46 protein-coding genes and 2 pseudogenes (2 of these 48 only partly in view) are annotated in these 57671 nt (G+C 37.4%); 3 read left to right on the top strand and 45 right to left on the bottom strand.

Annotated elements, in window-relative coordinates:
- The 12 genes from CCK98_RS34070 to iolG (CCK98_RS34120) form a co-directional block, all read right to left on the bottom strand.
- On the bottom strand, window positions 1-14 hold the start of the coding sequence (locus tag CCK98_RS34070) for an NADP-dependent malic enzyme (RefSeq protein WP_373408560.1). 1201 nt of this gene lie to the left of the window's left edge; 14 of the gene's 1215 nt are visible here — the first part of the coding sequence; it begins with the start codon at window positions 12-14; its stop codon lies off the left edge, out of view.
- A 359-nt stretch (window positions 15-373) separates the two neighbouring features.
- The gene (locus CCK98_RS34075) at window positions 374-556 is read right to left on the bottom strand and encodes an aspartyl-phosphate phosphatase Spo0E family protein (RefSeq protein WP_088090974.1); all 183 of its coding nucleotides are present in this window, start codon (window positions 554-556) and stop codon (window positions 374-376) included.
- Between the two features lie 114 nt (window positions 557-670).
- Window positions 671-1339: an HAD family phosphatase gene (locus tag CCK98_RS34080; protein ID WP_088090975.1), complete on the bottom strand. Its 669-nt coding sequence runs from the start codon at window positions 1337-1339 to the stop codon at window positions 671-673.
- A gap of 42 nt (window positions 1340-1381) precedes the next feature.
- Complete coding sequence (locus CCK98_RS35060; RefSeq protein WP_142292262.1) at window positions 1382-1552, bottom strand: GapA-binding peptide SR1P; 171 nt, start codon at window positions 1550-1552, stop codon at window positions 1382-1384.
- A gap of 84 nt (window positions 1553-1636) precedes the next feature.
- Window positions 1637-2836, bottom strand: coding sequence for a diphosphate--fructose-6-phosphate 1-phosphotransferase (locus CCK98_RS34085; protein WP_088090976.1), 1200 nt, complete (start codon window positions 2834-2836; stop codon window positions 1637-1639).
- A 431-nt stretch (window positions 2837-3267) separates the two neighbouring features.
- On the bottom strand, window positions 3268-4251 hold the full coding sequence (locus tag CCK98_RS34090) for a sugar ABC transporter substrate-binding protein (RefSeq protein WP_088090977.1): 984 nt from the start codon (window positions 4249-4251) through the stop codon (window positions 3268-3270).
- Between the two features lie 425 nt (window positions 4252-4676).
- On the bottom strand, window positions 4677-5687 hold the full coding sequence (locus CCK98_RS34095; RefSeq protein WP_088090978.1) for a LacI family DNA-binding transcriptional regulator: 1011 nt from the start codon (window positions 5685-5687) through the stop codon (window positions 4677-4679).
- An 85-nt stretch (window positions 5688-5772) separates the two neighbouring features.
- Window positions 5773-6786, bottom strand: a complete 1014-nt coding sequence (locus CCK98_RS34100; RefSeq protein WP_088090979.1) for a LacI family DNA-binding transcriptional regulator — start codon at window positions 6784-6786, stop codon at window positions 5773-5775.
- Window positions 6787-6983: 197 nt separating this feature from the next.
- On the bottom strand, window positions 6984-8411 hold the full coding sequence (locus CCK98_RS34105; RefSeq protein WP_088090980.1) for an aldehyde dehydrogenase family protein: 1428 nt from the start codon (window positions 8409-8411) through the stop codon (window positions 6984-6986).
- A 66-nt stretch (window positions 8412-8477) separates the two neighbouring features.
- Window positions 8478-9431 carry a transketolase family protein gene (locus CCK98_RS34110; RefSeq protein ID WP_088090981.1) on the bottom strand — a complete coding sequence of 318 codons (954 nt, stop codon included), beginning with the start codon at window positions 9429-9431 and terminating at the stop codon, window positions 8478-8480.
- Window positions 9432-9435: 4 nt separating this feature from the next.
- Window positions 9436-10287, bottom strand: a complete 852-nt coding sequence (locus tag CCK98_RS34115) for a transketolase (RefSeq protein ID WP_088090982.1) — start codon at window positions 10285-10287, stop codon at window positions 9436-9438.
- Between the two features lie 145 nt (window positions 10288-10432).
- Window positions 10433-11461, bottom strand: coding sequence for an inositol 2-dehydrogenase (gene iolG / locus CCK98_RS34120; protein WP_088090983.1), 1029 nt, complete (start codon window positions 11459-11461; stop codon window positions 10433-10435).
- A 304-nt stretch (window positions 11462-11765) separates the two neighbouring features.
- Here iolG (CCK98_RS34120) and iolE point away from each other — a divergent pair, with 304 nt between their 5' ends.
- Window positions 11766-12695 carry a myo-inosose-2 dehydratase gene (gene iolE / locus CCK98_RS34125; RefSeq protein ID WP_088090984.1) on the top strand — a complete coding sequence of 310 codons (930 nt, stop codon included), beginning with the start codon at window positions 11766-11768 and terminating at the stop codon, window positions 12693-12695.
- Window positions 12696-12842: 147 nt separating this feature from the next.
- Here iolE and CCK98_RS34130 read toward each other — a convergent pair whose 3' ends face one another.
- The 20 genes and pseudogenes from CCK98_RS34130 to CCK98_RS34225 all read right to left on the bottom strand — a co-directional run bounded on the left by CCK98_RS34130 (window position 12843) and on the right by CCK98_RS34225 (window position 38117).
- Window positions 12843-13841 carry a Gfo/Idh/MocA family protein gene (locus tag CCK98_RS34130; protein ID WP_088090985.1) on the bottom strand — a complete coding sequence of 333 codons (999 nt, stop codon included), beginning with the start codon at window positions 13839-13841 and terminating at the stop codon, window positions 12843-12845.
- A 164-nt stretch (window positions 13842-14005) separates the two neighbouring features.
- Entirely contained in the window at window positions 14006-14998 is a 993-nt protein-coding gene (locus tag CCK98_RS34135; protein ID WP_088090986.1) for a sugar ABC transporter substrate-binding protein, read from the bottom strand.
- A gap of 269 nt (window positions 14999-15267) precedes the next feature.
- Complete coding sequence (locus tag CCK98_RS34140; protein ID WP_088090987.1) at window positions 15268-16281, bottom strand: zinc-dependent alcohol dehydrogenase family protein; 1014 nt, start codon at window positions 16279-16281, stop codon at window positions 15268-15270.
- Window positions 16282-16408: 127 nt separating this feature from the next.
- Entirely contained in the window at window positions 16409-17128 is a 720-nt protein-coding gene (locus CCK98_RS34145; RefSeq protein WP_088090988.1) for a sugar phosphate isomerase/epimerase, read from the bottom strand.
- 51 nt (window positions 17129-17179) lie between these two features.
- Complete coding sequence (locus tag CCK98_RS34150; RefSeq protein WP_088090989.1) at window positions 17180-18166, bottom strand: sugar ABC transporter substrate-binding protein; 987 nt, start codon at window positions 18164-18166, stop codon at window positions 17180-17182.
- Window positions 18167-18220: 54 nt separating this feature from the next.
- Window positions 18221-19222, bottom strand: a complete 1002-nt coding sequence (locus tag CCK98_RS34155; protein WP_088090990.1) for a Gfo/Idh/MocA family protein — start codon at window positions 19220-19222, stop codon at window positions 18221-18223.
- Window positions 19223-19262: 40 nt separating this feature from the next.
- The gene (locus tag CCK98_RS34160; RefSeq protein ID WP_088090991.1) at window positions 19263-20264 is read right to left on the bottom strand and encodes an ABC transporter permease; all 1002 of its coding nucleotides are present in this window, start codon (window positions 20262-20264) and stop codon (window positions 19263-19265) included.
- Window positions 20265-20270: 6 nt separating this feature from the next.
- A complete protein-coding gene (locus CCK98_RS34165) occupies window positions 20271-21758 on the bottom strand; it encodes a sugar ABC transporter ATP-binding protein (protein WP_088090992.1) in 1488 nt (495 codons plus the stop codon).
- A gap of 151 nt (window positions 21759-21909) precedes the next feature.
- Window positions 21910-23091: a sugar ABC transporter permease gene (locus CCK98_RS34170; protein ID WP_088090993.1), complete on the bottom strand. Its 1182-nt coding sequence runs from the start codon at window positions 23089-23091 to the stop codon at window positions 21910-21912.
- Window position 23092: 1 nt separating this feature from the next.
- The gene (locus CCK98_RS34175) at window positions 23093-24607 is read right to left on the bottom strand and encodes a xylose ABC transporter ATP-binding protein (protein ID WP_088090994.1); all 1515 of its coding nucleotides are present in this window, start codon (window positions 24605-24607) and stop codon (window positions 23093-23095) included.
- 130 nt (window positions 24608-24737) lie between these two features.
- Window positions 24738-25886, bottom strand: coding sequence for a sugar ABC transporter substrate-binding protein (locus CCK98_RS34180; protein WP_256942636.1), 1149 nt, complete (start codon window positions 25884-25886; stop codon window positions 24738-24740).
- A gap of 376 nt (window positions 25887-26262) precedes the next feature.
- On the bottom strand, window positions 26263-27114 hold the full coding sequence (locus CCK98_RS34185; protein ID WP_088090995.1) for a sugar phosphate isomerase/epimerase: 852 nt from the start codon (window positions 27112-27114) through the stop codon (window positions 26263-26265).
- 82 nt (window positions 27115-27196) lie between these two features.
- Window positions 27197-28612: a sugar porter family MFS transporter gene (locus CCK98_RS34190; protein ID WP_088090996.1), complete on the bottom strand. Its 1416-nt coding sequence runs from the start codon at window positions 28610-28612 to the stop codon at window positions 27197-27199.
- A 283-nt stretch (window positions 28613-28895) separates the two neighbouring features.
- Entirely contained in the window at window positions 28896-29930 is a 1035-nt protein-coding gene (locus tag CCK98_RS34195; RefSeq protein WP_088090997.1) for a Gfo/Idh/MocA family oxidoreductase, read from the bottom strand.
- A 100-nt stretch (window positions 29931-30030) separates the two neighbouring features.
- On the bottom strand, window positions 30031-30852 hold the full coding sequence (iolB, locus tag CCK98_RS34200; RefSeq protein ID WP_088090998.1) for a 5-deoxy-glucuronate isomerase: 822 nt from the start codon (window positions 30850-30852) through the stop codon (window positions 30031-30033).
- Window positions 30853-30883: 31 nt separating this feature from the next.
- Complete coding sequence (gene iolD, locus CCK98_RS34205; RefSeq protein WP_088090999.1) at window positions 30884-32749, bottom strand: 3D-(3,5/4)-trihydroxycyclohexane-1,2-dione acylhydrolase (decyclizing); 1866 nt, start codon at window positions 32747-32749, stop codon at window positions 30884-30886.
- Window positions 32750-32793: 44 nt separating this feature from the next.
- Window positions 32794-33798: an inositol 2-dehydrogenase gene (gene iolG, locus CCK98_RS34210; RefSeq protein WP_088091000.1), complete on the bottom strand. Its 1005-nt coding sequence runs from the start codon at window positions 33796-33798 to the stop codon at window positions 32794-32796.
- Window positions 33799-34273: 475 nt separating this feature from the next.
- Window positions 34274-35488, bottom strand: coding sequence for an MFS transporter (locus tag CCK98_RS34215; protein WP_088091001.1), 1215 nt, complete (start codon window positions 35486-35488; stop codon window positions 34274-34276).
- A gap of 319 nt (window positions 35489-35807) precedes the next feature.
- Window positions 35808-35930: pseudogene (locus tag CCK98_RS34220) on the bottom strand (zinc-binding dehydrogenase); the annotation flags it as partial.
- 594 nt (window positions 35931-36524) lie between these two features.
- Window positions 36525-38117 (bottom strand): FMN-binding glutamate synthase family protein, encoded by a 1593-nt coding sequence (locus CCK98_RS34225; protein ID WP_088091003.1) that lies wholly within the window; start codon window positions 38115-38117, stop codon window positions 36525-36527.
- Between the two features lie 1223 nt (window positions 38118-39340).
- Here CCK98_RS34225 and CCK98_RS34230 point away from each other — a divergent pair.
- Entirely contained in the window at window positions 39341-39538 is a 198-nt protein-coding gene (locus CCK98_RS34230) for a zinc-ribbon domain-containing protein (RefSeq protein ID WP_179196082.1), read from the top strand.
- A 1546-nt stretch (window positions 39539-41084) separates the two neighbouring features.
- Here CCK98_RS34230 and CCK98_RS34235 read toward each other — a convergent pair.
- From CCK98_RS34235 to CCK98_RS34295, 13 genes and pseudogenes are all read right to left on the bottom strand, one after another.
- Window positions 41085-41978: an IS1595 family transposase gene (locus CCK98_RS34235; RefSeq protein ID WP_256942637.1), complete on the bottom strand. Its 894-nt coding sequence runs from the start codon at window positions 41976-41978 to the stop codon at window positions 41085-41087.
- A gap of 918 nt (window positions 41979-42896) precedes the next feature.
- Window positions 42897-44057: a glycerate kinase gene (locus CCK98_RS34240; protein ID WP_088091005.1), complete on the bottom strand. Its 1161-nt coding sequence runs from the start codon at window positions 44055-44057 to the stop codon at window positions 42897-42899.
- Window positions 44058-44257: 200 nt separating this feature from the next.
- Entirely contained in the window at window positions 44258-45217 is a 960-nt protein-coding gene (locus CCK98_RS34245) for a D-2-hydroxyacid dehydrogenase (protein WP_088091006.1), read from the bottom strand.
- 66 nt (window positions 45218-45283) lie between these two features.
- Entirely contained in the window at window positions 45284-45982 is a 699-nt protein-coding gene (locus CCK98_RS34250; RefSeq protein WP_088091007.1) for an RraA family protein, read from the bottom strand.
- A 61-nt stretch (window positions 45983-46043) separates the two neighbouring features.
- The gene (locus CCK98_RS34255; protein WP_179196083.1) at window positions 46044-48080 is read right to left on the bottom strand and encodes a (Fe-S)-binding protein; all 2037 of its coding nucleotides are present in this window, start codon (window positions 48078-48080) and stop codon (window positions 46044-46046) included.
- Window positions 48081-48135: 55 nt separating this feature from the next.
- Window positions 48136-48573, bottom strand: a pseudogene (locus CCK98_RS34260) (enoyl-CoA hydratase/isomerase family protein); the annotation flags it as partial.
- An 11-nt stretch (window positions 48574-48584) separates the two neighbouring features.
- On the bottom strand, window positions 48585-48899 hold the full coding sequence (locus tag CCK98_RS34265) for an enoyl-CoA hydratase/isomerase family protein (RefSeq protein ID WP_088091009.1): 315 nt from the start codon (window positions 48897-48899) through the stop codon (window positions 48585-48587).
- Window positions 48900-48902: 3 nt separating this feature from the next.
- A complete protein-coding gene (locus CCK98_RS34270; RefSeq protein ID WP_179196084.1) occupies window positions 48903-50648 on the bottom strand; it encodes an FAD-binding protein in 1746 nt (581 codons plus the stop codon).
- Entirely contained in the window at window positions 50611-52221 is a 1611-nt protein-coding gene (locus CCK98_RS34275) for an acyl CoA:acetate/3-ketoacid CoA transferase (RefSeq protein WP_088091011.1), read from the bottom strand. The genes CCK98_RS34270 and CCK98_RS34275 overlap by 38 nt, the downstream gene beginning before the upstream one ends.
- Before the next feature lie 152 nt (window positions 52222-52373).
- On the bottom strand, window positions 52374-53513 hold the full coding sequence (locus tag CCK98_RS34280; RefSeq protein WP_088091012.1) for an acyl-CoA dehydrogenase family protein: 1140 nt from the start codon (window positions 53511-53513) through the stop codon (window positions 52374-52376).
- Between the two features lie 17 nt (window positions 53514-53530).
- A complete protein-coding gene (locus tag CCK98_RS34285) occupies window positions 53531-54988 on the bottom strand; it encodes an aldehyde dehydrogenase (protein ID WP_088091013.1) in 1458 nt (485 codons plus the stop codon).
- A 25-nt stretch (window positions 54989-55013) separates the two neighbouring features.
- The gene (locus tag CCK98_RS34290; protein WP_088091014.1) at window positions 55014-56192 is read right to left on the bottom strand and encodes an iron-containing alcohol dehydrogenase; all 1179 of its coding nucleotides are present in this window, start codon (window positions 56190-56192) and stop codon (window positions 55014-55016) included.
- Between the two features lie 208 nt (window positions 56193-56400).
- Window positions 56401-57057 (bottom strand): GntR family transcriptional regulator, encoded by a 657-nt coding sequence (locus CCK98_RS34295; protein ID WP_088091015.1) that lies wholly within the window; start codon window positions 57055-57057, stop codon window positions 56401-56403.
- 303 nt (window positions 57058-57360) lie between these two features.
- Here CCK98_RS34295 and CCK98_RS34300 point away from each other — a divergent pair, with 303 nt between their 5' ends.
- Window positions 57361-57671: the 5' end (the start) of a GntR family transcriptional regulator gene (locus tag CCK98_RS34300; protein WP_088091016.1), read on the top strand. It continues 355 nt past the right edge of the window; the window shows 311 of its 666 coding nt (coding positions 1-311); it begins with the start codon at window positions 57361-57363; its stop codon lies off the right edge, out of view.

Raw genomic sequence — 57671 nt, forward strand, 5'->3', positions numbered from 1 at the left:
TTTTTCTTATGCATTTCTAGGGACTGTTCCCGTAATGTCAATGTCATAACCTCTTTCGTAATAAATTTTCTATGGCAAAAAGAATTGGAAGTCATAATCGCAAAACTTATTTTTTGTCTGAAAATGAATTTTTCCATCACGATGATTGCATGTATCACCTCCCGAAAGGAATGTGTGGTGAAATATTCGTATCTGCTCTTTTTTGATTTAAATTTATTATTTAGTTGCTGAAAACGGCACTTTATTAATTTTTGTTTTTATTTTTCTTATTTTCTTGACGCTCAAAGCAATTTTAATAGATAATTTTTGAAAGGCTTTTGAACTCGTATTTTTCTAAACTAGTAGTTTTTTGCATCAGTGTGGCATTGTTCTCTCAATACGGAATAGAACGTACTTCTTGCATCATTTTTTGTAACATCGTAATTTCTTTATCTAATTGTTTACTAAGATCGATGGTACTCGTATCTGTAAGCCCTTTATTTTTTGCTAATTTATATAAATCTTTGCGATATTCACCTATACGTTTATGACATTCTAGTGCCGTTCTCAACAACATATCCTTATCTCCTTTTTCTTATTTTGTAAGTGAAGTCTAAAAAAGCCTTTCCATTTCAATGTTGTTATTGAAAAACAAACTATATTTTAAATAATCCTTCGTACTTTCTTAAAGTTAAACATGCCTTAAAGAAAATAGCTCTTTAAGTTCAGCAACGTTTACTTCCGCTAATGAAGCCACAACTCTATCTGCTTGTGTAAGATCCATGTTTATTTGTTTATGTCTTACTCCAATACAATGCATATTGGCAGTTTTAGCGGCTGTTAGACCATTAAAGGAATCCTCAAAAATTATACAGTTTGATACAAATACCCCCAGTTTTTCAGCTGCATGTAGAAAAATCTGTGGATCTGGCTTTCCCCTTTCAAAGTCTTCACCTGAAATAACTTCATCAAAATATTCTCTTAATTCACATTGATCCATTACTGTTTGTATTCTTCTCATTTCAGAAGAGGATGCTAAAGCAGTAGGAATACCATGTTTCTTTAAAGATCTTAATAAGGGTAATACTCCTGGAAACAACAGTTGCTTATAATCCCATTCTTTCTGTGAAAATATTTTATGTTGCAATTCAATAAGCTCATCAACGCTTTGCGACAAAGAATACTTTTCTTTTAAAATTGACCATTTTCTTTTGGCCGTTCCACCCATATAGCTACGTTGTGTAATCTCGTCTACCTGAATATCCAGTTTCTTAAATATCTCTTGGTTATACCTTCTATACACTGGCTCAGTATCGACAATTACCCCATCCATATCGAATATAACTGCTAAATTGGACACTATTTTCACCTTCCCATCTTCTTTTCAACTAAAGTCAGAGTACTAATTTCTAAGTTTAGAATCTTGTTCAATACCTTTGTCATCATTACATCTTTTTTCATTACAACGAGAATAGTAAAATCCAACTTTCTCTGAACTAAATGTATCCAAGAGGCGTCCACACTTATCACAAATAATAGAACCTAGTACTAATGTGTTTTCTGAAACTGACATAATTGATCATCCCTTCAATGTTAGTTAAATCAAAATTAATTGTTAACCCTAATGCAATGTCTTTATCACCTTAAAACCAACTATTTATATGACACGCCCATAAACAGGAAGACCGTTCTCCAAAGGAAGCAACAATTCACCCTGGATAATCGGACGTACGTAGTCAATAAATTCTTGGGACATGGAACAGTTTTCTTGATCATACCAACTTATTGGTACAAAGCGTTCTTTTCCTCCAACCTCTCTTAACGGTACTGTTTTATAAGAAATTTTATACTCTGTTAGATCTTCTCGACTTATTCCAATCATAACTCCTGTATAATTTTTCTTTGCAAAAGACCAGGCTTCTATTCCAACCTTGTAGGCTTCCGATACATCTGTTTTTGCAGCAAATATCATACTGCTTCGCTGCCAAGTACTAGGTAAAATAACATGTGAATGGATATCTGTTTCCTCTTTGATAATATTATTTAAATATGAAGAAACCCCCCCAAGCTTAGGACGACCAAGGATATCAAAGTTAAGGTCATTTCCTGAAATTAGGTTACACTTATGATCTTTAATCCCTTCTGAGACCACTACAACTGCACTCTTTTTTTCTAGATTTAAAGATTGAATTCTACTTATAAAGTCATTCTCATCAAACGGTACTTCCGGAATATATATTAAATCTTGACAATTGCCCCCTACATCTCCGACCAATGAACAAGCTCCTGCTAACCAACCAGTATGACGACCCATTGTTTCTATTATTGTAATACGGTTACTTACCATATAACTTTTCATGTCCATCTTAATATCAAGCATACAAGTGGCTAAAAATTTTGCAGCGCTTCCAAAACCAGGTGAATGATCGGTACCCATTAAATCATTATCTATTGACTTAGGGACACCAATTACAATTAATTCATAACCGACTTTTTTTGCTTGGTCATTAATCATTTGAGCAACATTCATGGAACCATTTCCGCCAATACAAAAGAAGTATCGAATATCCTTTTTTTTCATTACATTTAATATATTTTCGATATCTGTGACAGTGAGCTTATACCGCCACGATCCAAGCGCAGCACCAGGTGTCCAACGTAAACGATGACGATCCTCGTTAGACATGTTACTTAAATTCACAAAAGATCCATTTAGCAATCCATGTAATCCTCCTACTGCTCCATAAATCTGTCCCTTAAAAGATGAATCAAGCGCTCCATTTATGATTCCGATTAATGAGTTATTAATAACAGCTGTGGGACCCCCAGATTGAACAATTAGACAATTCCCATTCATAAGCTTTTCTTCCTTTCGTTATTCCACTCGGTTAATTTTAGTTAAGCGCTTCACTCTCTTGTTAAAAAAAATAAAATCATATTTTCTTGGGATTCCAATGCATTTCTGTCCAATTCTAATAACATCCTAATGCAATTTAATTATACTTTTATTAAGCGCTTTACCTATTTCTATTATATGTCTATCTATTCTGAAAATCAACTTGATTACTAAAAAATTGTTAACTGCAAGCTTGCATTTTATAATAGTTTTCTTATTCCTTCATCTTATGTATATAAAGTGGTATGCTTCTTCCTAAACCTTAACAACAGTTGTTAGCAACAAGCACTAACTCACTCTCCCAAAAGATTCTTAATAAACAAATAGAGAATGCCCTAGTTCTTTAGGACATCCTCTATGTCAAATCACGCCTATTACGTATAACTAAAAAGTTACTTTCCTAGCAATTTGTTTAGAACCTCTAATTTTTCTTTTGCGTTTTCTTTTGTTACAACATCAAGATCTGTAACAATTTTCTTATCAACTTTTTCTCCACTTAAAGATTTTACGATACTTTCTACACCTTTATAGCCCATATCATATGTTTTGACGGCAACAGTGGCGCTTAAGTTACCTTGACTAATGGAGTCAACCGCTTCGGTAATACCATCCATTCCCACAGAAACAATTTCTTTTCCTCTTGTTTTACTCGCTTTAAGTGCTCCGAGTGCCATTTCATCATTTGCACCAATAACGCCTTTAATTCCTGGATGTGCCTGTAAAATATCCTCCATGACAGATGTCGCTTTTACCCGGTCCCAATCTGCCGCTTGGGAAGCAACAACTTTTAGACCAGCCTTTTCCAAGGCTTCTTTTGCTCCCTTAACTCTATCGGCGCTTGTTGGTGTTCCTGAAATTCCTTCGAGTATTGCTACTTCGTCACCAGACTTTAATTTAGAAGCTAATATCTCACCAGCTTCCCTACCTGCGTTCACATCGTCATTTCCGATAAATGTAATTTTATCTTCTGAATCTACATCACTGTCTAATAGAGCAACAGGAATATTCTTTTTCTTAAATTCCTTTAAAATGGGGATGACGGTTTTGGGTTGACTCGGAGTTAAAACTACACCCGCAGGATTTTGATTTAACAAATCCTCAAGCATGTTGATTTGTTCCATATATTTTGTTTGATCATTGGGTGCAATAACGGTACCATCTACATTAAAATCTTTAAACGCAGCATTCGCACCTGCTTCAATAAATTTAAAATATTCAGAATCCAGACTTTTTAATACAACATACACTTTCTTTTTACCATTATCGCTAATTTTAGAACTAGTGCTTGTTATTACTGTATTATCTTTGTTACCACATCCGGCAAGTGAAAGTACTATCACTGTGAGAATTATTGAAACAGTTGCAAGCTTTCTCATAGCCATCCCCCTTGTAAGTAATGAGCAAGATCCTTGTATTGTGAAAAGTACGATATACTTTTTGATGTATCACCTCCACCCCATGAAAGTAAACGCTTTAATAAAGACAAAAAAATAAATTTACAATCCTGACTAAATAACGATTTTACTTTTAACTTAAATAATATTAGAAGTTAGATTATTTGTATCTATGATAATTCATGCTAATTAATTAAGCGCTTCACATTAATCGAAAAATCAATCTTAATATAATTATCGATATATATTAAGAATATCTGGTAACCTAAATTATTGTTAAAAGTCTAAAAATTGTAAATTTATGGTTTTAAAGTCATCGTTATTATTAAGCGCTTCACTTTTTGATTTTATTATATTTCAAACTATTCAGAAAATCAACATGTTACAAGAACATAAAATGAAATGGCTTAGGAATTTCCTTTCTTCACCACTTTTGCAGTTGATTCTCTCCTCACTAGTTCAGGCATTAATGTAACTCGTTTTATTGTCTCATTTCTTTCAATCATACCTACCATTAATTCCATAATTTCTTTCCCCATAATCTGTATAGGTTGAGCCATGGTAGTTAACGTAGGAGCAATTAATGTTGCAAGCATCGTGTCGTCAAAACCAATGACCGATAATTGTTCAGGAACGGAAATACCATATTCCCTAGCAGCATGAATCGCCCCTATCCCCAATAAGTCATTGCAAGTAAAAATAGCCGTTGGGGGATTAGCACTATTCAAATAGTTTTGTGTAATTTTTTTCCCCCAAACTATACTTATCTCCTTTGCATATTCAAAATTTCCTGGTACCTTTATCCTGTGATCTTCTAAAGCCTGTTTATACCCTCTTACTCTCTCTCGATTACTCCATACATCAAGAGCGATTATTCCTATATTTTCATGACCTAAGCTAATTAAATATGACGTAGCTTGATATCCTCCCATATAGTCGTCTATTGCTACTGTATTAATAGGAATCATTGGAGAATCACGTGCTATAATTGATACAGGAATATTCTCTTCTATCAATTCTTGTACCTTTGTTAGATCCTCAAATCCGGACGCTAGAATAAAACCATCAACACTTTTTTGTTTTAAAAGTGATAAATATTTATTTTCTTTTTCAGACGAATAATCTGTACTACACATAATTAGATTGTACCCCCAATTGGTCGCACTATCTTCAATATTTCGTGCTAGTTCAGAAAAAAAGGGGTTAGCCAAATCTGGAATTAACAATCCAATTGTTTTTGTCTTTTTTCCCGTCAAAGCAGATGCCATTACATTGGGATGAAAATCTAATTTCTTTGTCACACCTAAGACTTTTTTTCTTGTCTTTTCACTGATATTCCCTGTATTATTAATAACTTTAGACACCGTTGCAATTGAAACACCCGCCTTTTTTGCAACGTCATATATAGTAACTTTCATTTTTTCCCCCACTTTTTAGTTAACATTATAAAAAGAATAGTTACTGTTAAATTTGTATTACATGGAAGCCAAAAATTGGGATCACTTAATTTACGTTTATATTCACTCGTCCTGTTGATTTTCGTTCAACCAGTTCAGGTAATAATAGCTTCCGTTGTTTCCTTGTTACCGTTTCTTCAATTTCTGAGAGTAGTGACTCTATAGTAGCCTTTCCCATGTCACTGAGAGGTTGTGACATTGTAGTTAAAGTTGGACTACATATAGTTGCCAAGACTGAATTATCAAACCCTATAATTGATATATCTTCAGGAATGTTTAGTCCCCTCTTGTGCACTGCCCGCATGGCCCCAATTGCCAAGATGTCATTAAAAGCAAAAATAGCTGTTGGAGGTTGTTCTAAATCAAGAAGTTTCTCTGCTTGTCTTTCACCCTCTTCAAATGTAGCCCTTGACTCTGTTTTAAGCTTTTCATCATATATTAAGTGATAATCATTTAGTGCATTTTGATATCCACGAATTCGTTCTGCACTGCTTTGAACCGTTTCTGTAATAATTGCAATACGCTTATGACCTAGTTCAGCTAGGTAAGCTGTTGCTTCATATCCACCTCTATAATCATCTACTGAAACTGTATTAAGTTGTAATGAATCTATATTATAAGCAACCAAAACTATAGGTATTTTTTGCTCCATTAAATCTTTTATTAAATTTACATTATTAAAACCAGAAGTTATAATAATTCCGTCCACTCGTCTTCGGAGCAATAGAGACACGTATTTTTTTTCCTTTTTCTCATTATAATCTGTGCTACAAATAATTATGTTGTACCCTTTCTCATCCGCCCAGTCTTCAACACTCCTTGCAAACTCAGCATAAAATGGGCTCGATATATCCGGAATAATTAAACCAATTGATTGGGTACGTTTAACGGAAAGTGAGGAAGCAACGGAACTTGGATAATATTTCAATTCCTTCACTACATCCAATACCTTTTTCTTCGTTTTCTCACTGTATTTCCCGTTATTATTAATCACGCCAGAAACAGTGGCAATTGAAACACCTGCTTTTTTGGCTACATCATAAATCGTTGGTTGTTGCATAATCTTTCCTCATTTCAAAAAATTCATCTTCTCCTATTTAGTATAGCAGTATTTGAACACAATACATCATAAAAGTTAAACGCTTTACGAAAACAGTTATATACAGAAAGATTCATTGTAAAAATACAATGAATCTCACTGATAAAACCGATTAGTAAATTTTTGATTTTCCCTTTTACGAGTTCCGTAAGTAAACTTTACCCTTCTACGTTTACCACCACTGTCACCGTTTCAAGAAGCTCTTGGATAGCGTATGCAGGTCCTTCTTTACCATTTCCACTTTCTTTAACACCACCATATGGCATTTGATCGGTACGGAAACAGCAAGTATCATTAATGATAACTCCACCGACTTCAAGTAAATGAGGAATTTTATAGGATAAATTTAGATCTTTAGTATAGATTCCTGCTTGCAGTCCATATTTCGAATCATTAACTAGTTCTATCGCATCTTCAATGGAGTCATAAAACAGTACTGATACAACAGGTGCAAATACTTCCTCGTCTAAAACCTTCATGCCTTTTTTCACATCTGTTAATACTGTTGGATAATAAATATTACCAATACGCTTGCCACCAGTTAAAATAGATGCACCATTTTGTTGGGCCTCATTTACCCATTGTTCAATACGGTTTGCTTCTTTTTCACTGATCATTGGTCCGACATTCGTTTCAGGATTTAGCGGGTCACCCACTTTAAGTTCTGAAACATATTGTAAAAATGCCTCCATAAATTGTTCCTTTACCGAATTCTGAACTAAAATGCGCTGAACCGATATACAAATTTGCCCGGCATTAGCAAATGCCATTTTTGCTAACCTCTCTGCTGCTTTTTCAACTTCTGAATCACCATGAACGATAGTGGCTGAGTTAGACCCTAGCTCTAATGTTGCCTTACGTAGTCCGATCGTTTTTTGAATATGTTTTCCGACTGCAGGTGAACCTGTAAAAGTGTAATGGGCAATTCGTTCATCGTTTAAAAGCTGTTCACCAACGGTACCTCCACCACCAGTTAAACATTGAATATAACCTTTTGGCACACCTGCTTCTTCTAATAATTGACATAATTTTATAGCTGAAGTTGCTGTATCTGAAGCAGGTTTAATAATTACTGGATTTCCAGCTGCTAATGCAGGTGCTACTTTATGAACTACAAGGTTTAGCGGAAAGTTAAACGGTGTGATTGCAGCAACAACACCCACTGGTTTTTTTATGGTATATAGAAAACGGCCTTGAACATTGTAATTAGGGATAATTTCACCCACTAATTTTTTAGTTTCCTCAGCAGCCATCTCAAAAGTAGCTATCGATCTATTTACTTCCCCTAATGCGTCTGTGATTGGTTTCCCACCTTCTTGTGCGATAGTGTTTGCGAAGTCATCTCGGTTCTGTTTTAGAAGTTCTGCAACACGTATTAAAACCGCATGACGAGATTCTGGTGAAAAAGATACCTTTTTATGAGCATAAACCGCTGATTCTACAGCTTTATTTACAAGATCCGGGCTTGCTAAAGACACTTCAGAAAAAACTTCTCCTGAATATTTATTATAAATTTTATACGTTTCTTCAGTAGCTACCCATTCGCCATTTATAAACAATTTTTGCTTTTCCATTGTTTTTACCATCAGATTACTCCTAACGTATTTTTTATTAAGCGCTTAACCAATTGGGATGCTTTCTCAACGAAAGTATTATTTCTTCTTTATAACTTCTTTGACGCGAGCCACAATATGATTTACGGAAATTTCATACTTTTGAAGTAGAGCCTCGTTCGGACCAGACTCTGAATTACGGTCTTTTACACCAATTCGAAGCATTGGCACTGGCTTTTCTTCTACAAGTACTTCTGCAACAGCACTTCCTAGGCCCCCATAGATGCTGTGTTCTTCTGATGTTACGATGGCACCGGTATCCTCTGCCGCTTTAATGATGGCTTCCTTATCAAGAGGTTTAATGGATGGCATATGCAAAACAGCTACATCGATTCCTTCCTCAGCAAGTTTTTCTGCCGCTTCAAGAGAGCGGCCTGTTTGCGTGCCCGTTGAAATGATAGTCGCGTCTTTCCCTTCTCTTAATTTAACTGCTTTACCAAGTTCAAACTTGTAATCTTCAGAAAAAACCACTGGCAGTGGATCCCTTGCAAGGCGAATATACACAGGTCCATAATAATCATTAGCAAATTCCATCATTTTCTTTGTTTCCACACCATCAGCCGGTGCTAGTACTACCATGTTGGCCAGGCTGCGGAAAATCGCAATATCTTCTAAAGCTTGGTGTGTTTTACCTGTTAAGCCAGTTAATAGACCACTATAGGCACCAATCATTTTGACGTCTAGAATTGGCTGAGCAATCTGTACTTGGATTTGATCAATAGATCGTTTAGATAAAAATGCTGCAAAAGTAGTAGCCCATGGCTGTAAACCAGTGGTAGCAAGACCAGCTGCAACGCTCATCATGTTTTGTTCTGCTATTCCCATTTGTAAAAATTTTGGTGCATTTTTTTCGGCAACAACATTTACTTTTGTTGATGTCGCTAAATCACCATCCAATGCAAAAACTCTTGGATCATCAAAGGAAAATTTCAGTAAAGTTTCTCCAAACACATCACGCATTGCTACTTTTTCTACAGTTTTTAAGTTTGTCATCCTATTAAACCCCCATTTCGATTTCTGTGATAGCTGCTTCTAGTTCTTTATCATTTGGTACACGTGCATGCCATGAATAACTATTTTCCATGAAACTTACACCTTTCCCTTTGATTGTATTGGCAATAATAATAGTTGGCTTTCCTTTTATTTGTTTCGCTTCTTTAAATGCCATATTTATTTGTTCAACATCATGACCATCCACGCTGATTACATTCCAGCCAAATGCCTCCCAACGCTTTTCAGCAGAAAACGCAGGGTTTTCTCGCTCTGTTATTGTACCTGCCCACCCATACTGCTGTAGTTTGTTATAGTCCATGATAACAACGAGATTATCCAACTGATATTTTGATGCCACATCTGCAGCTTCCCATACTTGCCCTTCTTGTGATTCACCATCTCCAATCATGCAGTAAGTGCGGAAAGTTTTGTTACACAATTTCCCACCAAGCGCAATTCCTACCGCAGCAGAAATTCCCTGTCCCAAAGAACCCGTCGACATGTCAACACCAGGCAAAATCTTCATATCTGGATGTCCTTGCAAGCGAGAGTCAATTTCATCAAATGTATTTAATTCATCAATTGGGAAATAACCACGTTGTGCAAGTACAGAATATAGCACTATAGCTGAATGTCCTTTTGATAAAACAAAACGATCACGATCTACCCCATAAGGATCTGCAGGATTGATATTCATTTCTTCAAAATATAAACTAACTAGGACTTCCACAGCGGACATTGGGCCCCCCACATGACCCGCTCCAGCATGATGAACAGTTTTAAGGATAAGTTTTCTTGTTTCAGACGCTCTTTGCTTTAACATAGACACTTTTTCTTGATTGATTAAAATACTCATTTGAATTCCTCCTTAATATATATGAACGCTTTTACCTAAGCGCTTAACTAAATGTGTATAAATGTGGATGCTAATATCTTAGCAGCCCACAGATAAGAAAAAAGAGAATATTTAGTTTGGATATGTGTACGTATTCACCCGCAGTTTATTCTACACTCAATTCAAAAACTTCTCTTCTAATTTTGACAGGTTTGCCTGTTTCAAGAGATTCTTTTGCAGCATTTGCAATTAATTCAGCCTGAAGCCCATCGTTACCCACGCAAACAAGGGGTTTATCATTTATTACTGAATCTATAAATGCATGTGTTTCTATCATGTAAGCTTCTTTGTAACGATCGAGGAAGAAATGTTTTAACGTATCTTTAACTACCCCATTTGATGTGCTGATTTCTACATTTGTAGGGTGTTCGTTTTGAGCTGTTACACTGCCGTTAGAACCAAAAACCTCAAGTCTTTGATCGTAACCATATACCGCTTTACGGCTATTGTCTATCACCCCAATTGTACCATTTTCAAACTTTAAGACAGTTAAGGCAGTATCTATGTCATCAAGCTCACCAAATATAGGATCAATTAAAATTGCACCCTGGACATAAACTTCTTCAACCTCACTCCCCACAACGTAACGAGCTAAATCATAATCATGAATAGCCATGTCGAAGAACAATCCACCAGAATTTTTAATATAATCCGCTGGAGGCGGCTCTGGATCACGGGATGTGATTTTTAAAATATGAGGATCTCCTACTACACCATTTTTTACAGTATCATGTACCTTTTTAAAATTTGGATCAAAACGTCGGTTAAATCCAACCTGTAATTTAACACCTGCTTCTTTAACAATCTCAAGCACTCTTTGTGTTTCTTCCACTGAGAAACTGATTGGTTTTTCACAAAAAATATGTTTCCCAGCTTGGGCTGCTTCTTGAATAATGGAAATATGAGTGCTTGTTGGAGAACAAATAAAGACTGCATCAATTTCAGGATCATTAAGAATGTCTTGATAATTCGTTGTAACTGTTTCAATTCCAATTTGTCTTGACCATTCTTCTACGTTTTCAACAAAAATATCTGAAATTGTCTTAATTCTAACATTGTGCAGCGGAGCAATATTTTCTGCGTGCAAACGTCCAATTCTACCTGCACCTATAATACCAATTGTGATTTTTCCCATAACAAATCTTCCTTTCTATAACTATTACATTAATTGAATTTAGTTAAGCGCTTCTCTTAATAAGTTTATTATAGACTATATTATTTACTTTTGAAAGTGTTTTCTTTATTTTTTTCTGAAAGTTCTCCCTAACACTAACCCCTTAATCTCTCTTTATTATTGAAACATTTTAAACTTAAATTTTTCATTGCATAACCAAATCAACTAGTATAATATATATAACATAGGTTAAGCGCTTAATTTTTTATTCCAGTTAGGATACAAAAATACTCTTGATAAATTAACTAAAAGAGGAGGAAATCTAATGACGCATATTCCATTCAATTTAGGTATTCATCCAATAAATTGGGTTGGTGAAGATGTCTTAGAACACGGTGATCATTATTCCTATCAACAAGTAATGTCTGAAATTTCATCTCTGGGCTTCAAAGGAACTGAAGTAAGTAGAAAGTTTCCGAAAGATCCGCAGGAGCTGAAAAAGGCCCTATTGGATTATAATCTCCAATTAACTACTCAGTGGAAATCTGTATTGTTTTCTGATCCAAAGAACCATAAAAATGAATTACAAGCCTATCAGGAACATGTTAAATTTTTAAAACAATTTGACTGTAAAGTTGTAAGTACTGCGGAAATCGGCGGATCCATCCTTAATCAGGATCCACGACGTGGGCAGGATGAAACTGAGGTTTTACGTTTAGATGAAGATGGTTGGAAGTACATGGTAGAGGGATTAAATAAAGCCGGCGAAATTTGTCGTGATAACGGCATGTACCTTGTGTATCATCATCACGCAGGTACGGTGGTGGAACAACCAGAAGAAATTGATAGATTAATGGAAATGAGTGATCCAAATCTAGTTCATTTGTTATTTGACACTGGCCATGGGTATTATGGTGGCAATGATCCGTTGTCATTATTAAAAAAGTATTACAATAGAATCAAATATATTCATTTAAAAGATGTCCGACAAGAAATCCTTAATCAGGCACGTCAAAATAAGTATAGTATAAGATCATGTATACAAAATGGTATGTTTACTGTACCCGGAGATGGTTGTTTAGACTTCAAACCTATTTTTTTAGAATTATTTGAACATGGATATGATGGCTGGGCTCTAATTGAGGGAGAACAGGATCCATTAATATGTAATCCATACCAATACGCACAAAAGGCAAAAACATACATTGAAGATATTTTTAATAGTTTACAAGAGGAAAAAACATCTATTTTTTAAAAGTTTTTATTCCAAAAGATAAATAAAGATTAAAAAATGGCGGTTGACTATCTAAGATGATTTGCAACCGCCATTTTTTATGCTTTTTTTCATTTTCTTGTTCTAAATATGATTTTAAGAAAAAGGTGTATAAATGAGAAAACTTTTTTAATTGTTTATTACATCCTGTGTAACAGAAGAGCAATTTAAGGACTCATACCCTTTTTCAATATAATGTATCACCTTTATTGAATCTTCAATTGAATATCTTGGGTTGCAGCGATTAATAATGCAATCATGTAAATGTTCTACTTGATTTAAATATTGATCATCTTCGTAAGCTTCATATAAAACCGTTTGATTATTAAGGTCTTTAACAATCACTTTTCCGTATTTATCTAGCGATGCATCCGGACGGAAGGCTGAATCTACTAGAATTGATCCTTTTGACCCGATAATTTCGTACCGATTGATCATTGGTAGCTCCATACTGGCTGTAATCTCCGCTGTTCGTCCTTGTTCATCTATAAAAATACAAGTAGAAAGTGTATCTACTTTATATTCCGAATGGATTTTGCCTGCCATTGTTACTTTTGTTGGTTTCATTCCAATTACCTGACTCATAGCATGAACACCGTAACATCCTACATCACGCATGGCTCCTCCACCAAGTTCAGGGTTTAATCGGATATTGTTACAATCTTCCAACATCCAGGAAAAATGAGCCTTAATATGTAAATAATCTCCAATATAATTAGATTCAAGCAATTCTCTTACTCTCTGATGCTGTTTATGGAATTGATACATAAAAGCTTCCATAAAAATCACACCATTGTCCAATACAGCCTTTTGAATGTCTTTCATTTCTGCTACGTTTAATGCAGCAGGTTTTTCTAGTAAAATATGCTTTCCCTTTTTTGCTGCTTTGATAGCCCACTCTACATGGAGCGCATTTGGTAAGGGAATGTAAACGGCGTCAATGGCAGGATCATCAAGCAACTGATCATATTCCTTATAAATAGTTGGTATATTGAACCTCTCTGCACGTCCCTCGCTTTTACTTGCAATCGCCACTACTTCAGCACGATCTGAACGCCTTAAAGCAGGCAGAAGTTGATCATAAGCAATGTTTGCTGCACTTAAAATACCCCATTGAATTTTTTTCATATACTCTCAGCTCCCTATTTAATAACGAAATTAGTGAACCCATACCAATTTGCTCTCAATATCTTCTTTTTAACAAATTGTACTATCTTTAATGGGCTTCCATAATATAGATAGAAAGAGCAGCCTTTGTTTATCAACCGCTCTTTCACATGTAATGTTAAAGATTACTTGTCTAATATGCTTTTGACTTCCTCTAATTTTTCTCCAGCATTTTCTTTTGTGATCACTTCTATACTGCTGTCAATACTTTTCTCAACAGTTTCTCCTTTAAGTACTTTCAATGCATTTTCAACGCCTTTATATGCCATATCATATGGTTCTTGGGCTACAGAGGCGGTTACTTCCCCTTTACTAATCGACTCTAACACATCACTTGTACCGTCAATACCTATAATTGGAATATTTAAGTTACGGGCTTTGACTGCTTTTAAAGCTCCTATAGCCATTTCATCATTTGCTGTAAAAATGCCTTTAATATTCGGGTTGGCCGTTAGAATATTTTCCATTACAGTAACAGCTTTCACACGGTCAAAATCAGCTGCTTGTGAAGCCGTAATCTTAATGCCTTTTTCCTTCATAACATCTTCTACACCTTTTACCCGTTGCTCATTTACGTCTGTTCCTAACACGCCTTCAAGAATGGCAATTTCATCACCTTTTGATAGTTTTTCAGCTAAAAATTTACCAGCTTCCTGTCCTGCCGTGTAGTTGTCAGTACCAATGTACGTTGTTTTTCCGTCCCACTTTAAGTCTGTATCGATAAGAATAACTGGAATATCTTTTTCCCTGTATCTCTCAAGAACTGGGATGGCCGCTTCAGTGCTTGGCATGACAACTAATGCATCCGGATCTTCATTGATTAAATCCTCCAAAATATTAATAAGCTTTTCTGTTTCTGTTTGCGTTGTAGCTGCAAGAAAAGTCCCATCTACCCCTAAATCTTTAAATGCTTGTTTTGCCCCTTTTTCTGCCAATTTAAAATACTCTTGATCTAAGCCTTTTAGTACAACCGCAACTTTTGGTTTGCCGCTATCCTTTTCCGTCTTGTTTCCGCTTTCATCAGAAGCAACATTACTACTTTCCTGTCCTCCGCATCCAGCTAGTAGTAACATAGCTGTCAGCAAGGTAATAGCAGTTATCATCAATCGATTTTTCATTATTATCCCCCCAGTAGCGTTTATCTTTTCTATATAAATTCCCTTTAATTTTCCGACACAAGACATGGCCTTTCTCGTCTTTATGCCTTTAGGGCTAACCCTCATCCCGACTTTGCTTTCAAACGCCCTTTTATAAGCCTTCGGCAAGGCCCCATAAGAGAAATGGGCGGAAGCTTATGCGTAAATTCTTTGACTTGGGCAGTTTTTACCCATGCCGAAGAATTTATGTAGATTTATATATTTTGTAAATCTATTGTTTGTATTTATCATTACAATGGATAGACTATTATTTTAATGGCCTCTCCCTTTCTCATTGTTTCGATTCCTTCCTCTAGTTTATCTAACGTAATTTTATGAGTAATCAAACTATTTAAATTTAGGATGTTCGACTCTAAAATTTTCACGACTTTAGGAAAATCATAATTTTGAATAAATGTTCCTTTTACAGTGATTTCATTTCTTGTAAGATCGTATTGTTTAATTTGCGGCTTTGCATGCTCATTCATTCCAACTAAAAGGATCTGTCCCCCGCTGCGAACAAGATTTATGCACTGATCAAATAATACACCTACACAGTCGATGACAACATCTACACCAACCTCGGTTATTTCTTTTACAGCTTTTACGAGATCCTCGTTCTTTGGATTGATAACATGAGTGGCCCCAGATAGCTTTGAATAGTTTAGTCGATAGTCCGAAAAATCAACACAGATCATTTTTGCTGCCCCCGCAGCTTTTAATACTTGCGTAAACAGTTGTCCCATTGGACCTGCTCCTATAATTACAACACTATCACCAGGCTGGACATTTACTTTTTCGCTGCCATTGACAACACATGATAACGGTTCAGCTAAAACAGCTATTTCAGGAGCGATATCTTTTGAAATCTTGAACACATTTTTCGAAGGAACAACACTATAGGAAGCCCAACCGCCATCAAGAAAAATCCCGAGAGTAGAAGAATTCTTACACAAGTTTGGTCTGCCAATTTGGCAATAATGGCAGGACCCGCAAGTAGTTGTAGGATCTACAATTACCCGATCACCGATATTCACATTTCTCACTTCTTTACCGGTATCAACTACTTCCCCCACATATTCATGCCCCTGAATAATACCGGGTGTCGCTGGATGACCTGGCGGGTCTGATAAAATGTGAACATCCGTTCCGCAAATACTAGCTGCCAATACCTTAATTTTTACGTCTAAATCAGATTTTAAAGTTGGTACTTCCCTTTCTTGTAAAGCTAAATTTCCTATCTTTTCGAATACTCCTGCTAACATACATGTTCCTCCATTTTAAAGTATCATTTATTTTTTAACTGATGTATTTCTAAAAATTTTAAATTGACATAAGTATAATTTTGATAATTATGCTAATGTTATAGTATTCAACTATGTTCTATAAGATTTATTGAAACCATTTCTTCAAATATACGAGAGACTCCTCTGCATATTTATACATCCATTGCATGTTGTCTCTTCCTTTATCGGCGCTGAAAGGATTGGCACCAGGAGTACAGCATTCAACCACAATGGTGCCATCATATTTCAAGCTCTGTAATTCAGAAAAAATTTGTTGAAAAGGCAGTTGGCCTCTTCCCAATCCTTGACGGTTATTGTCTGCAACATGAACTACTTCTACCATCTCAAATATTCTTCTAAAAGGTTCCACCATATCTTTTTCTTCAATATTCATATGGTATGTATCTAAGAGCGTCTTAACTATAGGGTGATTAATTTCATTTACGAATCGATAAGCATCATCAGCTGAATTTACAATACAGCTTTCATAACGATTTAATGGTTCGATAATGAGCTTTACATCTAATTCAGAAGCCTTTTCAGTTAATTGATGAATTGAGTCGACTGCCCACTCCCAATCCTCTTTTCCGTTTCCCATAGGAGCAGATTTGCCGACAGCGGAAGGACAAACAATTAAATATCTTCCATTTACATTATTAACTGCTTCAATTTGCCTTTTAAAATATTCAATCGCCTTTTTTCTATTAACAGGATTTCGATTGGCTAAATCTTTATTTTCATCGGGCCAGCCAGTATCTTTTACAAATTTCGCAACTTTTTCAATAGGTTCTTCTCCGAATGTCCAGCTACAAATTGATAACTCCATCCAACTTCCACCTCAAATTTTATATTCCGACACCTTGGTCACTTTACTCTATCACTTTCCAAGATACCCATTAATTTTCTCAATTTCTTCTTCTACATTTTCTTTTGTGACCACATTTACACCCGTATCGATTCTTTTTTCAACTTTTTCGCCTTGTTTTGTTTTATAAGCTGCTTCGACTGCCTGATAACCAATTTGATAAGGCTGCTGCGCAACATTTGCCAGCATTTTGCCGTTTTTAAGGGCGTCAAGTCCATTTGGCGTACCATCGAATCCAATAATTGGAATATTTGTATTACCTTTATTCTCTAGAGCTTTACTAGCTCCTAACGCCATTTCATCTGAGGTTGCAAACACAGCTTTAACATCAGGATTGGCCGTTAATATGTTTTCCATAACGCTAACTGCCTTTAAACGATCGCTTGTCGCATCTTGAATAATAAACTCAATATTTTTACCTTTTAATGCTTCCTTAAAACCATTTGTACGGTCATCATGTGTCTTACTCCCTAATTGCCCGCGGATAATGGCTACTTTGTCACCATCTTTAAGTTGAAGTTGCTTGCTTACAAATTCTCCTCCAAGCTTCCCTGCTTTATAATTCTCAGTTCCGATAAATGAAACTTTCTTTTCAAATTTCGCATCGGCATCCGCTAGTATAACAGGAATATCTTTTTGGTCTGCATTATTCAAAGCAGGGAGAATAGCTTCAGCCTGACTTGGCGCTACTATTATGGCATCTGCACCAGAAACAACCAGATCTTCTATCATTTTGTTTTGTTGTTCATATTGTGATTCCTCGGGTGGTCCAAAAAATTGCACCTCCACGCCGAGTTCTTTGGCAGCATCTTTTGCACCGGCCATTACGATTTTCCAATATTCACTATTCAGCGTCATTAAAACAACGCCAAATTTATAGCTATCTTCCGAACCATTAGCCTTTGTTGCGCTATCTCTCGAGCTGCTGCTAGAGCAAGCAGATAGTATGGATAGAATAAACATTGTTGAAATTAATAGAATATGTTTATAATATTTCATCTTAATTTCTTCCCCCTTATTATTTACTATTTTCCTAGGAGCTTTTCTGGACTTTTATGATGGAATTTTTACATATGAATTTCTTTCAATCGATTGTAAACACATTTCAATCGCCTGCATGTTTTGAATCGTTTTTAGAGCGAAATCATTTGAAAAATTTCCATCTAGCACCCACTGAGAAAATGCTTCTACTTGAAGGACATATTGCTGTCCCACAATTTTCTCTTCTCTCGACTCCCCATTTTCTTTACTAACGATAACCAACCCTTCGCCATTAAAAAGATTCGGCAAATATGCACGAGGGACCTCAATTTTACCTCTCGTTCCTATTACCTCATAATGATTTCTCAATACTTGTTCCATGGAAGCATCAAATAATGCAGTAAGCCCGTTATTGAGTTTTACAATTCCTTGCACAGACATATCTACCCTGTATTCAGGATGCAGCTGTGCTGAAGCAAAAATCTCTTCAGGAGTAGCGTTAAGGATATTTCCAATAGAGTGAAGGCAATAACAACCTACATCATATAAACTGCCTCCTCCTAAAGCAGTACTTCTTCGAATATCATGTTCAAGTCCGTGAAGAAAAAACGAAAAGCTGGCTCTCATTGACTTGACCTCGCCAATTTCACCTGAAACAATAATCTCCTTGACTCTTTGATGCTGCGGATGAAATTGATACATAAAGGCTTCCAAAAACATAACGCCATATTCCTTGCAAACATCTATCATTTCTTGTGCTTCTTTTGCTTTTAATGCCGCCGGTTTTTCACAAAGAATATGCTTTCCTTTTTTAGCGGCCTTTTCGACCCATTCGCGGTGAAGCCCATTTGGCAATGGGATATACACTGCATCAATATTCGGATCTTCTAAAAGCTCTTCATAGGTTGGATAAATAGTTTTAATCTTGAATGTTTCCGCCACATTGTAAACTTGACTGTTTGAGCTTGCTATTGCAATAACTTCAGCATTTTGTGCATCTACAAAGGCTGGAAGCAAATGATCCTGTGCAATTTTGGCAGTGCTTAATATACCCCATCGAACAATCTTTCTCATATACTAGCTCTCCTTTTTTACCTTTTTAAAAGTTCATAGTTTATTTTTTGTCTCCTTTACGACGAAGCACATCGACATATACTGCCGCAATAATTACTAATCCGATGATGATTGTTTGCAAATCAGATGAGGTCCCTAATAAGTTTAGACCGTTACGTAAAACGGCAATAATCATCGCTCCAATTAGTGTTCCCCATACCGTGCCAACACCGCCAAAAAAGCTTGCTCCACCAATGATTACTGCTGCAATTGCGTCTAATTCGTACGATAAACCGGCAATCGGCGATGCTGAATTCGTTCTTCCAATTAAAACAAGCCCGCCAAGAGCTGCCATAACCCCGCTTATTGTATAAACAAGAATTAAAATCCGATCAACAGGAATACCTGAAAGTCTTGCCGCTTCCTTATTACCGCCAATTGCATAAATATATTTACCGGTTGATGTACGATTCAGAAAAATATGAAAACCGATACAAGCTACAATTACCAGCAGGAAACTTACAGGAATGATTCCAACATTTTCTTGACCTACAAAGTTCATGGCATAAGAGAAACCAAAGATAGGTGAAGCTCCTGTGACAATTAAAGCTAATCCACGGAAAATGTTCATTGTTCCCAGTGTTGAGATAAACGGATGCGGCAAACGCAATTTCGTTAACAGGATTCCATTTAGCCAACCTGCCAATGCCCCAATTCCAAGACAAACAATAATCGCTAAGATTGGGCTTATTCCCCAAGTTACCGTTACTATACCTGCACTAATAATCGCAAATGCAAGGATAGATCCGACTGACAAGTCAATTCCGGCAGTTAAAATAGGCAATAACATTCCTAAAGATAACAATGCGTTAATGGATGATTGTCGTGCAATATTCATTAAATTGTCCGCTTTCAAGAAACTCGGTGTAAGAATTGAAAGAATTACACATAGGCCGACTAAACCAAAAAGTGCACCAAACTTATTAATAATAAATCTCCAATTTCTTCTCTCCTTTAAAGCAGGGTTTGCTTTTGTTCCTAATTCTAGTGAACGCTGTTCCATCGTTAATCATCCTCCCGTTGCAGCTTTCATAATAACTTCTTGATTTGCTTCACTTCGTGCTAAATCACCTGTAATTGTTCCTTCGTGCATAACAAGAATGCGGTCACACATACCGAGAATTTCGGGTAGCTCGGAAGAAACAATAATGACACAAGCTCCCAATTCGACCAATTCATTTATGAGGTTATATACTTCAACCTTTGCACCAACATCAATGCCACGAGTCGGTTCATCAAAAATGAAAACTCTAGCTTCAGTAAACAGCCATTTTGCAATAACAACTTTTTGTTGATTACCCCCACTTAAATTTCGAGCCATAAAATTGATATTATTCGGTCTTATTTTTAAATCTTTAACGTATTTATTTGCTACTTCCTTTTGCTTTTTATAGCTAATTAACCCCTTCTCCTTGACTCTTCGTAGTTTAGTTATTGTTTTATTAAAGATTAGAGTTTGATCCAGGAAAAGTCCTTCTCCTTTTCTATCTTCTGTAATAAAGGCAATTCCAGCATCAATAGCGTCTTTCGGCTTTCGAATAATCTTTTGTTCACTGAATACATGGATTTTTCCAGAGTCTATGAGATCAGCTCCGAAAATCCCTCTCATTAATTCAGATCGTCCTGCTCCCACTAATCCGGATATACCAAGAATCTCTCCTTGATAGGCAGTAAAGTTTATCTCGTGAGGTGAGTCTTTCAGTTTAAGATTCTCTACTTTTAATCCTTCTTTCCCTCGCTTAAATGCTTTTTTTGGATATTTTTGATCAAGGGAACGTCCTACCATTAATTCAATCATTTGATCGACAGAGGTGTCTTTTACAGGTACGGTAGTAATTTTAGTACCATCTCTTAAAACCGTAATTCGGTCACCAATACGCTTGATTTCTTCTAGCCGGTGAGAAATATAGACAAACGTCATTCCTTTTTCCCGTAAATTTTCAACAGTAGATAACAGTTGATCAACTTCTTGTCCACTCAAGCTGGCAGTAGGTTCATCCATAATTATTAGTTTGGCATTCAAAGAAAGCGCCTTTGCAATTTCGACTAATTGCTGCTGTCCAATACCCAGGTTACCTACTAATTCATCTGGATTTACTTTTTGACCGAGTCTTTCCATTAGTTCTTTTGCTTTTTCTTTCATTTGGGCACGATCAAGAAGAGAAAAACGCCCTCCTTTCTTTCGTTCATGACCCAAGAAGATATTATCTGCTATCGAAAGTTGAGGTATAAGGTTTAGTTCTTGATAAATAGTGGCAATTCCAATATTGATAGCATCTTTAGGTTCCGTTATGTTCGCATTTTTTCCTTCCCAGTTTATCTCCCCTGTATCCTTAGAGTAGGCACCAGTCAAAATTTTAATAATTGTCGACTTCCCAGCGCCATTTTCCCCCAAGAGCACATGAACTTCACCTTTTTGAATATCCAGGTTAATATTATGCAAGACTTGAACTCCAGAAAATGATTTACTGACATCTTTCATTTTCAGTAACTCCATTAGCTTCCCTCCTAACTGCTACTCAACCATTCAATCTATGAAATACTTGATTTACATACAAAAGATGTTTGAGCGTTAAGCGCTTTACCAAATGGTTTTATTGTCACATTTCAAATGATGATTTTATAATATTTACTTCTTCTTTCGATACCTACGCTTTTTTATTTTTAGAAGCACTATCGAACCATACCGCTAACACAAGAATCGATCCCTTGACAATGTATTGCCAAAAAGCATCTATATTCAATAAACTCATCCCATTATCAAGAGTCGCCATTATTAAAGCACCTAAGATGGCACCAAACACTCTTCCCCGACCGCCTGCCAAACTTGTTCCACCAATTACCGCTGCTGCTATTGCATCAAGTTCCATCATATTACCTGCACCTGGCACCCCAGCGTTTAAACGTGCTGACAATATAATACCTGCAAAAGCGGCGATTAAACCATTTAAAGCAAATACAATTAAAACCACTTTTTTAACTTTTATTCCAGAATAAGTCGCTGCTTGTATGTTTCCACCAATAGCATAAATACTTCTTCCGAATTTTGTTTTTTCAGCAATAAACGTATACAAGATAGCAAACACCAACATAAAAAATACTGGAATCGGAATGCCTCTATACGTATTCATAAATAAAACAAAAATTGCAATTAACCCAGCTATTAAGATAAGCTTCGAAGTAAACAGTGGCAGTGATTCTAACCTAAAATTATATTTCACTCTTGATTGACGCTTTCTTACAGCTAACACCACTAACGTAACAATCGCAATTAGCGCTACAAATAGTCCTACATTGTTATTTATATAGGCTTGCCCCAAAATTTGGTAACTATTATTCATAGGAGCAATCGTTACTCCCTTTGTGATACCGAGTAAAATTCCACGATAGATCATCATCCCGCCAAGTGTAACAATAAAAGCAGGGATATTAAGATAAACAGTAGCAAAGCCTTGTATAATTCCAATAATTACACCAAAAACTAAAACTGAAGCGATTGTCGGGAGTGTTCCCCAACCTTGCCATGCCATAAAGGCTGCGGCAATCCCACCTGATAAACCTACGAGGGAACCCACAGATAAGTCAATATTCCCTGTTACGATAACAAGAACCGCACCTGTCCCTAGTAAAGATACAACGGACATCTGCATTGCTAAGTTAGAAAGATTACGAGCCGATAAAAAAACCCCGTCGGTAAAAAAGGAAAACAGGATCATAATAACTACAAGACCGATTACCATTGTATAAGCCCTAATATCATACTTTTTCTTTTTTATGTCTGCCAATTTTTCACTATCAAGTCCCTGTGGAGCTTTCGTGACAGTTTCCATATTACTTACCCCCCGTTGCGTAATAAATAATTTTTTCTTGGCTAGCTTCTTCTAAACTAAATTCTGCTGAAAAGTTGCCCTCCGTCATCACGTATACCCGGTCACTCATCCCTAGCACTTCTTCTAATTCAGAAGATACCATAACCACAATGACCCCTTTATCCACAAGATCATTCATGATTTTATAAATCTCGTATTTTGCTCCAATGTCGATCCCGCGTGTTGGTTCATCCAAAATCAATACCTTCGGATCCGTCATCAACCATTTTCCAATGACAACTTTTTGTTGATTTCCTCCACTTAAATTATTGACAATGGTTTCAACGCCGGATGTTTTTATATTCAACATTGAAACAAATTTATTTGAAATGGTTACTTCTTTATTTTCGTTAATAATTAACTTACTAACTGCATCCAAACTTGCCATTGAAATATTTTGTTTAATATCCATTCCTAATACAAGCCCTGAACCTTTACGATCTTCAGAGACAAGAGCAATTCCATTTTTTATCGCATCAAATGGGTTATTAATGGTCACTTTTTTTCCTTCAATGTATATTTCACCATCTACTTTTCCAGGAAAAGCTCCAAAAATACTAGAAACAAATTCTGTTCGTCCAGCACCCATTAAACCAGCAATCCCAACAATTTCACCACGATACGCCTGAAAATTAACATTATCAATGATCTTCTTATTTGTTTTATTTGGATCATATACAGTGAAATTTCTGACTTCAAATGCAAGTTCTCCTCTAGAGTGTTCAACACGAGGAAATAGTTTATCAAGCACCCTACCAACCATCATGTAAATAAGTTTATTTTTATCGATATTCTCCGCAATCTCCGTACCAATATACTGTCCATCTCTTATTGCTGAAATAGAGTCTGCCAGACTCAAAACTTCATCAAGTTTATGAGAAATATAAATGGATGTAACACCCTGTTTTTTTAATTTTTTAATAATACCAATTAATATTTCACTTTCTTTTTCTGTGAGAGCAGATGTCGGTTCATCGAGGATTAATAATTTAGCATTTTTCGAGAGGGCTTTTGCAATTTCAATCAACTGCTGTTGTCCAACGCCAAGGTTGCCCACCTTTTCTTCCGGGTCCACACGAAGTTCTAACTGTTCTAATAGTTTTACAGTTTTGTTATACATTTCATCCCAATTAATAACACCCAAATGATTGGGTTCATTTCCGAGAAAAATATTTTCCTGAACGGATAAGTCCTGAACAAGTGCTAACTCCTGATGAATGCAAATAATACCTTTCTCTTCTGCGTCACGAATTTCTTGAAATTGTTGGACTTTACCATCAATAACAATATCTCCACTATAAGATCCATATGGATATATGCCACATAGCGTTTTAATTAACGTTGATTTTCCAGCACCATTTTCTCCGCATAGGGCATGTATTTCTCCCCTTTTCACTTTAATATTGATATTACTTAACGCTTTGACCCCGGGAAATTCCTTTGTAATCTGTCTCATTTCCAAAATGTAATCACTCATATTGTCACCCCTATCCCATTGTGAAAAAGTCGCTGCCTGAATGCACTAAGTACAATCCTTAGGCAGCGTTTTCATTTTTATTTATTAATTATTGTTTTGGCCGTTGATCCTTTGGAACATCTTTGTAAACCTAATCCATTGTGTGGAATCCATCTTTGATGATAGTCGACATGATATTGTCTTTTGTAACTGTTGTTACATCCATGAGAAACGTGGTTACATCTTTTGTACCATTATTAACCTTTCCAACATGTCCATGCTGAATATTACCTGATACCATATTTTGTACTGCCTTCTTATCACCTTTAGCTAAGTTATAGATAAGCTCCATAGCAGTTGTATTTAAAATTTGTGTCGGTTTATATACGGTACTTGTCTGTGTGCCTGCTACAATTCTTTGTAAAGCTGCAATGTCTGCATCTTGACCTGATACTCCTACCTTTCCTGCTAAACCTTGAGCTTGTAAAGCTTGAATTGCCCCACCTGCTGTTCCGTCATTAGATGCTAGTACAGCGACCACATTATTATTTGCAGCGGTTAATCCATTTTCAGTATTCTTCATTGCTTCCGTCGGATCCCACCCCTTGGACCATTGCTGTGTAACAATTTTTATATCACCTTTATCGATGTACGGTTTTAATACTTTTTCCTGTCCATTTTTAATTAAATGTGCATTGTTATCTTCAGGACCACCCAAGATCGAAATATAATTACCTTTTGGGTACTTTTCTACAAGAGCCTTTGCTTGTAATTCTCCTATTTTCTCATTATCAAAAGTTAAATAATAATCCAAATCCCCATTTCTAACTAATCTGTCATAAGCCACAACAGGAACTCCAGCATCATGTGCCATCTTTACCACAACACCTGATGAATCACCATCTTGTGCGGAGATTAAGAGGGCATCAATACCTTGTGATAACATGTTTTGTACTTGCTGTATCTGCTTGTTGGGATCTTCCTCACAGGATTGAACTAGTAATGTGAACCCATGGTCAGCAGCAAATTTTTTAGCTATATCTACTTCTTTCTGCCATCTTTCTTGTTTAGTAGTACCTATGGAAAACCCAACCACAATTTTTTCGTTTTTGTTCTTCGTTGTAGCTTCCTGAGTATTCTTACCAGTATTTATAGCGGTACACCCAGTTAAAAAAATAGACGAAATTAGGAGACTTACGAAAAGAAAATGAAATAATTTTTTGACCATTTTAATCCCACACTTTCCTTGTTTTAATATTGAATTTGCAGCAAACTTTGAAAAGGAAAAGATAATAGCCACTATGGTACATGCTTTTCCTATAAAATTTAAGTGAAGCGCTTAACAAAACGAGAAAAATATAACAATTAAATGTTGTTTATATAGCTAATATTGGCTTAGGTTGTGTTTCGACTATTCATGCTCTGTTTCATTTGTGGATTTTCTAGTTTAGTTGACTAGCTATAACTTTTAAATAATGGAAACCCTAGTCAGGAGATGTTTAAACAGGTTGATATACTTTTGGCAGGAGTACTACTTGCAAACTCGAGGGAAGACAATCCCCCCCTCTCGGTTAATTTGGTGAAAAGATATTTTTTCTAAGTACCCTTCGGTACGGAGTCATATTATGTTTTTGAGGCATGGAGCTTGTCCAGAATTTCGATAATAATCTTCTTGTCTATTGGTTAAGAGAATAACTAGAAATATTATAATGTTTTCCAACAACTTTAGAAGTTTTCTCTCTACTTACCTTTATAAATTCTTCTACATCCCATTCGTAATACTCATCTCTAAACAGCTCAACAGACACTGCACCATCATAACCAATGTCCTTTAGTGTATAGAGAATTCGATCTAGATCAATTGCTCCATCACCAGGAAATAGACGATGTATATTCTCTTTTAAATATCCACGTGGAAAATCATCGGCATCATCAATGTGTATGACAAAAATCTTGTTTGGATCAAAATTTTTAAGGTCTTCAATGTTTGAACCTAGTGAATGAAAATGGAAAATATCTAACACCATTCCAACACTAGCTCGGTTTACTTCTTTTAAAATCGCATCACATTGATCAAATGTATTGACACAGCAATCTGGATGCCCTACAAATTCAAAAGCTAACCGCATATTAGCTTGTTCTGCATAATCTGCTAAATCATTTAACACTCGAACTGATTCATTTTTAATTTCTTCAATTGTATAATCACCTACATTAAACGAAGGAACGACAACAATGGTGTCGCAACCGATTTTATTGCCTACTTCACAAAGAAATGTTAAATTTTCTTTTATTTGGCTATATTCCTTTTCATTACAGAAAGTCACAAATTCAAGTGAATTTAATGCAAGTGGTTTTAAATTATGTTTTTGAAAGAAGGCTGCAAGCTCATCTATTGAATGTTCTTCCAAATAGTCTTTTATAAAATTTAAACGTAATTCAATTGCATCATATCCATGCTTTTCACAAAATTGTAAATCTTTTTCTAGACTAGATTGTCTAAGGGTCTGATTGAAGGATAATTTCATATATTTATTTCTCCTTTTAATTATTTTTCTCAGAAGTAATTAAATTGTTAATAAAAAGTAGAATACATATCTATAATAATTTTTATACAGCTTTACTTTTACTTGAAACTTTGTCATCACTATCATTATAAGTACGGAAGTAATGTTCTAACTGCTCAAGTGTAAGCCCTTTCGTTTCTGGTAAGAATTTTTTCACGAATGTAATTGCAGCGAAGCCTAGGGCTACAAAGATGAAAAATGTTGTGGACAAACCTATCTTGTCAAGTAATATTGGGAATGTCAATCCAACAAAGAAATTCACTACCCAGGAGCCAAACACGCTAATACCCATACCGATACCTCTCAAACGTAATGGGAATATCTCTGAGAGCAATAACCATGTTACGGGTGAAATAGCTCCCTGCTGAAAGGCAAGAAACGTGACTGTCAGGGTAAGCACAATATATGGAAGTACCGCAGAACCCTCAAATATAATTGGAAATATTCCTATGAGCAGAAGTGCTGTCGTCGTACCAATTAAGCCAACCAACAGCAATGGTCGACGTCCGACTCTACCAAGAAGCCAGATTCCCACCAAAGTTGCTAAAACTGATATTGCACCATTGGCAATATTACCGATAAGTGCTGCCTTTGTTTCAAAGCCAGCATCTCTTAGAATTTCAGTACCATAATACATAATCGAGTTTACGCCTGTAATTTGTTGTACTGCACCTATTCCGATCCCTAGAAATAGAATGCGACGTAACCATGGCACAGCTATCAAATCATTAAATCTTGGTTTTTTAGTCTCTGCCTCTTCCTCTAAAGCTGCTTGGATCTCTCTTAATTCAGATTTAGCCTGATCCTCTTTCCGAATCTTTTTGAGAACAACGAGAGCATCCTCATTTTTCCTTTTTGATACAAGCCAACGTGGGCTCTCAGGCATTTTAAGCATACCAAGAAACAATAATATTGCTGGAAGTGCTGCAATCACCAACATGTAACGCCAAACATGCGGGTGATCACCCATTGTGTTTCCAAGGATGGCATTACAGACGAAGGCTAATAGCTGTCCAGTAACAATCATTAGTTCGTTCTGTGTAACCATTCGGCCCCGGCTCTCTGCGGGTGACATTTCTGCTAAATAGGTTAGAACGGTTACTGACGCTCCTCCTACAGCAAGCCCTAATAAGAATCGAAAGATAATCATTACTATAAGATTCGGTGCAAGGGTACATCCAAGTGTTGCAAAAAAGAACAATACTCCAAGATAAAGAATATTTTTCCGACGTCCATTATAATCTGATAGTCTTCCGCCAAACACCGAACCAATGGCTGCTCCAATAAGTAGTGAACTTGCAACAAGACCTTTAGTAAAGGAGTTGAGATTTAGGGTTTCAGACATATAAGGCAAGGCACCGTTGATCACACCAGTATCGTATCCAAAAAGAAGCCCGCCAAAAGTCGAAATTACAATAATGGTACGCAAAAATGAATTTGGATTTACCTGTTTATTCATGTCGGATTCTCCTATTTTCTTTGTAAATTAAACGCTTTCAATGTATACCATTTTAACTATTTTAAATCAGCCATACTATAATGAACGTTGTTGAAGTGATTTTTAATTCTAGTTCTCTATCTTATTATTTTCATTATATCTTATAATTAAGTATATAAAGTATTTTAAATATTCCGTAATTTGTTTCTAAAGAAAGTCTTTACCCTCACTAACTGTCCTTAGTTTTCCTTCTGGAGTCTTGTTAGCTTTAATGGGTAAAGAACTTTCTTTGGCTTGTTTAATTTTAATTTTGTAATGTTAAGCATTTACTGTTTAATTCAATTGTCTTGCCTGTTTTAAAAGAATTAGTCGCTGCGGCTGCAATTTCCAGTGCTGCCTTTCCATCAACTTCTGTACAAATCGGTTTAATACCTTTCCGCAAACTATCAATAAAATGAACCATTTCTAGTAAATATGCATCTTTAAATCGTGTTGGGAAATCAGGAATTAAATTATGTTGACTTCCTTTAGAAGTTAATACTTTTACATCATGATATCTCATCGAACCAATTTGTATGGAACCTTCTGTGCCAACCACTTCTCCCCGAATATCATATGCGTAAGGAGCAATTCTCATCGTTTCAATATCTCCGGCAGCACCTGAATCAAAAGTGAAATATGTCATAGCTTGATCCACATCATTGTATTTTTCCATAAATTTATTTGAGTCCATTAAAATATTGCCGGTTGATGTTATAGACACTATCTCTTGTCCCATTAAATAACGTGCAATATCATAATCGTGAATCGCTACATCTAAAAAGATTCCGCCACTATGCTTAATGAATTCTTCCGGTGGAACGTTACCGTCACGGCTTACACCTTTAAAATAAATTGGCTTCCCGATATCACCAGCTTCAATTCTCTTTTTAGCTTCAGCATAAGCTGGGTCAAATCGTCTCATAAATCCAACTTGGCAAAAAACATTACTTTCATTAATAACTTGGATCACTTCATCCGCTTCATCTAATGTATGTGTTAATGGCTTTTCTACAAAAATTTGTTTACCATGCTTTGCAGCACGTTTAATCATATCTGCATGAGTACTCGTTGGTGTTACAATAACTACTGCATCAATCGTGTCATCTTCAAAAATATCATTAGGATTTTGTGACCATTTTTCAACTCCTAATTCTCTTGCTACTTGTTCCGCTCTTCCCTCAAGAGGATCAACAACGCTTACTAATTGTGCTCCTTTAATTTTGGAAACAAGATTTTCTGCATGCCAATAGCCTAATCTTCCTAACCCTAATACCGCTGTACGAATTGTCTCTTTCATTGTACTCATCCTCTCAATCCAATAATGGTTCAAATTTATCTTCTATTGAAATTCATACTTTCAAAATCTAGCATTATAAAGTTCTTTTATTCTTTAGCAATTATTTCATTAACCATTCGTGATCTTTATCGTTCGTGAATTTCCATGTTCTTACTGGACCCGCCATCACATTTAAATAATATAATTCATATCCAGGAGGTGCTGAAACTGGATGATATCCTTTCGGAACAAGTACAAGTTCGCTATCCTTTACAACAATGGTTTCGTTCAACGACTTATCATCTGTATAAACCCGTTGTAAAGCAAAACCACCCTCAACAGGATTCATTTTATGATAATAGGTTTCCTCTAAGTATCCCTCATGAGGTAAATTATCCTCATCGTGTTTATGTGGTGGGTAGCTTGACCAGTTTCCAGCTGGTGTAAACACTTCAATCACAAATAGACTATCTGCTGGATCTGTTTCTGATAAAATAGTTTGGACTTCACGTTCCATACTGCCCGATCCCCGTTTCGCAACGTCTACGTCATCTGGAGCAATCAGTCTAGCTTCATATGTTCCTTTTCCCGGTGCTTTACAAACAGCAATTTCAAGCTCTGTTAATGCTTCTACTTTATATTGGTCGTCGTTTGGAATATATACGGAATATGCAGGAGTTTTTTCGAATACACTCATTCTTTTTCCGATATTTTCCCAGGATTTTAGTTTTGTCTGAACATTCGCACGGCCAGATACCAATACAATAACTGTTTCTTGGTCCAAGGTTTCATTTTGTATAGTTTGACCTTCTTTTAGCTTGTATACATCGAATCCAACATATTTCCAACCTGCAGATTTAGGTGTTACGGATATCACTTTACCGTTTTTATCACCTTTTTGTTCTGGTGTGACAAGTAGATTACTTGCAAGTAAATTACTCATTTTATTTTCTCCTTTTACTAGTTATAATATTTTAATATTTTCTAGTTTCAGCAACTTTTTTTGCCATATTATCGTGAGCTTTTCTAACTTTTTCACTCGTTGAAACTTCAGCTACACCAAGGCGCCACCATGATTCATATCCAGTTGTACAAGTACCAGGTAGTACTTTTATGTCGATTAATGTTGATACTGTTTCTTTCTTAGCTTGTTCCAATGCCACTCTTAATTCTTCTACTGTATGGACTGTATATCCCTTTGCTCCAAGGCTTCGAGCGTTTGCTGCAAAATCGATTGGCATATAATCTCCTGTCAAACGGTTGTCCTGGTTAGAACGATAGCGGAATTCGTTACCAAAACCGTCACTTCCTTGTCCTCTTTGCAAATTATGGATACATTGGAATCCATGATTATCAAATAAAAGAATATTAATCTTTTTATTTTCTTGAAGACTTGTTACTAGTTCTGAATGGAGCATTAAATAACTTCCATCCCCCACAATGGCATATACTTCCTGGTTTTCCTCTGCCATCTTAATTCCTAATGCACCAGCTACTTCATAACCCATACAAGAGAACCCATATTCCATATGATAAGTTTTTGGATTTGAACTTCTCCATAAACGGTGTAGATCCCCTGGCAAACTACCAGCTGCGGCAATAATAACATCTTTGTCATCTATAGCTTTATTGATTTCACCTAAAACTTGAGTTTGTGAAAGTCCTTCTTCTCTTTTATCAGCAAAGTATTTATCTACTTCTGCATTCCAATTCTCTTTCAATTCTTGAAGATAACTCTCTTCATAAGATGTTTTATATCCTTGTTTTTTTAATTCTTCTGTTAAAATTTCAAGTCCTACCTTTGCATCTGTTACAAATGATTGTCCATCTAATTTTAGAGCATCAAATGAACTGACATTAATACCTAAAAACTCAACATCTGGGTTTTGGAATGCTGATTTCGACGATGTTGAGAAATCAGTTAATCTAGTTCCTACCCCAATAACTAAATCGGCTTCTTTCGCTAAGATGTTTGAAGCTAGTGATCCTGTTGATCCAATACTCCCCATATTTAAAGCGTAATCCCATGAAAGAGCACTTTTCCCAGCTTGTGTTTCCCCAACAGGAATTTGAAAGACCTCAGAGAACGTTTTCAATTGTTCGGTTGAGAATGAATAATGGACTCCTCCTCCTGCAATAATAACTGGTTTTTTCTTTCTTGATATTAACTCAACAGCACGTTCAATCTCTTTCGGAGCAGGATTTCTTCTCTCGATAAAATGAACTCTCTTTTTAAAGAATTCAACTGGATAATCGTATGCTTCGCTTTGCACATCTTGAGGTAAGGCTAAGGTGACCGCACCCGTTTCTACAGGATCGGTTAATACACGCATTGCATTTAATGCTGCAGTCATTAGCTGTTCTGGTCTTTGAATACGATCCCAATATTTACTTACTGGTTTAAATGCATCACTTGCAGCAATTGTATAATCTGTCGGATCTTCGATTTGTTGTAAAACCGGGTCCGGCTGACGAGTAGCAAAGTTATCACCTGGTAATAACAAGACTGGAATTCTATTCACTGTTGCAGTGCCTGCAGCAGGAACCATATTTAAAGCACCCGGTCCAATTGATGTAGTACAAGCAAAAATTTCAAGTCGGTTTTTTTGCTTTGCATAAGCTGCCGCTGTATGTACCATCCCTTGTTCATTTTTCCCTTGAATATAAGTTAGTCCCCCGGTATGTGTTTCTAAAGCTTCACCCATCCCTGTCACATTTCCGTGACCAAAAATTCCAAAGACACCCTGGATAAATTTCCTTTCTTCACCATCGAATTCAATGTATTGATTATCTAAGAATTTTAATAGCGCCTGCGCCATTGTTAAACGAATTGTTTCCATTCAGTATCCCTCCAATTACTTAATAGATTATTTATTTAGTATTTTTATTTAAGAAGTACAGTTTCTTTTGTTTCAAAAGACCTAGTAGCAGCAGCAGCAATTTCTAATGCAATCTTTCCATCTATCTCTGTAACTTGTGGTCGTTCATTTTTTTGTAGACACTCTATAAAGTGAGCCAATTCATGCAAGAAAGCATCTTTGAACTTAACAGGAAAATTTGGGATATTATCATAAACGCTGCCTTTATTAGTTAAGATCTTTATGTCGTGATATTGGAGAGAACCAATCTGAATAGATCCTTCAGTTCCAACCACTTCACCTCTGATATCATAACCGAATGTCGAATTACGACTGGCTTCGATATCGCACGATGCTCCATTTTGGAATTTCATAAAAGTTATTGATTGATCTACATCTCCGTATTTATTCATAAATGGATGCACTAATACATTGCCAAATGTTTTAATAGAATGAACATCATCTCCAATTAAGAAACGAGCAATATCATATTCATGAATAGCTAAATCCAAGAAAATGCCTCCACTTGTCTTAATATATTCTTCTGGAGGTGAGCCTGGATCTCGACTAACTCCTTTGAAATAGATGGGTTTCCCTATATCCCCATTCATAATTCGCCGCCGTGCTTCTGCGTATGCTGGGTCAAATCTTCTCATGAAGCCAACTTGGCAATAAACGTTATTCTTCTGAATTTCCTGGATAACTAGATCTGCTTCATCTAATGTTTCTGTCAAAGGTTTATCTACAAATATGTGCTTGCCACTTCTTGCTGCTTGAATAATTAACTCAGCATGTGTTTTTGTAGGGGTAACAATTACAACTGCATCAATCGTTGGATCATCAAACACTTCTTGTGGATTTGTCGTCCACTTTTTCACCCCCAACTCACGAGCTACCTTTTCGGCGCTCTCTTTTCTTGAGGCAACTACTGTTACTAATTCAGCACCTTTTATGCGTGTTGCAAGATTTTCAGCATGAAAATATCCTAACCTTCCAACTCCAAAGACAGCACATCTAATTTTTTCCTTCATAGTTCCACCAGCACCTTTAACTGTTTTTATCAAATCAATAGAGTTAACCGCTTAACCGTTTGAACAAATTTTTTTGCGAAATAATTATTACGAGCTACTAAAACTCGGAATCTTCCGCTTAATTACTAAACTAGATTTCTATAAACATCTCGAATTTCTCATTGGAATAATGATTTTTACAGAAATCCCTTTTACCTCCAGTTAATATTAAAGCGCTTAACTAACTAACAGACCAAATGAAACGCTTTCTTTCTGAATTATATTATAATAAAATTCAGAAAACAATAGTAAAATCAACTTTAATCTAATATTAATTTATTATTAAACATGATTAACTTGATTTGCCTCTTTACTTAAGCGCTTAACATTTCTTGATTTGAGTATATTATAAGAAAATTTAGAATGCAACAAATTTTTTTCAGAAAACCTAAAATCCTTTTTTAAAGCAATCCTCCATTTCCATTTGTTCTTGTAACTACTGAATAGCCTTACTTCTATTGTCTTTTTGACACGTATTTAGTATTTCTAACTTATACCAGACTATTGATAACACCGTTCCTAATAAAGCTAAAAACCCAGCTAAATAAAATACACTTTCTAATCCGTTTCTTTGAGTAAACTTACCTGCTATAAAAGGACCTAAGAAAATTCCCAACGCATAAAAGGACTGAAAAAATCCCATTGCTGTAGCATACTTATTATTTGGTATTTCCTGGATTGCAATACCCATTAATAGTGGAATTAACAGTCCAAGAGCAAATCCATTAAATACCTGTGTGACATAGAGCAATGGTAAATCCGTTACTAGTGGAATAAGGATTGAAAACACTGCAGTACCTAAAAAACCCGCAAACAAAATATGCCATCTATTGAAACGAGTAAGCAAATACCGACCAGTAACAATTGGTGCAAAAGCATGAGGAATCATAAAACTAAATACAAGAATCATTAAACTCTCCTTTGTTGCACCAATGTTTAACGCTTGATTTGTAGTAAAACCAAACATAGTAATAAAAAGTACGGAATGAGCAATTGCCGATAGCAAAGAAGCCTTTAAAATCAAAGAATGTTTTACTAATTTTTTTATCTGAATCTTTTGTTTTTTTATTTCCCTTTTATTGATTTCTTTTATCCAAAATGACATGATGAAGCCAATTATTCCAATACACGCTCCAAAGTAAAAAGGTGCTTTCCATCCCCACTTTCCAACGAGATAACCACTTAGTCCCATACTTGTTAATTGGGCTAAAACTGTAATACATTGAATATTCCCCATTGCTCTTGTTGACTCTTCCTTTTCAAAGTAACTCGCATATAAAACGGTAAAAGCTACCCATGTTGAAGCCGTAACTCCTGAAATAACTCGAGAAACCAAGGCAGAAGTTAAGCTTTCGTTAAGAGCAAACCCCAAGCAACTTATAACAGTTGTTGCTAGCCCTAAGATAATAAATGGCTTTCGAATCCCCCATATATCTGACAAAATACCCATTGGACATCTTAAAATAATTTGCATTATTCCATAACTCCCTACAATCAATCCAGCCAGTGCTGCTGTTCCACCCAGATGATAAATATAAGGTACAAAAATAGGCACATAAATATACATTGAAAACCAATAAACAAACGTTACGACAATAAAAAAAAGATGATAGTATTTAGGAATCTTTAATTTGTACTGCGTAATTTTCATAATTTCTCCCCCTTTTAATTAAGCGCTTAACAAAAATACATTTATTTGCACTAATATTTAATAACATAACAAAATAATAAAATATGTCAATTACTTGATCATATATTCTATTTAGCCCGAGAAATATACGGAGAAAAAATAAAAATTAACCACTTAAAATAACATCTTGGAGAAGTCCAAGATTTGAGGTAATAACAGGCTTATAATTTAACGCCTGTCTGCTCTCCTTCCTTTTCCACTTTTCTCCAAGTACCCAAACCGCAATACAGATAAAAACCAAACTCTCCTAACCTTTCCAAAGGCCCATATAACCAATAGTTTACCATTCATTTGTCAATACGACCTTTCCAATTGCCTTATTTGATTCAAGTAAAATATGTGCTTCCTTTACTTGATCAAAATTGAAAACCCCTTTATCGACTAACGGCTGGAGCTTCCCTTTCGTCCAAAGGCAATGTTTTGGGGAAGCCAATTTTTAAGGTCCCAGGATCCGAACGGGCTGATGGGGCAGTATTGTGAGGAGATTTCCTGCAAGACCGGTTTCTATTCTTATTTATGCAGATGCCGATTCTTCTTTTCTTACTGACTTCAAATATTGTTTTTATTTATTTTATTAACTTACAAGTCAATTTAATTCGCCATTTCAGTTATGGTTTGGGAAAAATTCTTCATAAAGGTTATTCTGGCTTGCATCCTGAAGCAGCACCTATGCCGGGAAACCACTAAAAAAAGCCTTGATAAACGTTACCAAGGCTATGTTATGATGCAATGTGTAGGACTCTACCCCTACCCCGTCAAGGTTGTAAAGTCAAACGTTTACAAAAGATAGGATTGAAAAAGTTATATTATAAACTAGTTAAAATGGTAACGGACTTCTTCTATCTGTATGGGAAAAATTAGCTTTGAAATACTTATGTTGAAGGTCCTCTTGGAGTTATCCAAATATTTTTGTTACCTTTTGATAAACCTCTATTGTTTATCCATCAACAGATAATATAAATACAGGGTTAACTTTTCCCGTTTATTTTCTTTTAAACTATAAAGTTCTTTTTAATAATTCATCCGAAGAATCAGGAATTGGAAACAGTTCTGATAACCTTTTTATTTTTCCATCGACATCTTTAAATACAATGTGATCACGAGTGAATTTACGGGGGCTATCAATGCCACAAGCCGCAGCTAAGGCAAACAAACCTTGACGTACATTAATGATGTAGTTCATGACTCGCCATTTCTTTTCCTCTGGCACAAGTGCTTCTTGATATTTTGGATCGGTGGTCGTTACGCCCGTAGGGCATTTACCAGTATGGCATTGAAGAGCCATTATACAGCCGTTAGCAATCATAAATCCTCGCGCAGAGTTCACGGCATCTGCACCAATCGCAAGGGCAATAGCAATTTTATCGGCTGAAATTAACTTTCCTGAAGCAAAAATTTTCAGCTTATTTCGTAGACCAAACTGATAGGCCTTATCAACAACCGCAATTAAAGCAGGATATAAAGGAAGCCCCATTGTATCTGCCATTGATTTGTAAGTGGCGCCTGTTCCACCTTCTCCGCCATCAACCGTAATAAAGTCCGGATAAATCCTAAGATTATTCATGGCCTCGAAAAATTTATCCAAGCTGGATGGATATCCAACGACAATTTTGATTCCGACAGGTTTTCCACCTTCATCTTGCATCATTTTGATAAACTGCAACGTTTCGAGCACATTATGCAAAAATGGAAAGCGATTTGGTGAATTAATGGTTTTCCCCACTGGAACTTTACGAATGTTTGCTACCTTCGTTGTAACCTTTGACCCCTCCAGATGTCCGCCACGGATTTTTGCTCCTTGGCCGAATTTAAGTTCAAATGCTTTTATATTCGGCTCCTGGGCTTTAAACTTAAATTCATCAATAGAAAAATTCCCCTCATCATCGCGAAAACCAAATAAACCAGGGCCAATTTGAGCGACCACATCTACACCACTTTCTAAATGCTCTGGTGCGACTCCGCCCTCCCCCGTATTAATCCATGAACCGCCTGCCAAACGGCTGCCATGACCTGTTGAAAGTATATAGTTTTCGCCGACTGCTCCGTAAGATGTGGCAGAGGCACCAAATGGACCGCGAAGTCTCCATGGAAATTTCCGATCACCGCCAACGATTATGGCATCTTCCTCATGGTAAAGCCAACGTGTTGTTTGGTCCTTTTCAAGCTGTTCGTGACGAGTAAACAACCCTTCATGATCAATTTTATATTTCATGGAATGGACTTTTTCTTGATTGTCAACCCTTAATTCTTCATTTAATAGGGGAAACAAACCATTCGCAATATAATAACCAGGCTTATCAAAGTCACGTTTGGAACCGAAGCTTAAAAGGTCACTTCGATATTTGGCAGAAAAAACAATCCCTAAAAAATCTGTTCGTGAAAATGGTTTGCCACTATTGTCATCATCAAACCAATATTGCCTGAATTCCGGGCCAATCTTTTCTAACAAGTAGCGCATCCATCCCAAATAAGGGTGTGCTCTGATAATCGAATGCTGTGGTTTCTTTGCTAAAAAATTTAACCACAAAAGCAAGGCAATCGGTCCTACAATAAACACAATCAATAGAAAGATAAAAATAGTCCATACCATCAAACAATCCCTCCTTTTCTAACTAATATTGAGACAAGATCCGCAATTCTGATGCTGGGCGGTTATTTTTTCATTACTAATATGTTTATTTAAAACTATCCTTTATGTTGCCTGATATTTATCTCAGATTGTATTTTCTCAAGCTAGAGATAATTAGCAAGCTATTTTACTCGAAAATTTCTTTTTACTGTCCTACTGGCATTTCTTGGACTTAAAGTTCCATCAATACTGAGTGATGAGCATTCTTCTGTACCACAAAATATCGTATGCATCAAGAAAAATAGTCACTTTTAATTCTTTTACTTCTGCTCAAGTTTATTTCCACTCTCTTTTAGCCCTTTTTAATAGTTAATAATTTGTTCCACTCATACGAAAAACGACCGCAAGCTCTTAATCAAGCCCGTGGTCGTTTTTCGGTTGTCCTTTATTTGATCGATGCTTCATAAATTTTGTGGATGGATTTGGACAGCATCGATCGACTTTCAGAAAAGGCACAATGCCTTTCTTCTCCCATAGATAATCAGAGGGCGTCGAGTTAGGAGGCCTATGTTCAATTCAATGCGACCTGCCTTTTGTTTGTCTTCATAATATCAGTGTCATTATTTATACGAAAAAAAAGACCAGGTATTGCTTGATCTTTATTTATAAGGAATCCACTATGTTATTCAGTTTGGCGGGATTGACTAGGAATCGAACCTAGCAGAGACGACACGCGCCTCTCAAACAGTTTTGAAGTTAGAGGGCACGTGTTATTTCTTGTTATTCTTCAGGATCACAAATTATCGGAAATTATTGATATTAAAGAGGTTATCGTCATTTAGATACTCATTTGTGATTTCTACTTATCGATAATTATTTTATGTATGTGACCAAAATGTTACCACTACGCAGCCGGATAAATTAGCGTTAATCATAATCAAATCGTGGTCCTACAATCACAAACATTTAGCTTTTAGATATATGAAATTGTTTATAGTTACCGACAAAACTTATCATTTCATTTATTCTAAAAGGAGTTCTGAAAAATGGCATTTCAAAAATTAAATCAGCATTTAATCAAGGAATGGAACTGGGAAAAAAATGTTGGACTAGACCCTAGAAATTTAAATGTATAAGCAAAAACAACATTATGGTGGATCTGTGATAACGGACATCAACGGCCTGCGAGACTTGACCATCGTAAAAGAGGAGCTGGTTGTCCATACGATTCAGATAAACGGCTCTTGCCAAGTAACAGTCTTGCAAATTCTAATCCTGAAATTGCGAAACAGTGGCATCCACATGCAATTAAGAATGGGCAACTGACCCCCTATGATGTAACCAGCTGTTCAGGAAAGCTTGTCTGGTGGAAATGCCAGTGCGGGAATGAATTTGAAAAACAAATTTGTAAGATGAAGGAGAAATGTATCATCTGCAGCTGAAGTATAGTCATTGACTATACTCATTATCTAAAAATAAAAACACCTGAATAAGGTTTTACTAGATTCATTTTCCTCTTCATTACCTAATATTATAAAATATACATATGCTACATCCTTAAAAAGATGTAGCATATGATGAAATCAAGAAGAAATTAAAATTAGTAAATCGCTCTTTGACTAGGATTAATTGCGGAGCTTTTGTGACTATTGGGGGATCGATTAGCAAAGTGATATTTCTAGTTCTTTGTTGCTTTTATTGCGCTAACATCAGATATCTCTGTCCATTTCTATTCCGGTGCTGCCTGATTTCTGTAAACCGTTTCCGTAGTATCATAGAATAGAGGTAAAAAATGTTTATTAGCGCAATGTTACTCCATAAAACGGATGAACTGTCCAATAATGATGATTATTTTTCGGAGCTAAAATGGATGTGTTCCTCCTCATCTATTCCAATATAGAAGATAAAAAACTTTATACCCGCCATAAACCGATGTCACCAATCGTTTTCCTGGGCTATTAGATTTAAACATTCCAAAAGGAACCGTCCTCGATGGGGAAGTGGTGATCACAGATGTATTTGGGAAACCAGATTTTAGGCTGTTATTAGCAGGTTTTCAGTTTTTTTCAGATAGGGTGAAGCTGCGGCGAAGCATGAACCAGTATCTTTAATGGTATTCAATGTCTTGTATCATAATGGAGAGAAATAACTCATTTACCTCTATATGAACCAAAAGATATACTCGATCGACTCATACATGTTATTTCTCCCATAATATCTTAAAGTATTGAGTATTGACGGTAACGGCATTCCCCTTTTTAATCTCATCAAAGAGCAAAACCTTGAAGAAATTGTAATGAAGAAAAAAGACAGCACTAAGAAATAGGAAAACGGTCATACTCTTGGCTCAATGTGATTAACTACCAATATACAAATGTGATTGTCATCGGGTACCGAAAAGACGAATGAAGAGCTTTTATTGAATTGCTCCGACTGTTGTTCCTACTAAAAACTGATTTACAGATTTTTTGTTCCAACATTTTCAAGCGAATTAAAGTCGGTACCGGATACAAAATGATGTTCACTAAATATTTTAGTTATTTCGGAGTAAGGTTTATCATTTCGGATCGCATCCCATAAGAATGCTTCTGCCTGTTCAACATCTGTAAATTTTATTACATTCTTTTTCTCCTCAATAGTCTTTGTAACAGCAGTACATTTTTTGGAGGATTTGAAGAAACATTTGCATTGCTACATCCTGTTAAAAAAATGAATAAAATAACAACCTTCACAATCTTCATAGTAATCTCCTCCAAGAGTCTTTTAGACTAATACTTTCGACATACTTCTTTGGAAATCACCTTTGGATCTACAACCCATTATAGTTTCGAAGGAAGGTTTAACAAACTATACCAGTTGTTTTGGTCGACAATGATTAATGATATCGAGAGTATGCTTCGTAATGGTTTCAATCTCCCAGTTTCTTCGGCGTATTTTTTTCCAAACCACCACGCCCTATGTTTGAAATTTCCTTAATTTTAAAAATGGTTATGCCGTTAGCTCAGAATAAGTAATCGTCTTTGTTGATGCACAAAGTGTCCCTAAACGGCTGAACCATTCACCTTTGAATTTCCTTCTGTTAAATCGATAACAAAATTCGTCTAAATAGGCTTGTAGATGCTTTGAATCAAGACCGTGGTACGTTCCACCAATAAATGCTTTTGCATTCGAAAGAACAGTATGCAGCCAGTGTAAATGGTCTGGACTTTCTTTGACATTGTAGACTTGATACTCGTGATTAAAACCAGCTCCTTCAAGTGCACGGTAGGAACGGTAAGCATCGCTATTAATCGTCGAACCTGGTTGGATGCTTTTCTTGGCAAAATCAATCAAGGTTTCCCCTTTGATGTTAGGGACGACCTCCATTTTTAGGTAAAGCGGATGTCCTTTTTTATTCAAGGATAAACCCACTAAAACCTTGGTTTTGTCTGTGCCGCGCCCGCGTTTTCCGCCTTCGGAAGGCGCTCCAAAGAAAGCATCATCTAGCTCAACTATGCCAGCTAATGTGTATTCTGCATCACGTTTTCTCATGGCTTGGCGGATTTTATGAAGCATGAGCCATGCGGTTTTATACGTCACTTCAAGTTCTTCAGAAAGCCTTGTCGCAGATACACCGCGTTTATCGTGAGCGATTAAATAAATGGCTAAGAACCACTTAGTTAAGTCCGTTCTTGTTTTTTCCATCACGGTTCCAACGGTAACGGTGGATTGGTAACGGCATTTTTTGCATTCATAAAGCTTGTGCTTACGTGTTTTCGTCTCAAAATAAGCATCATGACCGCATTTCTCACAATTATAGCCGTTCGACCACTTCAATGAAAATAGATGGTCATGACAAGCCTCCTGAGTTGAAAACTGGTTTTGGAAAGAAATCAAACTCATTTGTTAGTATTTGGACATTTTAAACACCCTTTCAAGAAACGTTTGTTTTTAACCAGTATGGCAAACATTGGTTCTTGATAAACTTCATTCTGAGTAAAGGGTATACTCATTTTTTAAAAAATTTGAGGTGGAATTATATGGGATAGATAGAACCCTTAGTGGCACCAGATATTTTTTAAGAAAAAACGAGCCAGTGAAGAGAAAAGCATTCAGTATTATAAGGAGTTACAGACGAACAAACATTTTTCTATGTTTAGACTCCTTCTTAGATTTGAGATTGAAGTAAAAGCAGAAAGGGGTCCGAGAATCTTTTACAGATTTTCGAACCCCTCTGCTTATTCTTTAATCTTCTCCAGCAACGCACAGCACTCCAATTGGCTTGAGTGGTAATCTCAGATAAATTAGATGTAGTAGTGGTTACCTTAATTGTTATTCACAAATAAAACGAAACCATTTTAATTACAATCTAATTATCAATAAAAATTATTTTTGCTCAAAACCTATAATATCTAGGTAGGTTAAAGTGGAACTAGATCCAAACAATTGGATTCAATCTAGTACTGGCAAGCGTGTAAGAGATTCCCTTGCTATTTCAATTAAAGTCAAGGAACCAATAACAATTTTAAAAATAAGCCTTTTAAGACTATGTACTTTGTATAGGTACTTTGTATATCTTTTAGGCTTTCTGCCATAATGAAAATAAATCGTTAAGTGTTACAAACAGAAAAGGATACTTCACATCCAAAAACTGAGAGTAAAGGACTTCGAGGTTAGGGTCGGGGAGAGGAAGAAAAGAGATTTGATTCATTGGAAAAATCTCCTTTTTCCTTTATTTTGCCTAAATAATATCCTTTACCCAATAAACGTAAGAACCAATCATTCCGTCGTTGTCACAATTATTTAGCCTTTTTCTTAGGGTTAAGCCATTTTGCCGGCACCATTGTTAATTGTTACAAGTCGTGCAATGTTCTCACAGGTTGTCTCGATATTTTTTTGACCGGTTATTAATGCTTCTTCTAAACTCATTGCTTGTGGAAGCATTCCAAAAATGGCATCTATACCTTTATCATAGAGGATATCAATATTTTCTCCCACGTAACCGGCAATTGCAATGACGGTTTTCCCATGTCTTTTGGCTGTCTGGGCCACTCCATAGGGGGTTTTTCCAAATTGCGTTTGGAAATCAATACCACCTTCACCAGTGAGGACAAAATCGGCTTCCTTCACTTTTTGTTCCAATCCTGTGTACTCAATCACTAGGTCAATGCCCCGCTTTAATTGGGCATTGGTAAATACGAGGAGGCCTGCACCCAATCCGCCGGCGGCACCGGCACCCGGGATCTCTTTAATATCCTTACCAAGCTGGTTATGCAAAATTGCAGCATAATGGGCCAGATTTTGATCTAAAAACTGCACCATTTCTGGTGTTGCCCCTTTTTGCGGACCGAAAACATTCGAAGCGCCATTTTCCCCGCATAAAGGATTCGTTACATCCGAAGCCACAAAAATCTGCGTTTCTTTTAATCTGGGATCGAGATTGTCCATTTCAACTTTCGCTAATCTTCCCAGTGATCCCCCACCAAAGCCAAGCGGTTCGCCATTTTCATCGAGAAATTTTACACCTAACGCTTGAGCCATTCCTACGCCGCCGTCATTTGTCACACTTCCGCCAATGCCGATAATGATCTTTTTTACACCTTTATCTAAACACGCTTTTATTAATTCCCCCGTACCATATGTAGTGGTAATGAGCGGATTTTTTGTTTCTTTCGTTACCAGATGAATCCCGCTTGCCGAAGCCATTTCAATTGCAGCGGTTTCACCGTCACCGAGAATTCCGAAATGAGCAGTAACAGGCTGACCGAGTGGTCCGGTTACAGTTTGATAGTAAATATTTCCCTCCGTTGCATCGACAAGCGATTGAACCGTTCCTTCACCGCCATCGGCCATTGGAACTTGAATACAGACTGCTTCAGGCAATGCCTTTTTAATTCCCTTCTCCATTGCAATACAAACTTCTTTTGCTGTCATACTTTCTTTAAATGAATCAGGTGCCAAGACAAATACTGGATTTTTCATAATACCACCTCAGTTTCTTGAAAAATATTTTTCAATTCCGCGGATTTGGGTCGGTATTCTGCGAGATGTATATGTTATTCCGCGGAAATGAAATAATATTCCGCACGTTTAGGCACGACGATTCCGTGAAATCTGAGATGAAATAAGGTCGTTGCATTGATTTAAGCATCCCTCTTGTAAAGATAAACGGCTGCCATGCTCTAAAAGGAATATACCACGTTCTTTGAACTTCCTGCCACAAACGCTCTTATATTGTCCACTGCCAAATCCAAAAGACGACTCCGTGCTCCCTTAGTAGCCCAAGCAATGTGAGGCGTGATAATACAATTTTTTGCTTGCAGCAAAGGGTTGGTATCTTCTGGAGGTTCCACCGCCAGAACGTCTAATCCAGCGCCGGCAATAACTCCTGCATTGAGAGCCTCCGCTAAATCCTGGTTATTGACAAGTTTCCCGCGCGAGGTATTGATAATGAAAGCGGAAGGTTTCATCATGGATAAATTTTCAGCGTTAATCATACCTTCTGTTTCCGGAGTTAGCGGACAGTGCAAGCTGACAACATCCGATTGCTTCATTAGATCAGGCAGATCCGCCCATTGAAAATCGGGCAGGTCAATATCGCGATGATAGGCGTCAAATGCTAGAATGCGCATACCAAAAGCGGAAGCAATGCGTGCCGTCTGAAGCCCGATTCGCCCGAAACCGACGATTCCCATCGTTTTACCGGCTAATTCAACAAGTGGGTAGTTCCAAAAGCACCAATCAGGATTCCTTCCCCATTGCCCTTCCATAACTTCATCACTATGGCGTTGAACATGATGGCAATGTTCAAGCAGCAGTGCAAATACCATTTGGGACACCGATTCTGTCCCATAAGTCGGAATGTTGCTGACTACAATCCCCCGTTCTTCTGCAGCCTTCGTATCGACTACATCAAAGCCTGTTGCCAAGACCCCAATATACTTAAGGTTGGGCAGTTGCTCAAGAGTGGCCCTGCTTAGTGGTGTTTTATTTGTCAAAATAATCTCTGCGTTTGCAGCCCGTTCTATTATGAGATTCTCTGGAGTCCGATCGTAGACCTCTGTCTTACCTATCTGCGACAATTCGTTCCAGCTTAAGTCACCGGGATTCAACGTATACCCATCTAAAATACAAATATTCATTATTATCAATTCCTCTCCAATTGTTTATTGGCTTAAGCTATTCTTAGACAGTCTAATTTAGGAACACTAATTCTTCATTAGATGATTAACTTTACCTAATTCACAACCTTTCTGTTGAAGTGATTGATCTACCCATGAACGGTTAACCGTTCCGTTTTGGATTGACAGGAGGATATCCTCCTCTCGAATTTGTTGCTCCTTTATTAATTTTAATAGCTCTACTGCATGTTCAAGAGGAACAACCGCAAGGCCATCTTCATCTCCAACAATGATATCTCCTGAATTTACAACCATCCCGCCAACTGATATAGGTACATTGATTTCACCAGGGCCATCTTTATATGGACCGCGGTGGGTTACTCCTTTCGCATATACCGGGAAAGTCTCAGATCCAATGGCCCCTGTATCTCGTATAGCACCATCAATGATAAAACCTGCAATTCCTTTTTTAATTGCTAACTTTTGCATGATTTCTCCTACAATTGCATTTGTGAGATCTCCTCCGGCATCGACAACAATCACATCCCCAGGTTCTGCCAAATCAATAGCCTTATGTACCATTAGATTATCCCCGGGTCGCGTTTTCACCGTAAGGGCGGTACCTACCAGTTTCCCTTCTTTATGATAAGGTCTGAGTCCGGAAGCTATGGCGTGCATACGGTTTAAATTATCACTGATATGCGGGGTGACTACATTTTGAAACTCCTGTATTAATTCTTTGCTTGGACGGGTTTCAATGGGATAGATACAAAATCCTAGATTCATAGTTTCGCCTCCAAATAATTTTCTCCTTGGTACTGCTAACAAAAACACATTACTACTACGATTAACCAACTAAAGAATGCTCAACAATCTCCGCAATATCCAAAGTTTTAATTTGTTCTTCTACTTCCTTAGCCTTTGTACCATCACTAAGCATGGTTAGACAATATGGGCAGTTGCTTCCAATCGTGGTGGGGTTTAACTGCAAGGCCTGTTCTGTCCGCTCGATATTAACTCGTTTTCCCTGTGTTTCCTCTAACCACATCATTCCGCCCCCAGCCCCACAGCACATAGCATTTTCTAGATTTCGCTCCATTTCTACTACTTTTAATCCAGGAATCGCTTTTAGAATTTCACGCGGAATATCATAGATTCCGTTATAACGGCCAATGTAACATGAATCGTGGTATACTAAAGTTTCATTAACATCAAGGGTAGGCTTTATTCTACCTTCTTTGATCAACTGGTAAATCACTTCCGTATGATGATAGACCTCTGCCTCCAACCCAAATTCCGGATACTCGTGCTTAAAGGTGTTATATGCATGCGGATCGATGGTGACAATTTTTTTAACGTTGTAAGCGTGAAAGTTTGCTATATTTTCTTGACAAAGCTGTTGAAATAAGAATTCATTTCCTAATCGTCTAGCTGTATCACCTGAATTACGCTCTTCATTGCCGAGAATCGCAAACTTAACACCCGCAAGGTTGAGAATCTTTGCAAACGATTGGGAAATTTTTTGAGATCGACTATCAAAAGAACCCATAGAACCAACAAAGAACAAGTATTCGAATTCTTCCGTCTCCTCTACTGTTGGCACACTAACATCAGACCTGCCTTCACGCCATTTAATCCGTTCCTTGCGATTCATTCCCCAAGGGTTGCTTTGACGTTCTACATTTTGAAAGTAGCGTGAGGCCTCATGCGGCATTTTCCCTTCAGTCAACACAAGATAACGACGCATATCGATAATTTTTTCAACATGTTCATTGGCTACCGGGCATTGATCTTCACAATTTCTGCATGTGGTACAAGCCCATAATTCTTCTTCTGTAATCACATCTCCAATTAGATTTTCAGATACAGCTTCCAAGGTTGCCGCTGCCTGATGACCCGGAAAGGTAAACGAAGGCATCCATGGTGTTCGGGAGGTAACTGCCGCCCCCTTTTCAGTCAAATGATCACGCATTTTTTTCATTAAATCCATCGGAGATAGTGTTTTTCCCGTTCCAGATGCCGGGCACATGCTGGTACAACGCCCACACTCTACACAGGCATAAAGATCAATTAACTGGTTTTGACGGAAATCTTCAATTTTACCTACCCCGTAAGTCTCCAGAGATTCGTCTTCAAAATTGATCGATGATAGTTTTCCCAGCGGTTTCGTATCACGTAAATACACGTTAACTGGAGCAAACAAAACATGGGCATGCTTTGACTGCGGTACATAAACAAGAAAACTAAGTAACGTAATAAGGTGAAGCCACCAAAAAACATAAAATGCTTCGCCAGCCACCGCTTGGCTCATGCCAGAAAACCATCCAGCTATCGTACTGGAAATAGGTGCGTATGCAAGGTAACCAGCTTTCCCCAACCATATATGTTCAAAACTCAGACTTAAAAAGATAGATAATACCAAAGTTGTTAAAAAAATGATTACCAATCCAGATTTGAATCCACGCTTTAAACGTTTTAGCTTTTCAATATACCGACGGTAAAATGCATATATGACTGCTAATAAAACAAGAAACGTAGTTATTTCCTGACACAAGGTAAAAAACTTATGGGCTGTGCCAATCGGGAATTCAAACCCTTTAAAAAAACCTTTAATAATCAGTTCAATGGCCCCAAACTGCAGGATAATAAACCCATAAAACATAATCACATGCATTAACCCACTCTTAGGGTCCTTAAAAAGTTTTCTCTGGCCGAAGACGTTCACCAGTACTTCATTGACTCGCTTCGGGGTGTCTTTCCTCAAGTTTGATGGTTTCCCCAATCTAATGAACGTTACTCGGCTATATACAATGTTTGCGAACAAATAAATCGCGTATCCTGTGATACTCAGGAAAGCTATAAAATTTATAAGACCGAGCACCATATAAGTTTCTCCTTTCAAACATCTCGTGAGCATACTTCTTTAATAAAGATTACTGTTACTTGTGTACAAATGAAGTTTTTCTCTTCTCAAGAAAAGCACTTACAGCTTCTTTCACATCCTGAGTTTCATGTAACATGCAGAAAAGCTCTTTACCTTTTTCCATAAATGCTGAAGACTCATTAGCATACATATAGATCGCTTTTTTTATAGTTTGTAAGGTTACGCCAGGCAAATTCGCTATATATTGAGCAAATTCATCGGCTTTGTTTAGTCCTTCCGAACTTTCAACGATTTCAGAAGCAAATCCGAGTTGAAGAGCTTTCTCTGCGGAAATTGGTTTACCGGTCAATACTAGGTTCATCGCTTTAGCTGGACCCACCAGGGAAATTAATCGCTCTAATCCCCCATTTCCAGGTAAGACACCGCGTAATACTTCAGGATACGAGACTTGAGCAGTGGATGAAAGTATACGTATATCAAAGGCACTGGCAAGTTCCGCACCCCCTAAGCATTACCTTGAATGTAGGCAACTGTAGGCTGAGGCGCATTCATAATCGATGCCAACATCTCATGTCCACGCAACCATACCTCACCTGCCGATTTTTTTGCAATGCGATCTGGGAACTCTTTTAAGTTAGCACCACAACTAAAATGATTCCCTTTGGCGACGAAAAGGAGCACACGAACACCAGAATGACGTGTAATGACACGGAACGTATCAGTCAACTCTTCCTTCACTTTTTCAGACAGTATGTTCAACGGAGGGTGATCAAGTGTTACCTTGGCAATCCCATTTTGAATAGAAAAATCAACTGTCATTGCCTATTTTGCTCCTATCGTGCTTTGTTCTGCGGGCCACTCATATTCCTCCGCAATCATGATTCCGTCCTCTTTCCTAATTCGAATACTTCTTTTCCATTTGGTATCATTTTTTTCCGGGAAGTCTTCGCGATAATGACAACTTCGACTTTCTGTTCGAAGTAAAGCAGCCAACACGATCGATTTAGCTGTAATAATCATGTTACGCAACTCAAGTGCAGACTTGATGTTATCCAATCTCAAAGCATAGTTACCCTGCTGAAGGTCTTGTTCTGTCTGCATTAAATAATCCCACGCATCCTTCAAACGGGATTCATTGCGAATGACCAGGCAATTCTGATACATATTTCGGCGAAGTTCACGAATGCTGTCAAGAACATCTTTTGTTCCATTTTGGCTATTTTCAATCCATTTTTTGATGGAATGAAATTCTTGGATGTAGAATCCTTTGGAAGATAATTCCTTGCCGTGCATTAGTGAATAGTGTGCAGCTGCTTTTCCTGTTCGATAGCCAAATACTTGCCCTTCTGCGAGAGAGTTCCCACCGGGACGATCCGGGCCGCGTAAACCTCCAGCCGTTTCTCCGGAGATGAATAAACCCTTTATGTCAGTTTCACCATCTGGAGTGGTTATTTGTGCCCCGCCGTTCATACATTGAGCCACAAGACCCACTTCAAATTTATCTGAGTGTACATCAATTCCTTTGGATTTTAACACACGTTTTGTCTTCGGCATTTTCTGCTCAACAATAGCTTCTGATCCGGGAGCCATCTCACACCATACGCCTCCGTTCGGTGATGGATTGGCCTCTGATTCTCTTTGGATCAATGTATCCAAATAGAAGGAATGATTGGATACGGTAAATGGAAAGGCCTTTTGGTTATTTACGTCCTTCACATCTACACCTGGAGGGAGATTTCGCTCCAGGAATCGCTCACCCTTTTGATTGGAAAGAATGGGATGTGTCTTCCAAACGGGTCCCGAAAGTAATGTTACCGGAGGATTGATAACTCCTGGCCCGATTTGTACGAATTCCATATTTACAAGGGGGATTCCTTGCTGATAGGCCATTGCATACCCATCTCCCGTCATATCCGGCGTACCTACACCATAAGTGTATAAGAAGTGGGCTCCGCCACACGCTAAAATGACAGATGATGTTTGATAGAATACAAATTCATTTTGGGCAACATCCAATGCGAGTGCACCAACGATTCTCTTTTCGCTATCTGTTACTAATTGAAAAACCATCATCTGCTCATCAATTGGAACTTCATTCTTTTTTAATTCCTTGGCAATGATGTTTAGAATATGTCTTGCCGTCACACCATTCACCCTGCATGTGCGGGGATAAGTAGCGAAATCACTCATACCTTGAACAAGTTTGCCATTTTTTTGTTTATCAAAATTGAGCCCTAACTCGATCAGGTCATTTATCCTTTTTGGAGCATCTTCAGCCAACGTTCGCACTAATGTAGGATTGATAAAACCTCTTCCCGCATCCATTGTGTCCTGATAATGAATTTCTGGTTCGTCTCGCTCGTCTCCATGGCCAATAGCGGCAGCAATTGCAAGAAGTTCCGAAAACGCTGTTGCTGTTGATCCACCTTTAAGCCAAGGGGATTTAACAGCGATCCGAACCTGTGCTCCAGCCTGATATGCGGTTAACGCAGCTTTCGCAGCTGCACCACCACCTCCAACCACTAAGACATCACATGTAATCGTCCTTGTTATTTCCCATTTCCCCATTGACCCTACCTTCTTCCCTTTTGCTATTGAAAATATCTGCATCCATCTCTCTCAGTTGTTGTGAAATATTTATTTTAAAATCTATGTGTGAAAGGATGTCACGTTCAATGTCAACCCCAGGGGCATATTCAATTAATGTGATCCCTTGTTCTTCCAATCTAAATACAGCCCGTTCCGTTAAATAGAGGATTTCCTGTTTGTTTTTCAGAGCCATCTGAGCATTAAAGGTTAATTGCTCCACCTCAGGAATGAATTTCTTATGTTTTCCTTCATTCAAAATATTCACTTTTCCTTGTTCAATCGCAACATCGAGCCCTCCACTGGTTAGCGTTCCACAGAACATAATTTTTTGGGTTTTATGAACGATATCGATAAAACCCCCGGATCCTCGAAAAACACCGTTAAACATACTGACATTTACATTTCCTAAACGATCGATTTGGGCAAAACCCAGTAAAGTTGCTGATAATCCCCCATAATGGTAAAAGTCAAACACCTGAGGAGAACTTACGATAGCTGTAGGATTAATGTGGGCGCCGAAGACCTCTTCACCCATAGGAACACCACCGATAGCCCCGTGCTCCAATGAGAAAGTAACATCATTAAAAAATCCTTCTTCTAAAGCTAACTGCGGTAAACCTACAGGAATCCCAACTCCAAGGTTAATGACATCGCCCCGCTTCAGTTCCTTGGCCGCCCTTCTTAATATCACCTTTTTGGAATTCAGGGGGAGCGGCTTATATACTTGCTCTAAAGGAAGTTTGATTTCACCGGTCCAGCTCGGATCGTCCTCATCAAGCAAGCTTTGTTTTTGGTCGGTATCAATAACCACAGCATCTACCAGAATGCCAGGAATTGCTACATCATGAGGTTTCAGCGTATCGTTTGGCACGACCCGTTTCACCTGTGCAATTACATATCCTCCACTTGCTTTGGCTGCCATCGCCATTTCCAATCCGCTTAACGTAACCGGTTCATTTTCTAACGTGATATTTCCGCTCTCATCCGCCGTTGAACCGCGGATAATCGCTACATTAATAGGAATAGAGGGGTAAAAAAGATTCTCCTCGCCGTTAATCTCAATAACTTTTGATAAATTCTCTTTGGTATTCTCATTCAGGCGTCCGCCATCGTAGCGTGGATCTACATATGTATGTAGTCCCACTTTCGTAACAAGTCCTGATTCACCTGCAGCCATTGCCCGAATCCAATGAAAGATCGTTCCCATAGAAAAACCATAGGCCTCAATCTCATTTTCGCGGATCATCTGAGTGAGCCTCGGTCCTTCTTTTACATTAAAACTGCCACTAATCAATCTTTTCAGCATTCCCCGATTCGCAACATGTTCTAATCCAGTGCTTTGCGTTTTGCTCCAGCCGACACGCACTGGTGTGATGACAGTTAAATCCCTTGGTTCTCCAGTGGACAGGTAACGCTTTTCCAACTCTGCTACTACTTTTTCCGGACATAGAACAGAAATAAGCCCACCGATTGTTACGTTTGCACCATTTGGTACATTGCTGACGGCTTCTTCGAAAGAGATCACCTTTGATTTCAAAGTAGTAGTAAGCATTCTGATTTTCCCCTTTCTATATGTTATAATTTGCTAGGTTAAGTGATTGCTTATGAACCAAATAGGGGCATCCCCTGGCTGTGCTTTTGACACAGCCACAGTGATATATAGGGCTGTCCCGGGAAGATTAAAGGTAAAACAATCCTCTTCAACTACTTCCTTTGGTCAAATTTTCTTCCTAATACTTCAGCAGCCAGCATCGTTCGATGAACTTGAACAGTACCACCCGCAATGGATGCAGCGCGCACGCAGCGGTAATACCATTCCAACGGATACTGTTTGGAGAATCCGTAACCACCATGGAGCTGTAAACAATCATCTGTAATCTTTTTAGCCGCCTCTGCTACATAAACCTTAGCAACACTTGCCGCATGCTTATCAGGCTTATTATTGGATGCCGCCATACCGGCACGGTACAGTAGAGTTCGTGCGGCTTCCAATTGCATAAACATATCGGCAACCATCCATTGAATACCTTGAAATTCGCATATTTCTTTACCAAACTGCTTCCGCTCTTGAATATATTGAACGGTTCTATCGAATGCAGCTTGGGTAATCCCTAATGTTTGGGCAGCGAACCCTAAACGTACCCCGTTATACACTCCCATTAGGGCTTTGAATGCATTGCGTTCCGTCAAAACATTTTCTTTTGGTACTATCGCATCATCGAAATAAAGAGCTGATTGAAATTCACCACTCATATTTTCTTCAGGAACACCTACTGTAAAGCCAGGCGTTCCGCGTTCTACTAAAATGGCTCCAATATCCGATGTCCTTCCGGTGTTTCCGAAACGAGCGTAGACAACAAACAGATCAGCCAAATGTGCCTCACTAACCCAAATCTTGGATCCATTTAATCGATAATGATCCCCTTCATCGATTGCCGTTGTTTTCATGTCTGTGGCTGCACTCCCTGCATCAGGCTCACTCATGCCAAGACCTACTAACAATTTCCCGGAAGTTATTTGGGGAAGGTATAATTTTTTTTGCGCCTTTGTACCCAGATGATTGATAAAGGAAGCGATTCCAATACTCGTGTGATATACCTGCCTGCCACTTGATGGACAAACCTTGCACAATTCTTCTATGATTAGGATGGCATCAAATAAAGATAGATTCATGCCTCCATATTCTTCTGGTAACGTTAACCCCAAAAAGCCCTGTTCAGCCAACAATCGGGCATTTGCCCAATATTCCTCACCTTCCAGCCAATGTGTCCCCATTTGTAATTTGCGAGAAGCAAAGTCACGTGCTACATCTTTCCATGATTGATTTGTTTCTGTTAAGATCATGTTTTCATCCCCCTATATTATTTTGAAGCGGAATAAATTACTTTAAGATCAGTAAAGAAATCCTTTGCGGTTACACCAATGGAGTATGGACCAACGGCTGAATTTTTCAAGCCACCAAAGGGAACATGGGATTCACTAATGGTTCCGTTGTTGATATGTAACATCCCAGTTTGTACTTGGTTGACGAATTGTTCAACGTACTCCAAGTTATTGGTAAAGCAGGATGATGCAAGTCCGTATTCAACATCATTGGCTATCTGAATAGCTTCGTCAAAACTATCTACAGGAGTTACTGTTAATACTGGACCAAATATCTCTTCTTTAGCAATACGCATATCTGGTGAAACATCAGTGAAAACAGTAGGTTCATAGAAGTACCCATTTGTTTGGCTCTCTATCCTTTTACCACCTTGAACGAGCGTTGCTCCTTCGTTCACCCCGATTTGGACGTAATTCTCGATTGTTTCCAAATGGTCTTTTGAAACCACCGGTCCCAATGTCGTTTCCGGGTTCAATCCGTCACCGATGACATAGGATTGACACCGATCTTTTAAGTAGCTGACTACTTCATTCACTGCCGAACGTTGCACCACGATACGACTGATCGATGTACATCTTTGGCCTGTTGCTGCAAAAGCAGCACCGGCAATTTGATTAACGGCTCCCTTTAAATCCTTATAGTCATAAATAATACCGGCATTTTTTCCACCCATTTCCAATTGGACCGGAATTAATTTTTCTGCTGCCACTTGATAAATCGACCTACCAACATCAGTGGAACCTGTAAAGGTAACTCCCTTGACCAGCGGATGGCCGATTAGAGGTGTACCAACTTCTCTGCCAGATCCGATTACTAGATTTAAAACACCTTTAGGCAAACCAACTTTTTCAAAAATTTCGATGATTTTAGCTGCAGTTCCCACAGTTATGCTTGCAGGCTTAAACACTACAGTATTTCCAGTTGCCAATGCTGGAGCTATTTTTCGAAGTGGTGTAACAATCGGGAAGTTCCATGGGGAAATCGCGGCTATGACTCCCTTTGGTACTCTTTTTGTCTTTATCTCGATATCCATTCTTTCGCTTGGGAGGGTTTGACCGGCCATTCTCGTAGCTTCCCCCGCGGTATAGCGTACTTCACTAATCGTCTTATTGATTTCTCCTAATGCCTCATTAAACGTTTTCCCTTGTTCTTTAGTAATGATTTGAGCTATCGATTCACGTTCGGCGTGTAACTGTTCAGTGAAACGATACAGCAAATCACCACGCATAGGAGCTGGGGTACGGGACCAATCAGCAAACGCTCTTTGTGCTGCCTCCACGGCATTATTCGTATCTTCTACAGTAGATTTAGGTGCTATTATTACAATTTCTTGCGGATTTGCCGGATTCTCTCTTTGAAACGTTTTCATATTTGAAGAAGGAACCCATTGTCCATCAATATAGTTTTGAATATTTATAGGAAATTCGTTTTCCATGAAAATCTCTCCTTTACTTTATTTTTTAAAGCGCTTGCTGCAGAATATTTTTCAAATCATCTACCGTGGTTACCTTAGGATTGGCTAATGCAACCCCACTATCAAATGCTTCCTGAGCAACAATTTGGATTTCTTCCGGAGATAAGCTGACGTTGTTTGCTCCGAGTGTTGGCGGAATATCCAAATCGGCAATTAGTCCTTTTACCGCTTGAACGGACCGTAAAGCTGCGTCTCTCAAGCTTAAACCTTCAACATTCTCCCCTAGTAAAATGGCAATCTCTTTAAATTTTTCTTGATTGGTGCTGGCATTGAATTCCATAACAACCGGAAGGAGGATGGAGTTTGCTAACCCATGTGGGACTTTATAGCGACCTCCTAATGGATGGGATAAAGCATGCACAGCTGCTACCCTTCCCCATATAAATGCAGCTCCGGCAATGGTGCTGGCCAACATCATCTGTGAAGCCGCTTCCAAATCAGTGCGTCGAGCTACAAAAGGTCTAAGATATTTTGCAATCAATCGAATAGCGTGTAATCCAAGCGCTTCTGTGATTGGCTGTGCTTGATTGGACGTATAGGATTCAATCGCATGACTCAGTGCGTCCATTCCAGTAATAGCTGCAAGTCCCCTAGGAAGCGTCGTCAGCAACTGTGGGTCCAGGATGGCTGCTTTTGGATGCAAGTTCTGGCTAAGGATTCCCATTTTATATTTACGTTTGGTATCTTTCAGCACCATTGCATGGGTAACCTCTGATCCAGTTCCTGCAGTAGTTGGTATGGCAATAATATCCGGTCCGCGATTAGGAAGTTTATTCTTTCCTTCATATTGGCTAAGCTCTCCAGGATTAGCGACCGCTGCAGATACTCCTTTTGCGGTATCAATGGAACTTCCTCCACCAATGCCGATTAAAGCATCACATTGATTGTCTACGAATATTTGTCTAACCGTATCCACCACTTCAAGTGTTGGATCCGGCTGCACCTCTTTATAAATTGTATAGCGAATTTCTGCACTAGCTAAAATATTTTCTAAACGCTCCAGTAATCCAGAGTTAGCAATGCCTGGGTCTGTACAGATTAGTACATTTTGATAGTTTTGATCCTTTAGAATTTCGGGTAATTGATTAAGCTTCCCAACTCCGTAGTGAATTTGAGTGAGTAGGCCAAACTCAAATGAATCGATAAGCAGGTTCATGTGTTTCATTCCTCCATTTTGGTTTTTAATAGTTTTATTATCGTTTATCGATAATATATTTTAAAAATAGCATTGATTTTTTGATTTGTCAAAACAAATTTATCATTTATCGATAATTTATAATTAAAAAAATTGAGTTATATCGTTCCAGTGTTCCATGCTTCTTTAAAAAAGAATAGAGTTCAAAACTACTAATTTCTACAACGACATTTCACTTTTAATAATGGGTAATTAAAAACTTTTGTTTTTTTTCATAGTAGACATGTTCATGAAACGCCTTTATGCACCCCTTCAAATCATGTGTTTTAATAGCGTTTAAGAAAGGCTTGTGAATGGCAGCAACTTCAGAAAGATTAATGAAGTACACTTGGCTTGTAAGGTACCAAATTCGATTCAGTTTCGATTCCAAAGTCTCCCATACACTCAACATGAATTTATGTTCTGCCATGTCATAAATTTTTGAATGGAAATTGATGTCGGCTGCTATCAAGGAGTCCAAATCATTGGTTTCACCAGCTCGAACCATCTCCTGGTAAAATTTTTCAAGGGTACTTACATCTCCGTCTTTCATTCTTTCAAAACTTCTTTTAATGGCTAATTCCTCCATCATGATACGGAAACAATACAATTCATCCATTTCGACGGTAGAGATGTTGGATACAAAAGTTCCTTTATATCGTATGCTTACAACCAACTCTTCATCAGCCAGCTTCAATAATGCCTCTCGAACAGGGGCTTGGCTAACACCAAAGTTCTTTGCTACTTCCAATTCAAGGATCCTGTCTCCTGGCAAAAGTTCCCCTTTAATGATTAAATCCCGCAACGCTTCATGAATCTGGTCTGAAAGCGATTTGTTTACAATAGAACTCTTCATATACGCCTCCTTTTTTTAAAATAAAGTCTAAAACAGTTCTTTGATTATCGATAATATATAATCTATAATAAATAATAGCACAAGGGTTAGAAATCGTCAAAAAATTTATTAATTTTCGGAAAAAGTTGTTCGGCCTCTTATTAAGATTTAATTTATATGAATATATTTTTAAAACATCATTCTCCTTCATATTCCGAATAAAGAAATAATGAATGGATATTCATCAAAAAATGTGGTAAACTACAATAAAATATTTATGATTAACGATTATCGGTTATAAATGAGTGAAAAGGATGGATATAAATGAAAAATTCCATTGTAAATAAAACTCTCTCAGAACAGATTTATGAATCGCTACGAGAAAAAATTATTAAGGGAGAACTTCAACCTGGGGATAGAATAGTTGAATTAGAAGTGGCTAAGAACTATGGTGTCAGTCAAGCACCTGTTCGTGAAGCGTTTTTAAAATTAGCCGATGAAGATTTGGTCCTAACTCAACGAAACAAAGGCACCTTTGTTTCGAATTTCTCAGCTGATGAGATTGATCAATTATATGATTTTCGCTTAACGCTGGAGGAATTTGCTATTAAAAGAGTTTTTGAAAGATTGACTGA

Source organism: Bacillus sp. OV166, from assembly GCF_900177675.1.
Classification (GTDB): domain Bacteria; phylum Bacillota; class Bacilli; order Bacillales; family Cytobacillaceae; genus Neobacillus.

Coding starts and splice junctions, on each gene's coding strand:
- CCK98_RS34085 (WP_088090976.1), bottom strand. CDS start 2,836: ATGAATGGGAATTGTCTAATTGTTCAATCTGGGGGTCCCACAGCTGTT.
- CCK98_RS34160 (WP_088090991.1), bottom strand. CDS start 20,264: ATGGAACAGCGTTCACTAGAATTAGGAACAAAAGCAAACCCTGCTTTA.
- CCK98_RS34150 (WP_088090989.1), bottom strand. CDS start 18,166: ATGAAATATTATAAACATATTCTATTAATTTCAACAATGTTTATTCTA.
- CCK98_RS34090 (WP_088090977.1), bottom strand. CDS start 4,251: ATGAGAAAGCTTGCAACTGTTTCAATAATTCTCACAGTGATAGTACTT.
- CCK98_RS35060 (WP_142292262.1), bottom strand. CDS start 1,552: ATGTCAGTTTCAGAAAACACATTAGTACTAGGTTCTATTATTTGTGAT.
- CCK98_RS34075 (WP_088090974.1), bottom strand. CDS start 556: ATGTTGTTGAGAACGGCACTAGAATGTCATAAACGTATAGGTGAATAT.
- CCK98_RS34095 (WP_088090978.1), bottom strand. CDS start 5,687: ATGAAAGTTACTATATATGACGTTGCAAAAAAGGCGGGTGTTTCAATT.
- CCK98_RS34255 (WP_179196083.1), bottom strand. CDS start 48,080: ATGGTGCTCGGTCTTATAAATTTTATAGCTTTCCTGAGTATCACAGGA.
- CCK98_RS34145 (WP_088090988.1), bottom strand. CDS start 17,128: ATGGAGTTATCAATTTGTAGCTGGACATTCGGAGAAGAACCTATTGAA.
- iolG (WP_088091000.1), bottom strand. CDS start 33,798: ATGAAGGAAAAAATTAGATGTGCTGTCTTTGGAGTTGGAAGGTTAGGA.
- CCK98_RS34135 (WP_088090986.1), bottom strand. CDS start 14,998: ATGAAAAATCGATTGATGATAACTGCTATTACCTTGCTGACAGCTATG.
- CCK98_RS34225 (WP_088091003.1), bottom strand. CDS start 38,117: ATGGTATGGACTATTTTTATCTTTCTATTGATTGTGTTTATTGTAGGA.
- CCK98_RS34195 (WP_088090997.1), bottom strand. CDS start 29,930: ATGAAAGAGACAATTCGTACAGCGGTATTAGGGTTAGGAAGATTAGGC.
- CCK98_RS34165 (WP_088090992.1), bottom strand. CDS start 21,758: ATGGAGTTACTGAAAATGAAAGATGTCAGTAAATCATTTTCTGGAGTT.
- iolE (WP_088090984.1), top strand. CDS start 11,766: ATGACGCATATTCCATTCAATTTAGGTATTCATCCAATAAATTGGGTT.
- CCK98_RS34155 (WP_088090990.1), bottom strand. CDS start 19,222: ATGAGAAAGATTGTTCGATGGGGTATATTAAGCACTGCCAAAATTGCA.
- CCK98_RS34140 (WP_088090987.1), bottom strand. CDS start 16,281: ATGTTAGCAGGAGTATTCGAAAAGATAGGAAATTTAGCTTTACAAGAA.
- CCK98_RS34265 (WP_088091009.1), bottom strand. CDS start 48,899: ATGACAGTTGATTTTTCTATTCAAAATGGGATTGCCAAGGTAACACTT.
- CCK98_RS34105 (WP_088090980.1), bottom strand. CDS start 8,411: ATGGTAAAAACAATGGAAAAGCAAAAATTGTTTATAAATGGCGAATGG.
- CCK98_RS34245 (WP_088091006.1), bottom strand. CDS start 45,217: ATGAATATTTGTATTTTAGATGGGTATACGTTGAATCCCGGTGACTTA.
- CCK98_RS34175 (WP_088090994.1), bottom strand. CDS start 24,607: ATGAGTGATTACATTTTGGAAATGAGACAGATTACAAAGGAATTTCCC.
- CCK98_RS34190 (WP_088090996.1), bottom strand. CDS start 28,612: ATGAATAAACAGGTAAATCCAAATTCATTTTTGCGTACCATTATTGTA.
- CCK98_RS34295 (WP_088091015.1), bottom strand. CDS start 57,057: ATGAAGAGTTCTATTGTAAACAAATCGCTTTCAGACCAGATTCATGAA.
- CCK98_RS34270 (WP_179196084.1), bottom strand. CDS start 50,648: ATGGGGAAATGGGAAATAACAAGGACGATTACATGTGATGTCTTAGTG.
- CCK98_RS34130 (WP_088090985.1), bottom strand. CDS start 13,841: ATGAAAAAAATTCAATGGGGTATTTTAAGTGCAGCAAACATTGCTTAT.
- CCK98_RS34185 (WP_088090995.1), bottom strand. CDS start 27,114: ATGAAATTATCCTTCAATCAGACCCTTAGACAATCTAGTCTAGAAAAA.
- CCK98_RS34110 (WP_088090981.1), bottom strand. CDS start 9,431: ATGACAAACTTAAAAACTGTAGAAAAAGTAGCAATGCGTGATGTGTTT.
- iolG (WP_088090983.1), bottom strand. CDS start 11,461: ATGGGAAAAATCACAATTGGTATTATAGGTGCAGGTAGAATTGGACGT.
- CCK98_RS34275 (WP_088091011.1), bottom strand. CDS start 52,221: ATGCTTACTACTACTTTGAAATCAAAGGTGATCTCTTTCGAAGAAGCC.
- CCK98_RS34290 (WP_088091014.1), bottom strand. CDS start 56,192: ATGAAACACATGAACCTGCTTATCGATTCATTTGAGTTTGGCCTACTC.
- iolB (WP_088090998.1), bottom strand. CDS start 30,852: ATGAGTAATTTACTTGCAAGTAATCTACTTGTCACACCAGAACAAAAA.
- iolD (WP_088090999.1), bottom strand. CDS start 32,749: ATGGAAACAATTCGTTTAACAATGGCGCAGGCGCTATTAAAATTCTTA.
- CCK98_RS34250 (WP_088091007.1), bottom strand. CDS start 45,982: ATGAATCTAGGATTTTGTATCTATCCCATTGAAACCCGTCCAAGCAAA.
- CCK98_RS34235 (WP_256942637.1), bottom strand. CDS start 41,978: ATGAGTTTGATTTCTTTCCAAAACCAGTTTTCAACTCAGGAGGCTTGT.
- CCK98_RS34100 (WP_088090979.1), bottom strand. CDS start 6,786: ATGCAACAACCAACGATTTATGATGTAGCCAAAAAAGCAGGTGTTTCA.
- CCK98_RS34115 (WP_088090982.1), bottom strand. CDS start 10,287: ATGAGTATTTTAATCAATCAAGAAAAAGTGTCTATGTTAAAGCAAAGA.
- CCK98_RS34240 (WP_088091005.1), bottom strand. CDS start 44,057: ATGAAAAATCCAGTATTTGTCTTGGCACCTGATTCATTTAAAGAAAGT.
- CCK98_RS34285 (WP_088091013.1), bottom strand. CDS start 54,988: ATGGAAAACGAATTTCCTATAAATATTCAAAACTATATTGATGGACAA.
- CCK98_RS34215 (WP_088091001.1), bottom strand. CDS start 35,488: ATGAAAATTACGCAGTACAAATTAAAGATTCCTAAATACTATCATCTT.
- CCK98_RS34170 (WP_088090993.1), bottom strand. CDS start 23,091: ATGGAAACTGTCACGAAAGCTCCACAGGGACTTGATAGTGAAAAATTG.
- CCK98_RS34280 (WP_088091012.1), bottom strand. CDS start 53,513: ATGATCTTAACAGAAACAAATCAATCATGGAAAGATGTAGCACGTGAC.